General features: G+C 65.4%; 52 protein-coding genes and 1 tRNA gene (2 of these 53 running past the window's edge). 39 read left to right on the plus strand and 14 right to left on the minus strand.

What is annotated here, in order from left to right; genetic code table 11:
* Together bcp and HUK72_RS08565 are read right to left on the minus strand one after the other, a co-directional pair.
* On the minus strand, window positions 1-414 hold the 5' portion of the coding sequence (bcp, locus tag HUK72_RS08560) for a thioredoxin-dependent thiol peroxidase (RefSeq protein ID WP_176596412.1). Its footprint begins 48 nt before the window's first position; the window shows 414 of its 462 coding nt (coding positions 1-414); it begins with the start codon at window positions 412-414; the stop codon falls past the left edge of the window.
* A gap of 2 nt (window positions 415-416) precedes the next feature.
* A complete protein-coding gene (locus HUK72_RS08565; protein WP_218036060.1) occupies window positions 417-3,071 on the minus strand; it encodes a bifunctional [glutamine synthetase] adenylyltransferase/[glutamine synthetase]-adenylyl-L-tyrosine phosphorylase in 2,655 nt (884 codons plus the stop codon).
* 115 nt (window positions 3,072-3,186) lie between these two features.
* On the opposite strand from HUK72_RS08565, the gene HUK72_RS08570 reads away from it, so the two are divergent.
* Window positions 3,187-3,378, plus strand: a complete 192-nt coding sequence (locus HUK72_RS08570) for a hypothetical protein (protein WP_176596414.1) — start codon at window positions 3,187-3,189, stop codon at window positions 3,376-3,378.
* Window positions 3,379-3,609: 231 nt separating this feature from the next.
* Window positions 3,610-3,945, plus strand: coding sequence for a hypothetical protein (locus HUK72_RS08575; protein WP_176596415.1), 336 nt, complete (start codon window positions 3,610-3,612; stop codon window positions 3,943-3,945).
* On the opposite strand, the gene HUK72_RS08580 is transcribed toward HUK72_RS08575, so the two are convergent.
* Window positions 3,932-4,804, minus strand: a complete 873-nt coding sequence (locus HUK72_RS08580; protein ID WP_176596416.1) for a neutral zinc metallopeptidase — start codon at window positions 4,802-4,804, stop codon at window positions 3,932-3,934. The genes HUK72_RS08575 and HUK72_RS08580 overlap by 14 nt on opposite strands.
* 139 nt (window positions 4,805-4,943) lie before the next feature.
* Here HUK72_RS08580 and HUK72_RS08585 point away from each other — a divergent pair, with 139 nt between their 5' ends.
* From HUK72_RS08585 to HUK72_RS08595, 3 genes are all read left to right on the plus strand, one after another.
* A complete protein-coding gene (locus HUK72_RS08585) occupies window positions 4,944-6,122 on the plus strand; it encodes a patatin-like phospholipase family protein (protein ID WP_176596417.1) in 1,179 nt (392 codons plus the stop codon).
* Window positions 6,119-6,925 carry a 3-hydroxybutyrate dehydrogenase gene (locus HUK72_RS08590; RefSeq protein WP_176596418.1) on the plus strand — a complete coding sequence of 269 codons (807 nt, stop codon included), beginning with the start codon at window positions 6,119-6,121 and terminating at the stop codon, window positions 6,923-6,925. The genes HUK72_RS08585 and HUK72_RS08590 overlap by 4 nt, the downstream gene beginning before the upstream one ends.
* 186 nt (window positions 6,926-7,111) lie before the next feature.
* Window positions 7,112-8,494, plus strand: a complete 1,383-nt coding sequence (locus tag HUK72_RS08595) for an amidohydrolase (RefSeq protein ID WP_176596419.1) — start codon at window positions 7,112-7,114, stop codon at window positions 8,492-8,494.
* A 152-nt stretch (window positions 8,495-8,646) separates the two neighbouring features.
* Here HUK72_RS08595 and HUK72_RS08600 read toward each other — a convergent pair whose 3' ends face one another.
* The 3 genes from HUK72_RS08600 to recR all read right to left on the minus strand — a co-directional run bounded on the left by HUK72_RS08600 (window position 8,647) and on the right by recR (window position 11,070).
* A complete protein-coding gene (locus tag HUK72_RS08600; protein ID WP_176596420.1) occupies window positions 8,647-9,672 on the minus strand; it encodes a 50S ribosomal protein L11 methyltransferase in 1,026 nt (341 codons plus the stop codon).
* A gap of 205 nt (window positions 9,673-9,877) precedes the next feature.
* Window positions 9,878-10,408, minus strand: a complete 531-nt coding sequence (gene def, locus HUK72_RS08605; protein WP_176596421.1) for a peptide deformylase — start codon at window positions 10,406-10,408, stop codon at window positions 9,878-9,880.
* Between the two features lie 65 nt (window positions 10,409-10,473).
* Window positions 10,474-11,070, minus strand: a complete 597-nt coding sequence (recR, locus tag HUK72_RS08610) for a recombination mediator RecR (RefSeq protein ID WP_176596422.1) — start codon at window positions 11,068-11,070, stop codon at window positions 10,474-10,476.
* 54 nt (window positions 11,071-11,124) lie between these two features.
* Here recR and fmt point away from each other — a divergent pair, with 54 nt between their 5' ends.
* Both fmt and truA read left to right on the plus strand, forming a co-directional pair.
* Window positions 11,125-12,033, plus strand: a complete 909-nt coding sequence (gene fmt, locus HUK72_RS08615) for a methionyl-tRNA formyltransferase (protein WP_176596423.1) — start codon at window positions 11,125-11,127, stop codon at window positions 12,031-12,033.
* Window positions 12,034-12,038: 5 nt separating this feature from the next.
* Complete coding sequence (truA, locus tag HUK72_RS08620; RefSeq protein ID WP_176596424.1) at window positions 12,039-12,785, plus strand: tRNA pseudouridine(38-40) synthase TruA; 747 nt, start codon at window positions 12,039-12,041, stop codon at window positions 12,783-12,785.
* A gap of 93 nt (window positions 12,786-12,878) precedes the next feature.
* Here the strand turns inward: truA and HUK72_RS08625 are convergent, their stop codons facing one another.
* Entirely contained in the window at window positions 12,879-13,598 is a 720-nt protein-coding gene (locus HUK72_RS08625) for a queuosine precursor transporter (protein ID WP_176597796.1), read from the minus strand.
* 86 nt (window positions 13,599-13,684) lie between these two features.
* Here HUK72_RS08625 and HUK72_RS08630 point away from each other — a divergent pair.
* From HUK72_RS08630 to HUK72_RS08645, 4 genes are all read left to right on the plus strand, one after another.
* Window positions 13,685-13,761 (plus strand) — tRNA-Arg (locus tag HUK72_RS08630).
* Window positions 13,762-13,898: 137 nt separating this feature from the next.
* Window positions 13,899-15,497, plus strand: a complete 1,599-nt coding sequence (locus HUK72_RS08635; RefSeq protein WP_176596425.1) for a DUF4173 domain-containing protein — start codon at window positions 13,899-13,901, stop codon at window positions 15,495-15,497.
* A gap of 11 nt (window positions 15,498-15,508) precedes the next feature.
* On the plus strand, window positions 15,509-16,213 hold the full coding sequence (locus tag HUK72_RS08640) for a response regulator transcription factor (RefSeq protein ID WP_218035936.1): 705 nt from the start codon (window positions 15,509-15,511) through the stop codon (window positions 16,211-16,213).
* The gene (locus HUK72_RS08645; RefSeq protein ID WP_176596426.1) at window positions 16,210-17,805 is read left to right on the plus strand and encodes a HAMP domain-containing sensor histidine kinase; all 1,596 of its coding nucleotides are present in this window, start codon (window positions 16,210-16,212) and stop codon (window positions 17,803-17,805) included. The genes HUK72_RS08640 and HUK72_RS08645 overlap by 4 nt, the downstream gene beginning before the upstream one ends.
* Window positions 17,806-17,843: 38 nt before the next feature.
* Here the strand turns inward: HUK72_RS08645 and HUK72_RS08650 are convergent, their stop codons facing one another.
* The 3 genes from HUK72_RS08650 to fsa all read right to left on the minus strand — a co-directional run bounded on the left by HUK72_RS08650 (window position 17,844) and on the right by fsa (window position 21,361).
* Window positions 17,844-19,826 carry an acyltransferase family protein gene (locus HUK72_RS08650; protein WP_176596427.1) on the minus strand — a complete coding sequence of 661 codons (1,983 nt, stop codon included), beginning with the start codon at window positions 19,824-19,826 and terminating at the stop codon, window positions 17,844-17,846.
* 387 nt (window positions 19,827-20,213) lie between these two features.
* Window positions 20,214-20,558, minus strand: a complete 345-nt coding sequence (locus HUK72_RS08655) for an antibiotic biosynthesis monooxygenase (protein ID WP_176596428.1) — start codon at window positions 20,556-20,558, stop codon at window positions 20,214-20,216.
* 149 nt (window positions 20,559-20,707) lie between these two features.
* A complete protein-coding gene (gene fsa, locus HUK72_RS08660; RefSeq protein ID WP_176596429.1) occupies window positions 20,708-21,361 on the minus strand; it encodes a fructose-6-phosphate aldolase in 654 nt (217 codons plus the stop codon).
* A gap of 158 nt (window positions 21,362-21,519) precedes the next feature.
* Between fsa and HUK72_RS08665 the strand changes: the two genes are divergently transcribed.
* The 4 genes from HUK72_RS08665 to HUK72_RS08680 all read left to right on the plus strand — a co-directional run bounded on the left by HUK72_RS08665 (window position 21,520) and on the right by HUK72_RS08680 (window position 25,710).
* Entirely contained in the window at window positions 21,520-22,185 is a 666-nt protein-coding gene (locus HUK72_RS08665; protein WP_176596430.1) for a DUF2490 domain-containing protein, read from the plus strand.
* Between the two features lie 38 nt (window positions 22,186-22,223).
* A complete protein-coding gene (locus tag HUK72_RS08670) occupies window positions 22,224-24,395 on the plus strand; it encodes a primosomal protein N' (RefSeq protein WP_176596431.1) in 2,172 nt (723 codons plus the stop codon).
* 13 nt (window positions 24,396-24,408) lie between these two features.
* A complete protein-coding gene (locus HUK72_RS08675) occupies window positions 24,409-24,558 on the plus strand; it encodes a DUF1289 domain-containing protein (RefSeq protein WP_176596432.1) in 150 nt (49 codons plus the stop codon).
* 69 nt (window positions 24,559-24,627) lie between these two features.
* Complete coding sequence (locus HUK72_RS08680) at window positions 24,628-25,710, plus strand: IS630 family transposase (protein WP_176595971.1); 1,083 nt, start codon at window positions 24,628-24,630, stop codon at window positions 25,708-25,710.
* Window positions 25,711-25,982: 272 nt separating this feature from the next.
* Here HUK72_RS08680 and ada read toward each other — a convergent pair whose 3' ends face one another.
* The gene (ada, locus tag HUK72_RS08685) at window positions 25,983-27,041 is read right to left on the minus strand and encodes a bifunctional DNA-binding transcriptional regulator/O6-methylguanine-DNA methyltransferase Ada (RefSeq protein WP_176596433.1); all 1,059 of its coding nucleotides are present in this window, start codon (window positions 27,039-27,041) and stop codon (window positions 25,983-25,985) included.
* A gap of 116 nt (window positions 27,042-27,157) precedes the next feature.
* Between ada and HUK72_RS08690 the strand changes: the two genes are divergently transcribed.
* The 12 genes from HUK72_RS08690 to HUK72_RS08745 all read left to right on the plus strand — a co-directional run bounded on the left by HUK72_RS08690 (window position 27,158) and on the right by HUK72_RS08745 (window position 40,768).
* Complete coding sequence (locus HUK72_RS08690; RefSeq protein ID WP_176596434.1) at window positions 27,158-28,714, plus strand: S1C family serine protease; 1,557 nt, start codon at window positions 27,158-27,160, stop codon at window positions 28,712-28,714.
* Window positions 28,715-28,922: 208 nt separating this feature from the next.
* On the plus strand, window positions 28,923-29,477 hold the full coding sequence (locus tag HUK72_RS08695; RefSeq protein WP_176597798.1) for a F0F1 ATP synthase subunit delta: 555 nt from the start codon (window positions 28,923-28,925) through the stop codon (window positions 29,475-29,477).
* A gap of 10 nt (window positions 29,478-29,487) precedes the next feature.
* Window positions 29,488-31,017: a F0F1 ATP synthase subunit alpha gene (gene atpA / locus HUK72_RS08700; protein ID WP_176596435.1), complete on the plus strand. Its 1,530-nt coding sequence runs from the start codon at window positions 29,488-29,490 to the stop codon at window positions 31,015-31,017.
* Window positions 31,018-31,020: 3 nt separating this feature from the next.
* Complete coding sequence (locus tag HUK72_RS08705) at window positions 31,021-31,647, plus strand: LysE family translocator (RefSeq protein WP_176596436.1); 627 nt, start codon at window positions 31,021-31,023, stop codon at window positions 31,645-31,647.
* A 3-nt stretch (window positions 31,648-31,650) separates the two neighbouring features.
* Window positions 31,651-32,535, plus strand: coding sequence for a F0F1 ATP synthase subunit gamma (locus tag HUK72_RS08710; RefSeq protein ID WP_176596437.1), 885 nt, complete (start codon window positions 31,651-31,653; stop codon window positions 32,533-32,535).
* A gap of 24 nt (window positions 32,536-32,559) precedes the next feature.
* Window positions 32,560-34,005, plus strand: coding sequence for a F0F1 ATP synthase subunit beta (gene atpD / locus HUK72_RS08715; RefSeq protein WP_066558844.1), 1,446 nt, complete (start codon window positions 32,560-32,562; stop codon window positions 34,003-34,005).
* Between the two features lie 168 nt (window positions 34,006-34,173).
* Window positions 34,174-34,428, plus strand: a complete 255-nt coding sequence (locus HUK72_RS08720) for an ATP synthase F1 subunit epsilon (protein ID WP_013846041.1) — start codon at window positions 34,174-34,176, stop codon at window positions 34,426-34,428.
* Window positions 34,429-34,547: 119 nt separating this feature from the next.
* Window positions 34,548-36,512 carry a hypothetical protein gene (locus HUK72_RS08725; protein ID WP_176596438.1) on the plus strand — a complete coding sequence of 655 codons (1,965 nt, stop codon included), beginning with the start codon at window positions 34,548-34,550 and terminating at the stop codon, window positions 36,510-36,512.
* Window positions 36,509-37,072 (plus strand): hypothetical protein, encoded by a 564-nt coding sequence (locus HUK72_RS08730; RefSeq protein ID WP_176596439.1) that lies wholly within the window; start codon window positions 36,509-36,511, stop codon window positions 37,070-37,072. The genes HUK72_RS08725 and HUK72_RS08730 overlap by 4 nt, the downstream gene beginning before the upstream one ends.
* 72 nt (window positions 37,073-37,144) lie before the next feature.
* Window positions 37,145-38,671 (plus strand): CpaF family protein, encoded by a 1,527-nt coding sequence (locus HUK72_RS08735; protein WP_176596440.1) that lies wholly within the window; start codon window positions 37,145-37,147, stop codon window positions 38,669-38,671.
* A 124-nt stretch (window positions 38,672-38,795) separates the two neighbouring features.
* Complete coding sequence (locus HUK72_RS08740; RefSeq protein WP_176596441.1) at window positions 38,796-39,602, plus strand: class I SAM-dependent methyltransferase; 807 nt, start codon at window positions 38,796-38,798, stop codon at window positions 39,600-39,602.
* A gap of 260 nt (window positions 39,603-39,862) precedes the next feature.
* Entirely contained in the window at window positions 39,863-40,768 is a 906-nt protein-coding gene (locus HUK72_RS08745; protein WP_176596442.1) for a DMT family transporter, read from the plus strand.
* A gap of 232 nt (window positions 40,769-41,000) precedes the next feature.
* Here the strand turns inward: HUK72_RS08745 and HUK72_RS08750 are convergent, their stop codons facing one another.
* Window positions 41,001-41,429, minus strand: a complete 429-nt coding sequence (locus HUK72_RS08750; protein ID WP_176596443.1) for an OsmC family protein — start codon at window positions 41,427-41,429, stop codon at window positions 41,001-41,003.
* Between the two features lie 95 nt (window positions 41,430-41,524).
* Here HUK72_RS08750 and HUK72_RS08755 point away from each other — a divergent pair, with 95 nt between their 5' ends.
* The 11 genes from HUK72_RS08755 (at window position 41,525) to HUK72_RS08805 (ending at window position 52,553) form a co-directional block, all read left to right on the plus strand.
* Window positions 41,525-41,890 carry a PRC-barrel domain-containing protein gene (locus HUK72_RS08755; protein WP_176596444.1) on the plus strand — a complete coding sequence of 122 codons (366 nt, stop codon included), beginning with the start codon at window positions 41,525-41,527 and terminating at the stop codon, window positions 41,888-41,890.
* Between the two features lie 175 nt (window positions 41,891-42,065).
* Window positions 42,066-42,734, plus strand: a complete 669-nt coding sequence (locus tag HUK72_RS08760) for an alpha/beta hydrolase (RefSeq protein ID WP_176596445.1) — start codon at window positions 42,066-42,068, stop codon at window positions 42,732-42,734.
* A gap of 156 nt (window positions 42,735-42,890) precedes the next feature.
* Window positions 42,891-43,082, plus strand: a complete 192-nt coding sequence (locus tag HUK72_RS08765; RefSeq protein WP_176596446.1) for a YezD family protein — start codon at window positions 42,891-42,893, stop codon at window positions 43,080-43,082.
* Window positions 43,083-43,252: 170 nt separating this feature from the next.
* On the plus strand, window positions 43,253-45,727 hold the full coding sequence (locus tag HUK72_RS08770; protein WP_176596447.1) for a TonB-dependent receptor: 2,475 nt from the start codon (window positions 43,253-43,255) through the stop codon (window positions 45,725-45,727).
* Between the two features lie 247 nt (window positions 45,728-45,974).
* A complete protein-coding gene (gene panB, locus HUK72_RS08775; RefSeq protein ID WP_176596448.1) occupies window positions 45,975-46,847 on the plus strand; it encodes a 3-methyl-2-oxobutanoate hydroxymethyltransferase in 873 nt (290 codons plus the stop codon).
* A gap of 74 nt (window positions 46,848-46,921) precedes the next feature.
* On the plus strand, window positions 46,922-47,620 hold the full coding sequence (locus HUK72_RS08780) for a tetratricopeptide repeat protein (protein ID WP_176596449.1): 699 nt from the start codon (window positions 46,922-46,924) through the stop codon (window positions 47,618-47,620).
* Complete coding sequence (locus tag HUK72_RS08785; protein ID WP_369805939.1) at window positions 47,617-48,978, plus strand: PQQ-binding-like beta-propeller repeat protein; 1,362 nt, start codon at window positions 47,617-47,619, stop codon at window positions 48,976-48,978. The genes HUK72_RS08780 and HUK72_RS08785 overlap by 4 nt, the downstream gene beginning before the upstream one ends.
* 147 nt (window positions 48,979-49,125) lie before the next feature.
* On the plus strand, window positions 49,126-50,493 hold the full coding sequence (gene der, locus HUK72_RS08790) for a ribosome biogenesis GTPase Der (RefSeq protein ID WP_044661752.1): 1,368 nt from the start codon (window positions 49,126-49,128) through the stop codon (window positions 50,491-50,493).
* Window positions 50,480-50,695, plus strand: coding sequence for a sulfurtransferase TusA family protein (locus tag HUK72_RS08795; protein ID WP_025549906.1), 216 nt, complete (start codon window positions 50,480-50,482; stop codon window positions 50,693-50,695). The genes der and HUK72_RS08795 overlap by 14 nt, the downstream gene beginning before the upstream one ends.
* A gap of 197 nt (window positions 50,696-50,892) precedes the next feature.
* On the plus strand, window positions 50,893-51,336 hold the full coding sequence (locus HUK72_RS08800; protein WP_176596451.1) for an Hpt domain-containing protein: 444 nt from the start codon (window positions 50,893-50,895) through the stop codon (window positions 51,334-51,336).
* A gap of 185 nt (window positions 51,337-51,521) precedes the next feature.
* Window positions 51,522-52,553 carry an LLM class flavin-dependent oxidoreductase gene (locus HUK72_RS08805; protein WP_176596452.1) on the plus strand — a complete coding sequence of 344 codons (1,032 nt, stop codon included), beginning with the start codon at window positions 51,522-51,524 and terminating at the stop codon, window positions 52,551-52,553.
* Here the strand turns inward: HUK72_RS08805 and HUK72_RS08810 are convergent.
* Window positions 52,521-53,642: an acyltransferase gene (locus tag HUK72_RS08810; RefSeq protein WP_255325790.1), complete on the minus strand. Its 1,122-nt coding sequence runs from the start codon at window positions 53,640-53,642 to the stop codon at window positions 52,521-52,523. The two genes, HUK72_RS08805 and HUK72_RS08810, sit on opposite strands and share 33 nt — an antisense overlap.
* Before the next feature lie 147 nt (window positions 53,643-53,789).
* On the opposite strand from HUK72_RS08810, the gene HUK72_RS08815 reads away from it, so the two are divergent.
* A complete protein-coding gene (locus HUK72_RS08815; protein ID WP_176596454.1) occupies window positions 53,790-55,448 on the plus strand; it encodes an ATP-binding protein in 1,659 nt (552 codons plus the stop codon).
* A 154-nt stretch (window positions 55,449-55,602) separates the two neighbouring features.
* Here the strand turns inward: HUK72_RS08815 and HUK72_RS08820 are convergent, their stop codons facing one another.
* Window positions 55,603-56,821, minus strand: partial view of an MATE family efflux transporter gene (locus HUK72_RS08820; RefSeq protein WP_176596455.1) — the 3' portion only. It continues 230 nt past the right edge of the window; the window shows 1,219 of its 1,449 coding nt (coding positions 231-1,449); its start codon lies beyond the right edge, outside the window — the gene reads right to left on this strand; the stop codon is at window positions 55,603-55,605.

Here is a 56,821-nt window from a genome sequence, read left to right on the forward strand (position 1 = left end):
CTTCACCTTCGGCCAGACGCGCAGGATCTTGCCGTCCGCGCCGACCAGGAAGGTCGCCCGTTCGATCCCCATATATTTGCGGCCGTAGAGCGACTTCTCGACCCAGGTGCCGAAGGCTTCGCACATGTCGCCCGGTTCGTCGGAGGCGAGCGTGACGGTCAGGCCATATTTATCCGCGAATTTCTTGAGCCTGGCGGGCTTGTCCTTGGATATGCCGACCACCGGCACGCCCAATGCTGCAAAATCGGCGGAAAGCGCGGTGAAATCCTTCGCTTCATTGGTGCAGCCGGGCGTGTCCGCCTTGGGGTAGAAATAGACGACCAGCGGCTTGCCCCGATAGCGCGCCAGGGTGAAATCGGCCCCGTCCGCGTCCTTCAGGCCCAGTTCCGGCACGGCATCGCCCACGTCCAGCATCGTCATTCCTCCTTGAAGGGCGCGGCCAGCGCCGCCCACGCGTCACCGACCCTTTGCCGGGCCTGCGCGTAGCTTTCAAGCAGGGCGTCCCAGCTTTCGACGCCGCAGGCGCGGGCCACCAGCGGGCGGGTGGCTTCGGGCGGCTCGGTCGATTTGGGCGAAACGAGGCGGGAAACGACCAGAAAGCGCGTGATGAGGTCGTGGGCGGAGATCAACTCGCCCGGTAGATGGCCCGCCGCGACCAACTGCTCCAGCGCGGCGCGCAGGTCAGGGTCGAACGCCATATTGTGGCGGAACTGGGTGACGTGGATCAGAAATTCCAGGTCGACGAGACCGCCGGGCACCAGCTTGACGTCGAGATCGCTGGCCGGCGGCTTATGCTTCCCGATGTCGCCGCGCATCTTCACCGCATGGCGCGCCAGTTCGTCGAAATCGCGGGGCCGCCCCAGCGTTCCAGTCAGGATCGCGCCCAGCGCGGCCCGCGCCGCATCGGAGCCGAAGACAGGCCTGGCGCGGGTGAGCGCAAGATGCTCCCAGGTCCAGGCCTCCTCCCGCTGGTAGCGGGCGAAGCTGTCGAGGCTGACCGCCAGCAGGCCTTGCGCGCCAGAGGGCCTGAGGCGCGTGTCGACCTCGTACAGCGGCCCCGCCGCCGTCTGCACCGAAAGCGCGTTGGTGATCCGCTGGCCGAGGCGGTTGAAATATTGCGTCGCGCCCAAAGGCTTGGCGCCGTCGGATTCGGTTTCGAAGCTGCCGGTGAAGAGATAGACGAGGTCGAGGTCCGACGCATGGGTCAGCACCCCTCCGCCCAGCCTGCCCAGCGCCAATATCACCATCTCGCCGCCGGGCACTTTCCCATGAGTACGCTCGAATTCCGCGACGGTGGCGGCGCTCAGCGCCTCGATCGCGGCTTCGGCCACGCGGGAATAGCCCCGCCCCGCCGCCAGCGGATCGCCGCCGCGGATGATCTGCGCGCCCAGGGCGAAGCGGCGGTCGTTCACCCGCTGGCGCACGCGGTCGAGCAGGGCCTGATAATCCTCGCCCTCCTCCAGCCGGGCGAACTGTTCGGCCAATATCGCGACGGAGGGCGGCGGATCGAAGGCGGAGGTGTCGATCAGGCCGTCCAGCAGCTCCGCCCGCCGCCCCAGCGCATCGGCCAGCGTCGGCGCATGGCTGAGCAGTTCGACCAGCAATTCCGCAAGGCCGGGGCGGGCCGCCAGCAGCTTGAAGAAGTTGATCGCGCTCGGCAGCCGCCCGATCAGGTCGTCCAGCCGGTTGAGCGCCCGCGCCGGATCGGGCGCGGCGGCCAGCGTGCGCATCAGGCCCGGCAGCAATTCCTCCAACGCCTCCCGCGAGGGGCCGCTGCGCAGCGCCCGGATCGTGCCCGATCGCCATCGGGCAATGCGCGCCAGCGGCGTTTCCGGATCGGCAAAACCCAGGCCGGAAAGCTGCGCCCTCAGCCGGTCCTCGTCATGGGACAGGGATTCCTCGGCCGCCGCCGGGGTAAGGCGGTCGTAATTGCCGCCCACCCACTGCACCTGCGGGCGCAGCAGGTCGAGCAGCGCCGCGCCGTCCGCCAGGCCGTGGAGGCGCGCGACATTGTCCATCGCCTCAACCGATTTGGGCAGCTCATGGGTCTGGCGGTCCTCCACCATCTGCAAGCGATGCTCGACGGTGCGGAAGAGGACATAGGCATCGTCCAGCTTCGCCGCGACTTCGGGTTCGAACACCCCGGCCGCCGCCAGCGCCCGCAGCGCCTCCCGCGTATTGCCGGAGCGCAGCGAAGGATCGCGCCCGCCATGGATGAGCTGATGCACCTGGGCGAAGAATTCGACTTCGCGGATGCCGCCGCGCCCGCGTTTCAGGTCATAGCCCGGCCCAAAGGCCTGCCCTTGCGAATAATGGTCGCGGATGCGGCGGCTAATGTCGGTGATCGCGTCGATCGCGCCGAAATCCAGGCTCCGCCGCCAGACAAAGGGCCGGATCGCGTGCATGAAATAGTCGCCCAGCGCGATGTCGCCCGCCGCAGGCCGTGCGCGGATGAACGCCGCCTGCTCCCAGCCAAGCGCGGTCGATTCATAATAGCCGATCGCCGCCTCCACCGGCAGGGCGATGGGAGTCGCCTCCGGGGATGGCCGCAGGCGCAGGTCCACCCGGAACACATAGCCGTCGCCGTCGCGGGCGTTCAGCAATTCGCTGACCCGCCGTCCGATCCGGACCGCCGCGTCGGCCGGGTCCTCCCGTTCGCCATGGGGCAGCGTCTTGGGATCGTAGAGCAGGATTGGATCGATATCGGAGGAATAATTCAGTTCCCGGCTACCATGTTTGCCGAGCGCCAAAACCACGAAACCCCGGTTCTCCGCATCGGGATAGCGCTCCGCCATGGCGGCGGCGAGCGCCTCCTCCAGTGCCTGGTCGGAAAAGTCGGACAGGGTGCGCGTCACCCGGTCCAATCCCCATGCGCCCGCAAGGTCCGCCGCCGCCGTCACCAGCGCCACCGCGCCGCGCCTGCGCCTCAACGAGCGGGCGATGCCGTCGTCGGGCGCGGCGACTTGCTGCGCGGCTGTCCAGGCGCCTTCGAAGTCCCCGTTTTCCACCAGGCCGGCCACGTCCGGAAACCGATCCATCTGCCGCGCCAGAAAAGGCGAATGCGCCCGCATCCTCGCCGCAACCGCCGAACCGTCCGTCACCCTGACTCTCCCATAATGGAGCCGATATTGCGTGCGTTTGCGACGAATGCCAGAAACTTTTACGTGCCTTGACAGTTGTTTGAACATGGAAATGCAACGTAAACCCCTTAGCCGGTCGGCAAAGATACAGGATGGCGCGATCCGCCGCGTCCTGAATATCGGCGTGCCGCAGCCCTATGAGGGCATCGGCAATGCGCTGCGTTCCACCTTCCGCGCCGGGCGGGAATCGGTGCCGGACGACATGCTGGACCTGCTGGCAAAGCTGGATCGGCATTAGGATTTTAGAGATTGGGCTGGTTTTGGCCAGTGGCGGACATGAGTTCTCCGTCGCCCCGGGCTTGACCCGGGGTCCCGCTTTTCTTCTTGAGTGCGCGCCTAGACCAAGACAGCGGGACCCCGGGTCAAGCCCGGGGTGACGATGATCTTAACGTCCGCCTTCCACACTGAACGGCAGCATTTTGTTTACGCTCCGCACCTATGATGGCGCGATCATGAACGGATGCGCCCTATGATCTACAAGGCCTTTGCCGCCGTGACCTTGATCGCCGCGCCGATAATCGTGCTGACAGCGCAGAGCTTCGTCCCTGCGGCGAATGAGACGGCTGCGCCCGCGCCTGCGGCGCCGATTGTAGCGCCTCCAGTCCAACCGGCCCCGCCTTCGCCCCCGGTCAGCGATCCCGCTGCCGGGATCGCCGCCTTCGGCCAGCCCATGCCGGACGCCGGAAAGCCCTTCCTCGCGCCAGGTGCGGGCCTGCCTGAAGCTGCTGCATTGCCGCAGCCTCCGGTCGAGAACGCGCCGCCGCCAGACGAAGCGCCCCGATTAGGGGACGTCACGCCCCCTTGAACGTGTCGCACTGGGCGGGATCGCCGCGGTCCAGCCCCTTGCGCAGCCAACTCATCCGCTCCTCGCTGGTGCCGTGGGTGAAGCTCTCCGGCACGGGCCGCCGTCCGGCCGCCTTTTGCAGCGTGTCGTCACCGATCGCCTGCGCGGCCTTCATCCCTTCCTCCAGATCGCCCGGCTCCATCAGGCCGGTGCGCTTGGCCCAGACGCCCGCATAGCAGTCCGCCTGCAACTCCACCCGCACCTGCAAAGCATTGCCCTCTTCCTCGCTGACGGCGCGCTGGCGCTGGTTCACCTGGCCCAAAGTGCCCTCCAGATCCTGCACATGATGGCCGACCTCATGCGCGATCACATAGGCTTGGGCGAAATCGCCCGGCGCGCCGAAGCGCTGGCGCAGTTCGGTGAAGAAATCCGTGTCCAGATAGACCTTCTTGTCGTTCGGGCAGTAGAAGGGGCCCATCGCGCTTTGCGCCGCGCCGCAGCCCGATGACCCACTCTGCGAATAGAAGGACAGGACGGTCGGCTGATATTGCTGACCCGCCTGCTGGAAGGCCTGCCCCCAGACCCGCTCGGTCGATCCCAGCACCTTGAGCGACCAATGCTGGATGTCGCTGAGCTTCGACGCGTCGCGACTCACCTCTCCGCCTTGCGGCATCTGGCCGCCGCCGCTCATCAGGCTGAGGGGATTGACGCCCATCACCGCCAGGACGATCAGCACCACGACGATCCCGCCGCAGCCGAAGCGGCTGCCGATCAGCGGCAGCAACAAGCCCAGGCCACCGCCCAGGCCGCCCCCGATCCCGCCGCCGCGGCCGTCCTGAACTTCGAAATTGGAGCTTTCCCGTTCGTCGTCGAGCCGCATCTCGTCCCTCTCTTTCCTCGCCTTGCCTAATCCATTCCGCAGCCGGTGGGAACGGTCCCGCTTTGAACGATCCAATGAACAGATTGTAACGCGACATTCAGTTGGAATGCCGAAAGAGAATTCTATATTGCGCTGCGTCATGGCCGATATCGAACCCCAGCCGCGCCACCGCGCCAATATGCCGCTGCCCCTCCCCCGTGAGGTCGCCCTGTTGTTGCAGGGCGGCGGCGCGCTCGGCTCCTTCCAGGCGGGCGTGTATCAGCGACTCGATGAGCTGGGGGTCGACATAAGCTGGGTCGCTGGCATTTCGATCGGCGCGGTCAACGCCGCCATCATCGCCGGCAATCCGCCGCACAAGCGGCTCGGCAAGCTCAAGAAATTCTGGCTGACCGTATCGGGCGGCATGCCCAATGTCGTGCTGCCGGAAATCGATCATATCCGCGAAGCCGCCCATCTGATGGCGGCGGGCACGGTCGCGACCTTCGGCGTGCCGGGCATGTTCCGCCCGCGCCTGTGGCCCGCGCCGCTGATGCCGGAAGGCACGCCGGGCGCGATCAGTTTCTACGACAGCGCGCCGCTGAAGGACACGCTGGACGCCTGCGTCGACTGGGATCTGCTGAACGACGGGCCGGTGCGGCTGTCGGTGGGCGCGGTGGACGTGGAAAGCGGGAATTTCGCCTATTGGGACACGCGCGGACCCGGCGGCAACACCCGGATCGACGCCCGGCACATCATGGCGTCGGGCGCCCTGCCCCCCGGCCTGCCGCCGGTCGAGATCGACGGGCGTTGGTATTGGGACGGGGGCATCGTGTCCAACACCCCGCTCGCCCATGTGCTGGATCATCAGACCGACGACATGCTGGTGTTCCAGGTCGACCTTTTCCCCGCCGAGGGGCCGTTCCCCCGGCAGATGACCGACGTCTATTCCCGCACCAAGGACATTCAATATTCCAGCCGCACCCGGCAAGTGACGGACCAGTATCTGCGGCTGCGCAAGGAGCATAAGGCGATCCGCGCCCTGCTCGACAAGCTGCCGCCCGAAATGCAGGACGATGCCGACGCCCAGCGGCTGCGCCAGTTGCTGGACGTGGGTTCGGTCAATATCGTCCACCTGATCTACCGCAGCCGCGCCTGGGAAAGCGGCGCGCGCGATTTCGAATTTTCCCGCTCCACCATGCTGGATCACTGGTCTCAGGGCCGCGACGCGGTGGAGGAAGTGATGCACAAGGGCGACCTTATCGCCCGCAACATCGTCAACGGGAAAAGCTCCACCTTCGACCTCGACGCCCCCGACCATCTCAAGGAGAAGCAGGCATGAGCCAATCGGATTCCGGTAAATCTTTGGCCGGAAAGACCGCCCTCATCACCGGATCGACCTCCGGCATCGGCCTGGCCTATGCCAAGGCGCTGGCCGGGGAAGGCGCCAATGTCGTCATCAACGGCTTTGGCGACGCGGACGCGGTCGAGAAGGAGCGAGTCGGACTGGAGGCTTTGAGCGGCGCCAAGGCGCTCTACAGCGGCCATGACCTCACCAGCACCGACCAGATCGAGGCGATGATGAAGGAGGCGGCGGATGCCTTTGGCGGCGTCGACATCCTCATCAACAATGCCGGGATGCAGCATGTCGCGCCGGTCGAGGATTTCCCGGTCGACAAGTGGAACCTGATCATCGCGCTGAACCTGAACAGCGCCTTCCACACGTCGCGCCTCGCCATTCCTTATATGAAGCAGAAGAAATGGGGCCGGATCATCCAGACGGCTTCGGCCCATTCGCTGACCGCCTCGCCCTTCAAGAGCGCTTATGTGACGGCGAAGCATGGGCTGGCGGGCCTTACCAAGACGCTGGCGCTGGAACTGGCGACCTTCGGCATCACGGCCAACTGCATTTCGCCGGGCTATGTCTGGACGCCGCTGGTGGAGAACCAGATTCCCGACACGATGAAGGCGCGCGGCATGACGCGGGAGCAGGTGATGAACGACGTGCTGCTCGCCGGGCAGCCGACCAAGCAGTTCGTGACCGTGGAGCAGGTGGCGGCGATGGCCCTCTATCTGTGCAGCGATGCGGCGGCGAACATTACTGGGGCGAACATGAGCATTGATGGCGGCTGGACGGCGCAATAGGCGTCAGCGGAAAGCGGCCATTCTCTGCCATTGAGCGCGCCGTGCTCCTGCGCAGGCAGGAGCACGTTGCGTTTCCAGGAAACGGCGCAAACAGACTGTCCGCTCTCCACCCAAATCAGTTCCACTCCTCTTCAAACCCCGGCGCATTCCCCTTATGCTCCCGCCCCCATCTACGGAGACTGATAGATGCGTCATGCGTTGACGGCCATCATGGCCGCCGCCAGCCTTTCGTCCATTGCCCATGCGCAGTTTCCCGGCTCTCCGGCTGCTCCCATGGCGCCGGCCGCGCCGCCGCCCCCAGCCGCTCCACCGCCCAATGTGATCGCGACGACCATCGCGAAGGACATGGACGGCCTCATGACGCTCTACCGCGACCTGCACGCCAATCCCGAACTGTCGGAGCAGGAGACCGCGACCGCCGCGAAACTCGCCCGCCGTCTGAAGGCCATGAAATTCGACGTCACCGAAAAGGTCGGCGGCACGGGCGTCGTCGCCGTGCTGAAGAACGGGTCCGGCCCGGTGCTGCTGATCCGCGCCGACATGGACGGCCTGCCCGTCACCGAGCAGACGGGACTGGAGTTCGCTTCAAAAGCCAAGGCCAAGACCGCCGACGGCGCCGAAACCGGCGTCATGCACGCCTGCGGCCATGACACGCATATGACCGCCTTCATCGAAACGGCGCGGCTGCTTTCGTCGATGAAGGACAAGTGGAAGGGCACGCTGGTGATGATCCTCCAGCCCGCCGAGGAAGTGGGACGCGGCGCCCGGCTGATGCTGGAGGACGGGCTCTATACGCGCTTTCCGCGCCCTACCCACGCCATCGCCTTCCACGACGCGGCCAATCTGGAGGCGGGGAAGATCGGCTATACGCCCGGCTTCGCGCTCGCCAATGTGGACAGCGTCGACCTGCTGGTGCGGGGCACGGGCGGCCATGGCGCCTATCCGCAGACGACGCGCGATCCCATCGTGCTGGGCGCGCGGATCGTGACCTCGCTGCAGACGCTGGTCAGCCGGGAACAGGACCCGTTCGATCCCGCCGTGGTGACGGTCGGCAGCTTCATCGGCGGCGCCAAGCATAATGTCATCCCCGACGACGCGAAGCTGCTGCTGACCGTGCGCAGCTATTCGGACGAGACGCGGGCAAAGCTGATCCGGGGCATAGAGCGCATTGCCCGGGGCGAGGCGATTGCGGCGGGCCTTCCCGACGACAGGATGCCGGTGGTTTCGGTGAAGGATGAATTCACGCCCTCCACCTATAACCCCCCCGCCTTCGCCAGCCAGATGGCGGAGGCGCTGAAGGCGCATTTCCCCGCGGGCACGGTCAGCGAGACCAGGCCGTCCATGGCGGGGGAGGATTTCGGCCGCTATTATCGCGCCGACAAGAGCATCGAGAGCTTCATCTTCTGGGTCGGCGGCGTGCCTGCCGAGCAGATGGCGAAGGCGGCGGCGGGCGAGATCAGCCTGCCCTCGCTGCACAGCCCCTTCTGGGCGCCTCAGGCCGACAAGGTCATCGCCACGGCGAGCGAAGCCATGACGGTGCTGGCGATGAGCATATTGAAGCGGGATTGAGGGAGGAAGGGGTTTTCAGAAGCGAGAGTGGCTGTCGTAAGCTGGCCTATCCCTCATTCGTCATGCTGAAACAAGTTCAGCATGACGGCTGTGGCGAGGGCAGCTTACGACAGCCACTGATCAAGATCGCTCATTCCAAATCTCGCCAAATATCAAAGGCTGCCGTAACCCGGAGCTTCGCCGCGCGCGTTGCCGTCGATGCGGGTGGGGCGTTTCCAGCCTATCCGGGGGCGTTTGCGCAGGCGGAGCGTCGGCCAGTCGCCCCGGTCGGCGCGTTCGGCCAAGCGCATGCCCTGGGCCCGATAGGCGGCGAGCACCGCTTCGGCCTGCCCCTTGAGCAAGCCCGCCAGCACGATGGTGCCGCCTTCCTCCACCAGCGCGCAAAGCGACGGGGCGAGTTCGATCAGCGGGCCGGCCAATATATTGGCGATCAGAAGGTCATAGGGCGCGCGGGTGGCGATGGCGGGGTGGTCCACGCCAGCCGCCGTATAGAGGGCAAGCTGGCCCTGGCCCTTGCCGGGCGCAATGCCGTTTGCGGCGGCGTTGGCCGCGCTGATCTCCACCGCGACCGGATCGATGTCCGATGCCGTCGCATAGGCCCTTGGCCACAGGTGCAGCGCGGCGAAGGCAAGCAGGCCGGTGCCGGTGCCGACGTCCGCGACATTGCCGAATCGCATGCCGACGCGGCGCATCCGGTCGAGCATGATCAGGCAGCCCGCCGTGGTTTCATGTTGGCCGGTGCCGAAGGCGCGGCTCGCTTCGATCAGGAAATTGACGTGGCCGGGGGCTTCCGGATCGGCGGCGAGGTTGCGGACGTGGAAGCGGCCTGCCGTGACAGGCTCCAGGCCGCGCTGGCTCAACGTCACCCAATCTTCGTCCGGAAGCTGTTCGACCTGGGGCTTGACCCCGGCGGCGCTGGGGACCAGCGAGCGGAGCAGCCGGATCGCGGCGGGGCTGGGCTGACCCTCGAAATAGGCGTCGAGGCGCCAGCTTTGCTCGCCGCCGCCTTCGGCGGGTTCCGCCTCGCTGGTCATCAGCACGGGCGGACGGTCCATCAGGGCGAAGGCGGCGATGTCGCCGTCCAGCGCTTCCGCCTCGGCGCGAGTGCAGGGCAGGGTGACTTTCCAGCTTTGGGATTGGGGCTCGCCTGGCGCGGCCGGGGGGACGGCTTCGTTCATGCCGCCGCCTTTAGACCTTTGCGGGGAAGAGGGGAAGCGGGGGTGGTTGACGGTTGTGGGCTTTGGTTGGTTAAACACGCCGTGCTCCTGCGCAGGCAGGAGCACGGCGTGTTTAACGGCAGCTAATGGCCAAAAGCAGCCATCAAAGCCAAAGCGCCCCGGCCTTCCAGCCGGGGCGCTTCTGTTTTTCGACCTCTCGCCAGCCTCAGGCCGCCTTGCGCGCCTTGGTCAGCTTCTTCATCAGCATGTCCCGCTTCAGGCGCGAGAGATGGTCGATGAACAGTACGCCCTGCAAATGGTCCATCTCATGCTGGAGGCAGGTGGCAAGCAATCCCTCCAGCCGTTCCTCATGAATCCGGCCGTCGCGGTCCATCCAGCTCGCCCGGATGCTTGCGGGCCGTTCCACCTCGGCAAACTGGTCGGGGACCGACAGGCAGCCCTCATTATAGATCGACAGATCCTCCGATCCTTCAAGAATCTCGGGATTGATGAACACCATCGGCTTCTTGACCGGGGGCGCGCCTTCCTCGTCCGATTCGGGTTCCTGCAGGTCGATCACCAGAATGCGCTTGGGCACGCCGACCTGGATCGCGGCCAGGCCGATGCCCGGCGCGTCATACATGGTCTCCAACATATCGTCGATCAGACGCTGCAAATCGTCGTCGATCGCCTCCACCGGAGACGAGATGGTACGCAGGCGCGGATCGGGCGCCTCCAGGATCGGTAGAATGGCCATGGCGCTAAAATAATCCGGCGGCCGGGAAAATTCAAGCGACCGCCAAATTCGGCCAAGGACCCGAGTCAGCCAAGCGGACGCCGCGCCCGCAAAGCCTGCGCCAGCGTGCCTTCGTCCAGATAGTCCAGCTCCCCGCCCACCGGCACGCCATGGGCCAATTGGGTGAGGCGCACGGGAAAGCGCTCCAGCCGCTCCGCCAGATAATGGGCGGTCGTCTGCCCCTCCAGCGTAGCGTTCATCGCCAGCACCACCTCATCGATGCCGCCCGCCTCGACCCGGGCCACCAGCGCGTCGATGGAAAGATCCTCCGGCCGCACCCCTTCCAGCGCGGAAAGGCGCCCGCCCAGCACATGGAAGCGACCGGGGAACAGCCGCGACTTGTCCAACGCCCACAGGTCCGCCACATCCTCCACGACGCAGAGCGCCCGCGCATCGCGGCGCGGATCGGCGCATATGCCGCAGGGATCGACGGTATCGACATTGCCGCATAGGCTGCACGTCACCAGCCGGTCGTTCACCGCGTCCAATGCGCGCAGCAGCGGCTCCAGCGCGGATTCGCGCTTCTTGAGCAGGTGCAGGACAGCGCGCCGCGCCGAACGCGGGCCAAGGCCGGGCAGGCGGGAGAGCGCCTGCGTCAGCGCTTCGATCTCGGGAGAAGCCATGGAACCGGAATAAGGGCTTGCAAGTCATGGACACAAGGGGTTTGAGGTGCGGCCATGCGTATCGTCTATATGGGAACTCCTGATTTCGCCGTTCCGGCCCTGGTCGCGCTGGCCAAGGCGGGGCATGAGATCGCCGCCGTCTACAGCCAGCCGCCCCGTCCGGCCGGGCGGGGCAAGGCGCTGCGTCCCTCCCCCGTCCATGCCAAGGCGGAGGAAATGGGCATAGACGCGCGCACGCCGGTTTCGCTGAAGGATGCGGACGTGCAGGCCGCCTTCGCCGTGCTCAACGCCGATGTCGCGGTGGTCGCGGCCTATGGCCTGATCCTGCCGCGCCCGATTCTGGACGCGCCCCGCTTCGGCTGCATGAACATCCATGCCTCCCTGCTGCCCCGCTGGCGCGGCGCAGCGCCGATCCAGCGGGCCATATTGGCAGGCGACAATGTCACTGGCGTCACCATCATGGACATGGAGGCGGGGCTCGACACCGGGCCGATGCGGGCGAAGCATGTCACCCCCGTCGAGGACAAGACGGCCGGCGCGCTGACGCAGGAACTGGCCGAAGCCGGCGCGGCGCTGATGGTGGAGGTGCTGGATAACCTTTCGCTCCATCCGCCGGTTCCCCAGCCGGAAGAGGGCGTCACCTACGCCTCCAAGATCGACAAGGCGGAGTCGCGGATCGACTTTGGCCGTGACGCCCATCAGATCGAACGGCAGGTGCGCGCCTTCAACCCCTTCCCCGGCGCCTTCTTCGAATATCGCGGCGAACGGTTCCGCATCCTGGCCGCCCATGTCGAGGAGAATGAAGGCCCGGCCGGAGAGTTGCTCGACAACAGCCTGCTGATCGGCTGCGGCCATGGCGCGATCCGCCCGACGCTGATCCAGCGCGCGGGCAAGGGGGCGATGTCGGCGGGCGAATTGCTGCGCGGCTATGACATGCCCGCGGGTAGCCGGGTCGACGGCTGAGCCCCATGACGCGGTTCGCCTTCACCGTCGAATTTGACGGCCGTCCGTTCATGGGCTGGCAGCGGCAGGCCCATGGCCCCAGCGTCCAGCAGGCGATCGAGGATGCCATCCATGCCGTGACCGGCGAGCGGGCCGTGATCCACGCCGCCGGGCGCACAGACGCGGGCGTCCACGGCCTTGCCATGCGCGCCCATGCGGACATTGCGAAGGACATGACGCCCTTCCGCCTGATGGAAGCGCTGAATGCCCGGCTTCGGCCCGATCCGGTCGCGATCCTCGCCTGCGAGGCGGTGCCGGACGACTGGCATGCCCGCTTTTCCTGCATCGGCCGGTCCTATGTGTATCGCATCGCCAACCGCCGCGCCCCGCTGACCTGGGAAAATGGGCTGGTCTGGCGGGTGATCCAGCCGCTGGACAGGGACGCGATGCAGGACGCGGCGCAGCTTCTGGTCGGGCGGCATGACTTCACCACCTTCCGCTCGGCCCATTGCCAGGCGGAAAGCCCGGTGAAGACGCTGGACCGGCTGGACGTGGAGCGTTCGGGCGACCGCATCGCCATATATGCGCAGGCGCGGTCCTTCCTGCATCATCAGGTGCGGTCGATGGTGGGGTGCCTCGCCATGGTCGGCATGGGGCGCTGGTCCGCCGGGGATATGGAGGCGGCGCGGGACGCGAAGGACCGGGCGGCGCTGGGGCTGAACGCGCCGCCGGACGGGCTTTATTTTGTCAGTGCGCGCTATCCCGGCGAGTGATCGTGCTCCTGCGCAGGCGGGAGCCCAGTTCCACCGTTCGATTGCCGCTCAGTCGTCTGGACTGGGCTCCTGCCTGCGCAGGAGCACGATGCGTTAGAGACTGGCGCGGAACGGCGTGAAATTCGTGCCCTCATCGAACACGTCCAGCCCCTCGGCCCGCTTGAGGCGGCCGACCACGACATAGGTGACGGGCGTCAGCACCGCTTCCCATGTGACCTTCATCAGCCAGTTGGTGACCATCACCGTCGCCACCTGCGCGTTGGTCCAGTCGCCATAAAAAGCCAGCGGATAGAAAAGCAGGCTGTCCACCCCCTGCCCCACCACCGTGGAACCGATCGTCCGCATCCAGAGATGCTTGCCCTCCGTCAGCAGCTTCATCTTGGCGAGGACGAAGCTGTTGGCGAACTCCCCCGCCCAGAAGGCGGTGACCGAGGCGAAGACGATGCGCCAGGTGCTGCCGAACACGGCCTCATAGGCCTGCTGGTCGGGCCAGCCCTCCGCCGGGGGCAGCTTCACGACCACCCAGCTCATCAGCGCCATGAACAGCATCGCGCCAAAGCCCGCCCAGACGCAGCGCCGCGCCCGCGCATAGCCATAGACTTCGGTCAGCACGTCGCCCAGCACATAGCCCAGCGGAAAGAAGAGGATGCCCGCGCCGAAGGTGAAGCCGCCCACGGTCGACAGCTTGGCCGCGCCGATCAGGTTGGACAGCAGCAATATCGCGACGAAGGCCGCCATGCAGAAATCGAAATAGCGCAATGGGCGCGCGCCCAGCGCATAGGCGTCGATTTTCCTTATCCCCGCATCGCTCATGCGCCCCTGCATATCCGCCCGACGCGCAAATGCAATGCCGCCCATGATTGCAAGCCGGGCGAAGGCCCGCTATCGAACGCGCCGACGGCCCCGTAGCTCAGCTGGATAGAGCATTCGCCTTCTAAGCGAATGGTCACAGGTTCGAATCCTGTCGGGGTCGCCAATTTCCCGTCCCGCGCCAGGAACCGGCGCCGCGTCTGCACGGGATCTGCACGACAAATCCTTGGCAAGACCATCGGATCGATGGGCGAAGCTGCATGCGCTCATGCGATTGCGGACAGGCAATCAGGGAGTGTCCGCATGTTTCCCCCATCCTTCCTCAAAAGCTTCCGGTGGAAGCTCTGCCTGGCGCTGGCGATCGCCATGCTGGGCGATCAGATCTTTTACCGCCATGCGCTCCATGGCGGGCATATCGGCCTTTTCGCCCTGGCGGTGCTGCTTTGCCTCATCCTGGGGCGGCCCGGCATGGCGCGCCAGCGGCAGGCCGGGTTCGCCATCCTGTCCGCGCTGGTCTTTGGCGGCGCCCTGATCCTCGATCCCGGCCCGCTTGCCTGGACGCTGTTCTGGGTCTCCGTCAGCATGGCCGCGCTGCTGCGCGGCGCGGTCCCTTTTGACGACGGCTGGCTGTGGTTCCAACGGCTGTTCCTGCATGCGGCGCGCTCGCCCGCCGCGCCCTTTATCGACGCGCGCCGTCTGGCGCGCGCGTGGCGAAGGCCGCGGAGCGGCGGGCTTGGCCTCAGGACCATCCTGCCGGTCGTGGCCCTGCCGCTTGGCGGAAGCGCGGTCATCCTTGCCCTTTTCGCGACCGCCAATCCGATCATCGCTAACATGCTGGCGATGATCGCGCTGCCCGACCTGTCCAGCTTCCCGCCGGGGCGGCTGGTCATCTGGTTTCTGACTTTCGCGCTGGGCTGGAGCCTGTTGCGCGCGCGGGCGGCGCGGCGGCTGATCCCGACCTTCGACGGCAGCGGCGACATGCCGATCGCGGGAGTCTCCATCGCGTCGGTCACCTTGTCCCTCATTCTCTTCAACCTGCTCTTCGCCGTCGAGAACATGCTCGACATCGCCTATCTGTCGCGCGCCCTGCCGCTGCCCCAGGGCATGAGCATGGCGGAGTATGTCCATCGCGGCGCCTATCCGCTCATCGTCACGGCCTTGCTTGCGGGACTGTTCGTGCTCGTCACGCTGCGGCCCGGATCGTCGACCGCCCATGTGCCGGCGATCCGGCGGCTGGTCGTCCTGTGGATCGCGCAGAATGTGATACTGGTGGCGTCCAGCATCCAGCGCACGCTCGACTATATCGACGTCAGCATGTTCACCGCGCTGCGCATCCATGCGCTGGCCTGGATGGCGCTGGTGGCGTGCGGCCTCATGCTCATCTGCTGGCGCATGCTGCGGGAAAAAAGCGCCTCCTGGCTCATCAACGCCAATCTGCTGCTGGCGGGCATGGTGCTCGGCTTCTTCTGCTTTTTCGATGCGGGCGAAGCGGCGGCATGGTGGAATGTGCGGCACACCCGCGAGATCACGGGCAAGGGGCCTGCGCTCGACCTCTGCTATCTTCGCCGGCTGGGTCCGTCCGCCCTTCTTCCGCTTATCGAGCTGGAGAACCGTCCCCTGCCCCGTCCCTTCCGGGAGCGCGTGCAATGGGTGCGCATGACCATCCATGCGGAGATGATCGACGCCGATCGCCATGGCGGATGGACGCTGCGCAACGAACGGCGGCTGGCGGCGGCGCGGGAAAGGCTCAGGGCCGTCAGGCCGGTCCCGCTGACGCCCGGCGAACGGGACTGTCAGGCCATGCTCCTGCCGCCCCAGCCCGTCCCCGCGCCAGTCCCAGCGCCAGTCGACGCCCCAACCTCCACCCCAGCCCCTGCATTGACAGAAAGGGTGCAACGATGATCATGTGCCCCATGCCCCGCACGATCCTCATCGTCGATGACGATCCCCACATCCGCCAGCTTCTGGTTTTCGCCTTCGGCAAGGCAGGCCTCGACACCGTGGAGGCGGGCGATGGCGAAGCCGCCCTGGCCGCGGTGCGGACGCAGCAACCCGATCTCGTCGTGCTCGACATCAACATGCCCCGGATGGATGGATTGGAGGTGTGCCGCCGCCTCCGCGCGCAAGGCGACGTTCCGATCTTCTTCCTGTCCTCCCGCGACGACGAGATCGATCGCGTGCTGGGCATCGAGCTGGGCGCGGACGACTATGTGGTCAAGCCCTTCTCCCCCCGCGAGGTCGTCGCCCGGTCGATGGCGATCCTGCGCCGCACCGCCGGCAAGCCTCCCGCCGTGGAGAAGGCCGTGACGCTCCGGCATGGCGAACTCATGCTCGATCCCGACGCATGGACAGCGACGTGGCGCGACACGTCCGTTTCCCTGACGGTCACGGAATTCACGATCCTGCGAACGCTCGTGTCCATGCCGGCGCGCATCTTTTCGCGCGACATGATCATCGACCGCCTGCACGGCCCCGGCTTCGCCATCACCGACCGGACGATCGACAGCCATGTGCGCAACCTGCGCCGCAAATTCGCTGAAGCCGGCTGCGCGGATATTGTCGAAACCCGCGCAGGCGTGGGTTATCGCCTGGGGAATTGCACCGGCGCGGCGCCATGACCGCCGCCTTCAAGCGGCTCGTTGCGCGGCACTGGCCGGTCCTGCGCTTCCGCACGATCATCTTCGGGACATTGCTGTTCGTCGCTGCCCTGCCCGGCATTGGCGCGGTGTTCCTGCGCGTCTACGAAAATGCGCTGGTGCGGCGCACGGAGGCGGAGCTGATCGCCCAGGGCGCCGCCCTCGCCGCCAGCGCGGCGATCATCTGGCCGGGCGCGGGATCGAACCCGGCGCCGGTCATGGGCCCCTATCAGGAACCCGCGACCGAAGTCGATCTCCAGAGCGCGGCCATCCTGCCGGAGAGACCCGCGCCGGACCGGGCGCCCAGACCGGCGGAGATCGCGGCGGACAGGGCGGCGCTACAAGTGATGCGCGCCATGGAACCGGCCCTGGCGCAAACGAAGGCGGTCACGCTCGCGTCGATCCAGTTGCTGGACCGGAACGGCGTGGTGCTGAACGGCCATGGCGCCGGCGGCACCCTGGCGCGGGTTCCGGAAGTGGCGGCGGCCCTTGGCGGAAAACCGACGACGGTGCTACGCCGCAACGCCAGCTATCGTCCGATCTATCCGCTCGAATGGCTCAGCAGGGCGTCCAGCATCCGCCTGCACCATGTCCGTCCGATCCGCGTCAACGGCAGGATCATGGGCGCGGTGCTGCTGTCCAGATCACCACGCAGCCTGTTCAAAGGCATTTACGAGGATCGCGGCAAGATCGCGCTGGGCGTCATCCTGATCTTCGGGATGCTGGTCATCCTCTCGGCAGTGCTCGCGCGCGCCATCGTCAGGCCGGTCGAAAGCCTCAGCCGGGCGACCCGATCCATGGCCACGGGACGCGCGGCGATGCCGGACCGGCCATCCCTTCAGGTCGTGGAAATCCGCGCCCTCTATGACGATTTCGAAGCCATGGCCAACGCCATCGCCACCCGTTCCCGCTATCTGCGGGACTTTGCAGCCGCGCTCAGCCATGAATTCAAGACGCCGCTCACCAGCATCGGCGGCGCGATCGAGCTGCTGGAGGATCATGGCGAAACCATGTCCGACGACGACCGGCGGCGGTTCCTCAACAATATCGCCGCCGACGCCGCCCGCCTGTCGCGGTTGGTGCACCGGATGATGGAACTGGCCAAGGCGGACATGGGCGTGCCCGACGGCAGCGAACGCGCCCCTGTCGGCGCGATCCTGGCGAAGCTGGCGGACGGCTACCGGAGTTCCGCCTTCGACATCCGGACGGATGGACCGGACCACCTGCCCGACGTTCATATGGCTCCTGTCGGGCTGGAGACGATTGCGGCCACGATCATCGACAATGCCAGGCAGGCGGACGCGACCCGATTGCAGATCAGCGCGTCGCTGAAGGACGGTCAGCTCATGCTGGCCTTTGCCGACAATGGCGCCGGCATCGCGGAGGCCGACCGCCACCGGCTGTTCGAACCCTTCTTCACCAACAAGCGCGACAGCGGCGGCACCGGCATGGGCCTCTCCATCGCGCGATCTCTGGTCGAAGCGCATGGCGGCCGGATCGAGCTGGCCGAGACAAGCGCGGGGGCATGCTTCATCCTGACCCTGGTCGCGAGCGACGCCTTCCGGCCCGGCTGAAGGATCGCCGCGCCGGTCATGCCTCTTCACGCAAAGCCTCATCTCGGCCGCATCGCCTCATAGACCATGCCGCTCAGCAGCAGGCTGCCCTGGCGCGACAGATGGTCATCGTCGGAATAGAGCGGCACGCCATGCGCCATCGTCGCGCATTGGCCGGAACGGCAGAGAAAATGGTGCGGATAGAGGATTCCCGCCGCGAAACGCCGCCGCATTTCATCGAAAGCGCTGAAGACCTGCCGCTGGCGGCGCAGATAGTCCGCGCGCGACAGCGCAAGTTGCGCCGGTTCGCTGTAGAGTTCCGCCCGCGCAAGGCTTTCGGGCACGTTGCGGCGGAATTCCGGAATGGGCGCGACCAGGATGACCCGTTTGCCCATGGCCGTCAGCGTCCGCACCGTTTCCTTCAGGCCCGAGCGGAACAGCAAGGCATCCCGGCTGAGGCTCCTGTCGTCATTCTCGTCCCGGCCGAGATAGCAGGGCGTTCCCCCTTCGGGGCGGCGGCCGTTGGCGCACAGGCCCCAGCGGGAGACAAGGAAGACGGTGTGGATGGTGGGGCTGGCGCGCAGCATCGCCAGCACCTGGGCGTTGAAGGCGCTGCAATCATGGCTGGGCGGCTGGTCCAGCCGGTCGAGCCCCAGCAGCGTGGGACAGGCGGGGTAGGAGGCGATCCGGCCCGAAAGCCCCAGCGCATCGCCCGCCTGGTCGAAAGCAGGCTTCAGCGCGCGGGCGTGGGAATCGCCCCACAGCAGGAAGCTGGGCGCCGTGCCGTTATGCGCGCCGACCGCGCACAACGTCCGATGCCGCACCGCCGCCATGCCGGAGCAGCGCTCGGGCAGATAGGCCATGCTCCGGCTCGCCGCGTCGAGCGCCGCGACCGAGGGCGCCACTCGCGCGGGCAGACCGCCGGAGAGATAGAGCAAGGCCCCTGCTCCGCATCCGGCGGCCACCATCGCGCCCGCAAAGGCAAAGGCGCGGGCGGTGGTGAAGGACCGCGCCCTGCGAAACGGCTCCTCGATGAAGCGCCAGGAAAGGGCGGCGGCGAGGAGCGAGAGGAGCAGGACCAGCGCCTGCTCCCGCAATCGCCAGTCGCCATCGGTGCGATAGGTCCAAAAGACGACGATCGGCCAATGCCACAGATAGAGCGAATAGGAGATGCGACCGATCGCCACCGGCGCCGTGCCGCCCAGCATCCGGCTGACCGCCGACCCGCTCTGCCCCGCATGCAGGATCAGCATCGCGCCCAGCACAGGGTAGAGCGCGTTCAGCCCGGGAAAGACGGTCGCGCTGGAAAAGCCGAACACCGCCCAGCCGATGGAGGCGATCCCGGCCAGCGCGCAGAGCTGCGCCGCCCATCGGCCGCGCAACGACGGCAGCAGGCCGGTCGCCAGCAACGCCCCGGCCAGAAACTCCCAGGCGCGGGGAAAGGGCAGGTAGAAGGCCAGGACCGGCGCATGATAGACCAGCATCAGCGCGCTCCCGAAGGAAAGCGCCGCCACGATGCCCAGCAGGAACCGGCTGCGCCCGCCCGCCCGGAAAGCGCCCAGCATCAGCAGCGGGAAGAGGATGTAGAATTGCTCCTCCACCGCCAGCGACCATGTGTGGAGCAGCGGCGCTTCCTCCGCCGCGCTGCCGAAATAGCCGCTGTGCCCCGCGAAATAGAGGTTGCTGGCGAACAGCGTCGTCGCCGCCGCGCTCATGCCCAGGGCGCGGTAATCGAGCGGCAGCAGGATCTGGCTGCCCGCGACGATGGTGACGGCGATGGTCGCGAACAGGGCGGGGAATATCCGGCGGATGCGCCGCGCATAGAAGGCGGTGAGGCTGAACCGGCCCTCCGCCAGTTCCCGGCCAATGATCGAGGCGATCAGATAGCCGGAGATGACGAAGAAGATGTCGACGCCGACAAAGCCACCGGAAAAGGGCCAGAGGTCGACGTGATAGAACAGCACCGGCAGCACCGCCAATGCGCGCAGTCCGTCTATGTCGCGGCGATAGGCCGCGGACGGGCGGGCTTCGGCGGTGGGCAAAGCGGAACAGGACAGGCTGGCGGCGATGCTCCTTCCCTCCTTCTTTCCAGGGGCTGGGCAGGCCTCTCTGGTGATAGGGCCTGTAGCGCGGGGCGCATCGGCGCATCGGTACAGGTGCAGGGGGCAAAGGTGTTAGGCAAGGTGGGCAGATTCAGGCTCGCCGGAGTGAGCGATTTGGGTGGATTTCTGTCATTCCCCCTCCCGCAGGCGGGAGGGGGCTAGGGGGTGGGTTCGCGCAACACCAGCGGCGATTTTCAACGGCTAAGCTGGAAGCTCGCTGCGCTCGCGCCCATCCCTAACCCCTCCCGCCTGCGGGAGGGGAATGTCTTGGATTGGCCATCTGCCGACATCCGAATTGTCCACGCGACCCAGGAAAGAAAGGCGACCTTAGGCCGATCGGCCAGGCCCCCCTGCCGCGCGCAGCAGCAGATCGTCGGTCACGGTCATGGTGAAGATGGGATCGGCGTCGGGCGGCACTTCGGCAATGGCGTCGACAAAGGCGGCGCGGGTCTCCGGCTCGTCATAGACCATCTTCTGGTCGAACGCCGCGCGCCAGGTCGCCTCGTCCGGCCATTCGGCATAGCCGACGAAGCGCCCGTCGGCGTCGCAGTGCAGGCGGGAACCATAGCTGCCATATTTTTCGCGGATCAGGTCGGTTCCCCGGCGCCAGGCTTTGCGGAACTGCTCCTCCTTGCCGGGGTGGACGCGCCACCAATAGACCGCGACGAACATCGGCTCTCTCCTTTGGGGGGAGAGAATGATGCGCGATGCGAGAGGTTGCAATCACCGTGCTCCTGCGAAGCCAGGAGCCTAGGTCCAAGGTCTGAACTGGGCTCCTGCCTTCGCAGGAGCACGTCAGTCGTTCAGTTGAGGGAATGCGATCAGAGGACCGACTGGCCGGTCTTCTCCCAATCGGCCAGGAAGCCGGCAATGCCCTTTTCGGTCAGCACATGGTTGAACAGCGCCTTGATGACCGAGGGCGGCGCGGTCATCACGTCGGCGCCGATCTTCGCCGCTTCCAGCACATGGATCGGATGACGCACGCTCGCGACCAAAATCTCGGTGGCGAAGGAATAATTGTCGTAGATCAGGCGAATATCCTCGATCAGCTTCATGCCATCGAAGCCGTTATCGTCATGCCGGCCGACGAAGGGCGAGATGAAGGTCGCGCCCGCCTTGGCCGCCAGCAGCGCCTGATTGGCCGAGAAGCAGAGGGTGACGTTCACCATCACGCCCTCGCCGGTCAGCGCCTTGCAGGTCTTGAGGCCGTCGATGGTCAGCGGCACCTTGATGCAGACATTGCCGGCGATCTTCCGCAGCACGGCGGCTTCCTTCATCATCGTCTCATGGTCGAGCGCGACGACTTCGGCCGAAACCGGGCCTTCGACGATGCCGCAGATTTCCTCCACCACTTCCAGGAACTTGCGGCCCGACTTGTGGATCAGCGAGGGGTTGGTGGTGACGCCATCCAGCAGGCCCGTGGCGGCAAGGTCGCGGATTTCGTTGGTGTCGGCGGTATCGACGAAGAATTTCATGGGGTGGCTCCGAAAACTGGGCTCCGAAGGGAGAGGTGAGCGAATCGCGCCCCCTTTAGCGGCTGCTGGCGGATTTAGCCATGTTTGCCGGTGGATGAGGCTTTACCAACGCGCCTGCGCAACATTATGACGGCGGCACCTTTCCAAAGGACCGATCCATGCCCCGCCTTCAGCGTCCACGCCATATATGGGACGCGCCCCTGCTCATCGCAATGAGCGCCGCCGCCCCCGCATCCGCCGCGACCAGCGAAACCCAGGCCTGGACGACCGAATCACTGGTCATCCAGGCGAGCGACGCCGACACGATCAACCTCGACACCAGCCAGCGCTTCCGGCGCGACGCCTCCAATGGCGAGCAGCAGACCGTGCGGGTCCTGATCGACCATCGCATCGCGGCCGGGGTGCAGGTGGGCGGCGGCCTTGCCTATTTCCATTCCGGTCCGGAGCAGGAAATGCGCCTGTTCCAGCAGGTGACGCTGACCAAAGGCATCTGGCTGAGCCGCACCCGGATCGAACAGCGCTTCTTCGACACCGCCGACAGGGCAAGCTGGCGGCTGCGCCAGCGGGTGCAGGCGTCGGTCCCGCTGGACAGCGCGAAGAAATGGACGCTGATCGCCGCGACCGAACTGATGTTCCACCTCAACCGCGCTCGTCCGAGCGACAAGACCGGCCTTGCCGTCATGCGCAACCAGATCGGCCTGCGCCATCCGATCAGCAAGGCGCTGGACGCGCAACTGCTTTACATGCGGCAGCAGACCTTCCGCGACGGCCGCCCCGATGCGGTGGCGCATATCCCCTGGCTGACGCTGAGCTGGAAAATCTGACGCTTGCCTCGTCCGCCCCTGTCATTAGGGAGAGGTCAATGAGTTCGCGCGCCCGTGTCATCCTGCTCAACGCCGCCCTGGGGCCGCTCGACTATCGGGTGCCGCACGGGATGGCGGCCAAGCCCGGCAGCATTATCGTCGCGCCGCTGGGGCCGCGCCAGATCGTCGGCGTGGTGTGGGACGAGGACAGCTTTCCCGGGATCGAGACGGTGGGCGACAATCGCCTGCGCAACATTGTCGGCCCGGTCGACGCGCCGCCGGTGCCCGAAACGCTGCGCCGCCTGATCGAGTGGACGGCGGACTATTATCTCGCCCCCATCGCCGCCGTACTGCGCATGACGCTGGCGTCGATGGCCGCGCTGGAGGGTGCGCGCACCGTCATCGAATATCGGGCGACCGGCGACCTGCCGGAACGCATGACCGAACAGCGCACCCAGGCGATGGAGCGCATCGGGGAGCGGCAGGGGCTGATCCGCGAACTGGCGATGATCGGCGGGGTCAGCGACGCGGTGATTCGCGGGCTGATCAAGGCGGGCGCCTTCGAAGCGGTGGAGGTGAGCGTGGACACGCCCTTCCCCATGCCCGACCCCAACCATGCCCCGCCGCTGCTGTCGGACAAGCAGGGCGCGGCCGCCGATCAGTTCATCGAAGCGGTCAGGGAACAGGCCTTCGCCCCTTTCCTGCTGGATGGCGTGACCGGATCGGGCAAGACGGAGGTCTATTTCGAGGCCATTGCCGCCGCCATCAGGGAGGGGCGGCAGGCGCTGGTGCTGCTTCCCGAAATCGCCCTGACCGAGCCGTTTCTGGAGCGTTTCGAAAAGCGCTTCGGCACGGTGCCGGTCAACTGGCACAGCGGCCTGCGCCAGAGCGAGCGGCGGCGCGCCTGGCGGGCGATCGCAGCGGGCGAGGCGCCGGTGGTCGTCGGCGCCCGCTCGGCGCTGTTCCTGCCTTATCCCAATCTGGGCCTGATCGTCGTCGATGAAGCGCATGAAGCCAGCTTCAAGCAGGAGGACGGCGTCCATTATCACGCCCGCGACGTGGCGGTGATGCGCGGCCTTACTGAGAAATTCCCGGTCATCCTCGCCTCCGCCACCCCCGCCATCGAGACGCGGCATCAGGTGGAGCTGGGCCGCTATCGCGAGATCAAGCTGCCCTCCCGCTTCGGCGGGGCGGCAATGCCGGACATAGAAGGCATCAACCTGCTCACCGACCCGCCAGAGCGCGGCCGCTGGATCGCGCCGCCGCTGGTCAAGGCGATCGACGAGACTATGGCGAAGGAGGAGCAGAGCCTGCTCTTCCTCAACCGCCGGGGCTATGCGCCGCTGACGCTCTGCCGCCATTGCGGCTATCGCTTCCAATGCCCCAATTGCACCGCCTGGATGGTCGAGCACCGGCTGACCCATCGCCTCGCCTGCCATCATTGCGGCCATGTCATCCCCGCGCCGCGCTTCTGCCCGGAATGCAAGGAGGAGGATAGCCTTGTCGCCTGCGGCCCCGGCGTCGAGCGGATCGCGGACGAAGTGAAGGCGCTCTGGCCGCAGGCGCGCACCGCCATCGTTACTTCGGACACGCTCTGCTCCCCGGCCAAGGTCGCGGAATTCGTGAAATCCGTGGAGGCGGGCGCCATCGACATCATCATCGGCACCCAGCTCGTCACCAAGGGCTATCATTTCCCCAACCTGACGCTGGTGGGGGTGATCGACGCCGATCTGGGGCTGGAGGGCGGCGACCTGCGGGCGTCGGAACGCACCTTCCAGCAGATCGTGCAGGTGGCCGGCAGAGCAGGACGGGGACAAAAGCCGGGCCGCGTCTTCATCCAGACCCGCATGCCGGAGGCGGAGGTCATCAAGGCGCTGATCGCGGGCGATTCGGAGCGTTTCTACGAGGTGGAGACGGAAAATCGCCGCCACGCCAACGCCCCGCCCTTCGGCCGCTTCGCCGCGATCATCGTGTCCAGCGAGGATGCGGACGAAGCCGCCGAGGTCGCCCGGCTGATCGGCAAGTCCGCGCCTTTGATCGAGGGGATGCGCGTCTACGGCCCCGCCCCGGCTCCGCTTTCGGTGCTGCGCGGCAGGCATCGCCACCGCCTGCTGATCCACGCCACGCGGCAGGTCGACGTGCAGGGCGCGATCCGGGAATGGCTGGGCAATCTCACCTGGAAATCGGGCACAAGGGTGGCGGTCGACGTCGACCCCTACAGCTTCATGTGATGGCCTGAGCCCCATGGAAAGCCCCTGCGTCAACATCTGCAAGCTGAACAAGGCCGGGCGCGTCTGCACCGGCTGCGGGCGGACGACGGACGAAATCGCGCGCTGGAGGGGGATGAACAAAGCCCAGCGCCGGGCGATCATGGAGCGGTTGAAGAAAGGCTAGTGGATTGACCGGAACAAAAGAGTCCGATGGGGGATTCCCATCGGCTTGCTGGCGTGCGAGTCTGAGAGGATGCGCGATGGCATCACTTTCACCCTGTCCGCCGCCGACCGTCAGCGATTGTGCGACATTACAGCGGCCCCGCAGAGCCCGCAGAAGCACGTTTGGCGGGCCCGTATTGTGCTGCTGAGCGGCGATGGTCTGGGTACCTCGGCGATCATGGCCGCGACGGGCAAGTCCAAGACCTGCGTCTGGCGATGGCAGGAACGCTTCATGAACGAAGGCGTCGAGGGTCTGCTTCGCGATAAATCCCGTCCGCCCGGCAAGGCGCCGATCCCGCCCACGCATGTCGCCGAGATCGTCCGCCTGACGCATGAGCCGCCCCCGCACGAGGCGACCCACTGGACGTTGCGCGCCATGGCGAAGGTGGCTGGCGTTGCCGCCTCGACGGTGCAGGCGATCTGGAAGGCGCACGGTCTCAGCCCGCACCGCTGGCGCAGCTTCAAACTGTCGAACGACCCGGCGTTTGCCGAGAAGCTCACCGAAATCGTCGGCCTCTATGTCGATCCGCCGGCTCATGCGGTGGTGCTGTCCGTCGATGAGAAGTCGCAAATCCAGGCGCTCGACCGCACCCAGCCCGGCCTGCCGATGAAGAAGGGCCGCGCAGGCACCATGACCCATGATTACAAGCGGCACGGCACGACCACGCTGTTTGCCGCTCTCAATGTGCTGGACGGAACGGTCATCGGGCAGAACATGCAGCGCCATCGTCATCAGGAGTTCATCCGTTTCCTCAACCGTATCGAGCGCGAAGTGCCGGCGGACAAAGCGATCCACGTGATCCTCGACAACTATGCGACACACAAAAAGGACAAGGTCCAGCAATGGCTCGCCCGCCATCCGCGCTGGACCTTCCATTTCACGCCAACCTCCAGCTCATGGCTCAATGCCGTCGAGGGCTTCTTCGCCAAGCTGACCCGACGCCGGCTCAAACACGGGGTCTTCCATTCCCTCGTCGATCTCCAGGCCGCCATCAATCGCTTCATCCGCGAATACAACGCCGCAAACCCCAAACCCTTCATCTGGAAAGCCAATCCCGACGACATCATCGCAGCCCGAAACCGAGGGTTCCAAACGTTGGAATCAATCCACTAGTATGGCGGAATCGAAGTTCATTACATTATCGTCATCCCGGGCTTGACCCGGGATCCCGCTTTTCTTCAGCCAGTGCGCAGGAGGAAGCGGGACCCCGGGTCAAGCCCGGGGTGACGAAATCAATGCAGCGAATTTCGGATTCAGGTAACTAGAATTTGTTCCGCTTATCCCGCACCGTGTTCCTGCGTAGGCAGGAACCCAGTCCTGCCGTCCGAACTGGGCCCTCACGAGCCACTCGTCTCGTTCGAGTGCCTGCACAGGAGCACTGTGATTTATCTCTTCTCCCGCTCCAACAGCGCCTGCTTGCGTTCCGCGCCATAGGCATAGCCGCCCAGACTTCCATCGCCGCGCAAGACCCGGTGGCAGGGAATCAGCACCGCCAGATTATTGCCGCCACAGGCCGTGCCCGCCGCTCGCACGGCGCCGGGCTTGCCGATGGCCGCCGCGATTTCGCCATAGCTGCGCGTCTCGCCCGGCGGAATGGCGCGCAGCGCGGCCCACACCGCCTGCTGGAAAGCCGTGCCGCAGACATCCAGCGGCAGATCAGGCGCCTGGGCCGGATCATCGATCAACCGCGCCACCTGCGCCGCCAGCCCCTCCAGCCGGGCATCGGCGGAGAGGATCTCCGCCTTGGGGAAGCGCTGCCGCAGGTCCGCTTCCTCCTCATCGAAACTGATGCGGCAGAGGCCCCGCTCCGTCGCCGCCACCAGCACCCGGCCCAGACTGGTCGGCATGATCTTGTGGCGAATCACCACGTCCCGGCCGCCGTCCTTCCAGGCGCTGGGCGTCATCCCGAGATGCTTTTCCGCGTCCGCATAGGCGCGGCTCGGCGCATTATAGCCCGCTTCATAGATCGCTTCCGTCACGCTCCCGCCCTCGGTCAGCGCCGATTTCAGCCGCTCGGCCCGCAGGGATCGGGCATAGGCGGCTGGCGTCAGTCCGGTTTCCCGCTTGAACAGCCGGTGGAAATGATGCGGCGCATAGCCGGCATGCGCCGCCACCTCGTCCAGCGAGGGCGGTGTTTCAGCCGCTGCGATGAACGCCCGCACCGCCTCCACCGCCAGCCGGTCGCGGCCCACCTCATCCGGGCGGCAGCGCAGGCAGGCGCGGAACCCCGCCGCCCGCGCCGCATCCGGATCGGGCAGGAAGATCATATTCTCCCGCCGGGGATGGCGTGCGGCGCAGCTCGGCTTGCAATAGATGCCGGTGGTCAGCACCGCGCCCACGAACCGCCCGTCAAGGCCGCGGTCCCGGCGCAGAAACGCGTCCCAGCAGGTTTCGGCATCCGGCATCGCGTGCGTCGGGGCTTCGATCTGTCTCATCTCGGTCATAGATAAGGGATAGCCGCTTGGAAGACATCAGACTTCCCGCCGCTTGCGGTCAAAAAACGGTTTCGCGCATTTCCGCATTGCCTCAATCCCACCATCGCATATGAATGCCGCCAACCATGGTCGCTCACCTCCGTCGCCTCGCCGCTGTTCTGGCCGCGCTCCTCGCCCTTGCCGGGCCGATGAGCGCGCATGCGGAACAGCAGGACATCGCCGCCGCCGCGCGCGGGGTCGTCCGCGTCGTGCTGGTCGCGACCAACGGCTCCGACGCCTATTTCGTGGGGCATGGCAGCGGCTTCGCGGTTGCGCCGGACAAGATCATCACCAACGCCCATGTGGTCGAGCTGACGCGGGAGGAGAAGGACCTCGTCATCGGCGTCATCCCTTCGGAGGGGACGAAGACCTATGGCGGCCGGATCATCGCCTTCTCCCCCGGCAACGACCTGGCGCTGATCCAGTTGGAGGAGGGCAGCCTGCCCGTCAGCACCTTCTACGCCGGGGCGGTCAGCGACGGGCAGCATGTCACCGCCATCGGCTATCCCGGCACGGTCGACCGCGCGCAGGGGCTGGGCCTCAAGCAACTGGTCGAGCCGTTGGGCACGGTGAAGACCAGCGGCAATGTGTCGTCCGGCCGGTCCAGCCAGAGCTTCGATACGGTGCTGCATACCGCGCCGCTGGCGGCGGGAAACAGCGGCGGGCCGCTGGTCGACGATTGCGGCCGCGTGCTGGGGGTCAACAGTTTCGGCTCCGTATCCGACGGCAATGACGCGGAGTTCGGATTCGCCGTATCCTGGCGCGAAGTCGCCTCCTTCCTGCGGCAAGCGGGCGTGTCGTCGCTGCACACCGTCGTCCCCTGCCGTTCCATGGCGGAGGCCGACGCCGCCGAAGCCGCGCTCACCCAGCGCGAGGAGGCGCGGAGCGAACAATCGGAGCGCGCCCGCGCCGACGCCCGCGAAGCCGCGATAAACAAGGCCCGCGACACGGCCGAGCGCGACGTCATCTCCGCCCGCGAAAACGCCATGGCGGGCGCCGCCGTGCTGCTGGCGCTGGCGGTATTGGGCCTGGGCGCGGGCGGGCTGTTCTACAGCCAGGGCCGGGAAAGGCGCGCAACCTGGTGGCTGGCGGGCGGCGGCCTATTGCTGTTCGGCGCGATCGGGCTGTTCTTCCTGAAACCCAGCTTTTCCAGCATCGACGAGCGCATCTCCCTGCCCGACGACAAAAGCGTCACCGGCAACAACGCCTATGCCTGGGCGGGCGACAATATCTGCCGGGTCGACGTGAATCGCAGCCGGCTCACCGTGTCGGAACCCAATGACATCGGGTTCAACTGGGCTGAGGGCGGCTGCGTCGACGGCAACACCCAATATGTCTCGTCCGGCACCGGCTGGCAGCGGGCGAACCTGCCCGACGACCATGGTTTCGTGACCGTCAGCCGTTTCGATCCGGCCACGGGCACGCTCCGGGTCCAGCGCTGGCTGCCCGATCTCAACACCATGGCGAAGGCCCGCGCGCTCGGAAACGGCCCGATCAGGGGCTGCGGCGGCGATTCCGCGCTGCTGGGCAAAATCGCCTCGCTGCAGAGCGATCTCGCCGCCCTGCTGCCCGCCCAACCCAATGAGCGGATCGTCTATCATTGCCAAAAGGGCCGGCTGGCTCCGCCCGACGCCGGAAAATAACCGGCGGGACGGGCGATTCGGGCGCCATAAAAACTCAGTCAAATCGCGATGATTTCATACTGATGGTCGAATCGCGTTCCATGGCTTGCATAGTCACAATCCCACTGCTAACCGGCCCCCCAACAGGGGACCGGGGCAGTTACTGCTCCCCTCTTTTTGCATGACCGGCAAATGAAGTGCCAGTGAACGAATGGAGGACGGTAAGCGCGTGGAGACGACCGGCGGTATTCAGGCCAGCCTCAGCGGCCGCTATGCGGTGGCGCTGTTCGATCTGGCCCGCGACGGCAAGACGCTCGACACCGTCGCGGCGAGTCTTGCGGCGCTCAAGGCAGCCATTGCCGAATCGGCTGACTTCAAGGGTCTGATCAACAGCCCTGTTCTCAGCCGCGACGCAGCAGGCAAGACGATCGCGGCGGTCGCATCCTCCATGGGGATCGACGCGCTGACGACGAATTTCCTCGGCGTGCTCGCCCAGAACCGCCGCCTGTCGCAGCTTCCCGCGGTCATCCGCGCCTATGAGACGCTGCTGTCGAATCACAAGGGCGAGGCCCGCGCCGAAGTGACGAGCGCCCACCCGCTCAGCAAGACCCAGATCACCGCTCTGCAAAAGAGCCTCAAGGCCCGTGTCGGCCGCGATGTCGCGGTCGATGCCAAGGTCGATCCCGCGATCCTCGGCGGGCTGGTCGTTAAGATCGGCAGCCAGATGATCGATTCCTCCATCCGCACCCGTTTGAACACGCTCGCCCACGCGATGAAAGGCTGAAAGGCTGAACATGGATATCAACGCCGCAGAAATTTCGAAGGTCATCAAGGACCAGATCGCCAATTTCGGCACCGAAGCGCAGGTGAGCGAAGTCGGTTCCGTGCTGACCGTGGGTGACGGCATCGCCCGCGTCCATGGCCTCGACAACGTCCAGGCGGGCGAAATGGTCGAGTTCGCTAATGGCGTGCAGGGCATGGCGCTCAACCTCGAAGCCGACAATGTCGGCGTCGTGATCTTCGGCTCCGACGCCGAGATCAAGGAAGGCGACACCGTCAAGCGCACCGGCACCATCGTGGACGTTCCGGTCGGCAAGGGCCTGCTGGGCCGCGTGGTCGACGGTCTGGGCAACCCGATCGACGGCAAGGGTCCGATCGAATATACCGAGCGCAAGCGCGTCGAAACGAAGGCTCCGGGCATCATCCCCCGCAAGTCGGTGCACGAACCCGTGCAGACCGGCCTCAAGGCCATCGACGCCCTCGTCCCCGTCGGCCGTGGCCAGCGCGAGCTGATCATCGGTGACCGTCAGACCGGCAAGACCGCCGTCGCGATCGACACCTTCATCAATCAGAAGGGCATCAACGCTTCGGGTGACGAAAGCAAGAAGCTCTACTGCATCTACGTCGCCATCGGCCAGAAGCGCTCGACCGTCGCACAGATCGTCAAGCAGCTCGAAGAAAATGGCGCGATGGAATATTCCATCGTCGTCGCCGCCACCGCTTCGGAGCCCGCTCCGCTCCAGTATCTGGCGCCCTATACCGGCGTCACCATGGGCGAATATTTCCGCGACAACGGCATGCATGCCGTGATCGTATATGACGACCTTTCCAAACAGGCCGTCTCCTATCGCCAGATGTCGCTGCTGCTGCGCCGTCCTCCGGGCCGTGAAGCGTACCCCGGCGACGTGTTCTACCTGCACAGCCGCCTGCTGGAGCGCGCGGCGAAGATGAACGACGCCAACGGCGCCGGCTCGCTGACCGCGCTGCCGATCATCGAAACGCAGGCGGGCGACGTGTCGGCCTACATTCCGACCAACGTGATCTCGATCACCGACGGCCAGATCTTCCTCGAAACCAACCTCTTCTACCAGGGCATCCGTCCGGCCATCAACGTCGGCCTGTCGGTGTCGCGCGTCGGCTCGGCCGCGCAGACCAAGGCGATGAAGAAGGTTTCCGGCTCGATCAAGCTGGAGCTGGCCCAATATCGCGAAATGGCGGCCTTCGCCCAGTTCGGTTCGGACCTCGATGCTTCGACCCAGAAGCTGCTGAACCGTGGTGCACGCCTGACCGAACTGCTGAAGCAGGCCCAGTTCTCGCCGCTGCCCTTCGAAGAGCAGACCGCGTCGATCTTCGCGGGCACCAACGGCTATCTGGACAGCGTGCCGGTCAAGGACGTGACGCGCTATGAAGAGCTGATGCTCGCCTATCTGCGTCACGACCATGTCGACATCCTGACGGCGATCCGCGACAGCAAGGATTTGGGCGACGAGCCCAAGGCGAAGCTGAAGGCCGCGCTGGACTCGTTCGGCAAGACCTTTGCCTAAGACGTGCTGACCGCCCATTCCCTCCTTGCCTGGACCGTCATGGCGATCGGTCTGGTGCTGCTGCCGGGACCGGACACCATGCTGGTGGCTGGTCACGCGGCGCGGCGCGGGCTGAAGGCGGGAATGGCGGCGATCGGCGGCATCCAGCTCGGCGGGCTGTTCTACATGGCGCTGTGCGGCTTCGGCTTCCTCAGCGTCTTGAACGCGGTGCCGGGGCTGTTCGTGGCGGTGAAGATTGCTGGTGCGATCTACCTCGCCTGGCTCGGTCTTTCGATGCTGCGCGGCGCTGTTAAGCCAGCGCCCGCGTCGGAAGCGCCCAAGCTGCGGATCGGCGGATCGCCCTTCGCCCAGGGTTTCATCAGCACCGTGCTGAACCCGAAGGTCGCGATCTTCTTCCTCGCCGCGCTGCCGCAGTTCGTCGGCACCGGCCCGGACGCGCCGTGGCAGGGCATGCTGCTGATCGCGATCGTCTATGTGCTGGGCTTCTTCTGGTGCGCCCTTCTCGCCGCCCTCGCCACCAAGGCGGGGCGCAAGGTCGGGCAGAGCAGCGCGATGCGCTGGTTCGAAGGCGCCATGGGCGTCGGTTTCTTTGGTCTCGCGGGCCGTCTGGCCCTTGCTCGGAATGTTTGAACTATGGCTAGCCTCAAGGAACTGAAGCTGCGCATCGGGTCGGTCAAGTCGACCCAGAAGATCACCAAGGCCAAGCAGATGGTCGCCGCCGCGAAGCTGCGCAAGGCGCAGGCCGCTGCCGAAGCCGCCCGCCCCTATTCGAGCCGCCTCGAAGCGGTCGTCGCATCGCTGGCTTCGAAGATCGCAGGCGGTTCGGGCGAAGGCGCCTCCCCGCTGCTGGCAGGCACCGGCAAGGATGAGGTCCATCTGCTGGTCGTCGCCAACTCCGACCGTGGCCTTGCCGGCGCGTTCAACGCCAACATCGTAAAGGCTGCGCGCGCTAAGGCGGACGAACTGATCCAGCAGGGCAAGACCGTCCGCTTCTATCTGATCGGCCGCAAGGGCCGTCCGGTCATCAACCGCACCTTCCCCGGCATGATCGTCGCCCAGTTCGACACCACCGGCACCAAGGAACCGGGCTATGCCCAAGCCGAAGAGATCGCGCATGAGCTGACGCAGATGTATCTGAACGGCAAGTTCGACGTCGCGCACCTCTTCTTCTCGCAGTTCAAGTCGGCGCTCGCCCAGATCCCGACCGAACAGCAGATCATCCCGGTCAAGATTCCGGCCGACGCCGACCGCAACGCCATCGCCGCGACGGTGGAATATGAACCGAGCGAGGAAGCGATCCTCGACGACCTGCTGCCGCGCAACGTCACGGTGCAGATTTTCAAGGCGCTGCTGGAAAACAACGCGTCCGAACAGGGCGCGTCGATGACCGCCATGGACAATGCGACCCGCAATGCCGGCGACCTCATCAACAAGCTGACCATTCAGTATAACCGCAGCCGTCAGGCCGCGATCACCACCGAACTCGTCGAAATCATCTCGGGCGCCGAAGCCCTCTAAGATCACGCACGCAAGGAAGCAGTCATGGCAACCACCAACAATGTAGGCCGCATCTCGCAGGTCATCGGCGCCGTCGTCGACGTGACCTTCCCCGATGCGGTTCCGTTCATTCTCTCGGCGCTGGAAACCAGCAACAACGGCCAGCGTCTGGTGCTGGAAGTCGCCCAGCATCTGGGCGAGAACACCGTTCGTACCATCGCGATGGACTCGACCGACGGCCTGACCCGCGGTCAGGAAGTCACCGACACCGGCGCGCAGATCCGCGTTCCCGTCGGCCCGGCCACGCTCGGCCGCATCCTCAACGTCGTCGGTGAGCCGATCGACGAGCGCGGTCCGGTGGAAACCACCCTCTCCGCCCCGATCCACGCCAAGGCTCCTGAGTTCGTCGACCAGTCGACCGACGCGTCGATCCTCGTCACAGGCATCAAGGTCATCGACCTTCTCGCCCCTTACGCAAAGGGCGGCAAGATCGGCCTGTTCGGCGGCGCGGGCGTCGGCAAGACCGTGCTCATTCAGGAACTGATCAACAACATCGCGAAGGGCCATGGCGGCACCTCCGTGTTCGCGGGCGTCGGTGAACGCACCCGCGAAGGCAACGACCTCTATCACGAATTCCTCGACGCCGGCGTTATCGCCAAGGACGCCGACGGCAACGCGATCAGCGAAGGTTCGAAGGTGGCGCTGGTTTACGGCCAGATGAACGAGCCCCCGGGCGCCCGCGCGCGCGTCGCCCTGTCGGGCCTCACCATCGCGGAATATTTCCGCGATCAGGAAGGCCAGGACGTGCTGTTCTTCGTCGACAACATCTTCCGCTTCACCCAGGCGGGCGCGGAAGTGTCGGCTCTGCTCGGCCGTATTCCTTCGGCCGTGGGCTATCAGCCGACCCTCGCCACCGACATGGGCGCCCTTCAGGAGCGCATAACCTCGACCAACAAGGGCTCGATCACCTCGGTGCAGGCCGTGTACGTCCCCGCGGACGACTTGACCGATCCGGCGCCGGCGACCTCGTTCGCGCACTTGGACGCCACCACCGTTCTCAACCGCGCCATTTCGGAACTGGGCATCTATCCTGCGGTCGACCCGCTGGACTCGACCAGCCGCGTTCTGGAACCCCGCGTCGTGGGGCAAGAGCATTATGAAACCGCCCGCGCGGTTCAGGCGATCCTCCAGAAGTACAAGTCGCTTCAGGACATCATCGCGATCCTGGGCATGGACGAGCTGTCCGAAGAGGACAAGCTGACCGTCGCCCGCGCCCGCAAGATCCAGAAGTTCCTGTCGCAGCCCTTCCACGTCGCGGAGGTCTTCACCGGCATTTCGGGCAAGTTCGTCCAGATCGAAGACACGGTGAAGTCGTTCAAGGCCGTGGTCGAAGGCGAATATGACCATCTGCCCGAAAACGCCTTCTACATGGTCGGCGGCATCGACGAAGCCATCGAAAAGGCGAAGAAGCTGGCTGCGGAAGCGGCGTAAGCTGACATTCTTCTCCCTGCGGGAGAAGGATATGAAGACTTGCCAGCGTGCTGGCTAGTCGGAGTTGGATGAGGGCGGACCGGACATCGCCAGTCACCCTCACCCTCCCACCGCTTCGCGGCGGGCCCCTCCCTCTCCCATAGGGAGAGGGGTTCAGAGGACAAAAGAATGGCACTGCATTTCGAACTCGTGACCCCGGAAAAGCTCGTCCGCTCGGAAGAGGTCTATCAGGTGGTCGTTCCCGGCACCGATGGCGACTTCGGCGTGCTGGAAGGCCACGCGCCCTTCATGTCGACCGTCCGCGACGGCGCGATCCAGATCTTCGCCAGCGCCGGCAGCGCGCCCGAAGTCATCCCGGTCCGCGGCGGCTTTGCCGAAGTGAATGAAAAGGGCCTGACCGTCCTTGCGGAGCATGCCGGCTGACAAGCCGAAACTGACCCCCGCCTGACAAAAAGGCCGCGTTCCGCATCGGAACGCGGCCTTTTTGGTTAGCGGCTCCTTAACTTTGCGCCGCTAATCGGATGCTCAGTCGGGGAGTATCCATGTCCTATATGTTCCAAGACCTTGCGGGCCTTGCCCTCGCCACATTGCTGGCGCCGCTGGTCTTATATCTGCCGGGCCTGGGCCTGGTCCGCCTGCTGTCCAGAGCCGGACTTGCCGCCGAAAGCTATTGGCAGCGGATCGGCTGGGCCATGCTGCTGGGCTTGGCGGTCCTGCCCGTCTTCGAAATATTGCTGATCCGCATCGCGGGCATGCCGGCCATGCTCCTGCTGCACGCCGGCCTGGCTCTATGGGGCGCTCCACTGCTCCGGGCGCCCGATCGAAGCGCGTCGTTCGCGCCTTTCATCCTGCTCGGCCTCTTTTGGTGGCTGATCTGCGCATGGAGCATTGTCGATGTGGACGTAAACGGCAGGCTGTATCAAAGCCTGATCGCCGTCGACATGGTCAAGCATGCGGCGGTGGTCGAACAGATTGTCGGCCAGGGCGTCCCCTTTTCCGATCCGTTTTTCGCGCGCGAAGGCATTACGGGCTATTATCATTATTTCTATGCCTGGCCGGCCGCCATCAAATGGATCGGCGGTGAAGCGATCAGCGCGCGCATGGCCTTCAGCGGATCGGTCTATTGGACAGGGATCGGCGTCGTCGCGCTCCTGTGGCGCCTTGCCACCGACGCGGCCTTCATCCGCCCCGGCCGGGGTCCGCGCCTGCTGCTGCTCGCCGGCGCCTTGTGCTTCATCGCAGGCGCCGACCTGTTGTTCATGCTGTTGCGCTATCTTGTGGTCCATCGGATCGAACCGGAACTCGATAGCTGGAACACCGAAATCCGCATGCTCGGCACATCGGTTCTCTGGGTGCCCCATCATGTTTCCGCCATGGTCGCCGCTTGGACCGGGATGTTGCTCATAGTGCGGACGAGGCCGGGCAACCGGCTCTTGCTAGGGTCGGCGGCAGGGGCCGCCTTCGCCACCATGTTCGGTGAGTCGGTCTGGATCGCCCTCACCATTGCGCCGCTGCTGGCAGGTTGGACCATTTTGCGCCTATTGCGACGCGATCCCGTGCTGCTCATCGCCGGAACGGTCGCGCTGCTGCTCTCACTTCCCCAGTTGCACGACATCGTCCACGGCCGCGCGCCGGAAGCCTTTCCCATTGCCTTCGGCGTACGCCCCTTCACCGTCATCTTCGCGGCCGACACGCTGGCGGCGCAGCTTTGGTCCCTGATCCTCCTCCCGCTCAACTATGGGCTGGAGTTCGGCCTTTGCGGCGTGGGCGCCTATCTTTACTGGCGCGCGCGCAAGCGGCCGGAGCCCCAAGGCGTCGCGGTCCGCCAATTATTGCTGTGGAGCGCGATCACGGCGCTGCTCATCGCCAGCTTCTTCAAATCGGTCATCATCAACAATGATCTGGGCTGGCGCGCCGTTCTCTTCTCCGTCACGGCGGCCATGGTCTGGACGTTGAGACTGGGCCAGAGCATATCGTCCGTCCGAAAACTCCATCCGATGGCGCTTGCCCTGCTGGCCCTGGGTTCTGTCGGCACGGCCTGGGATCTGTTCGGCCTGCGGCTTATCCGGCAACCCCTATTCTCCGTGCGGCCGATCGGGCTCAACAATGCGCCCGCCATCAGCTATGCGCAGCGGCAGGCCTATGGCTGGACCGATCGTCACCTGCCGCCCAGAGCCGTGTTGCAGCATAATCCGGCCATCACGCTGAGAGCGGTCGATTTCGGCCTATATGGCCGCCACTGGCCCGCCGTCGCAGATGCGCAAGCCTATCTTTTCGGCGCCGGCACCAAGGCCACAGCCGATCGGATGGCGCTGCTGACGCCGATTTTCATGCGCTCTCTGCCCATGCACGACATGATCGACCGCGCCCGCAGCGCGCATGTCGACTTCTTGCTCTTTGCCGCGCGCGACCCGGTCTGGAGACTCCATGGCGGACCGCCACTCCCCTGTGTCTACCGCTCGGCCCTGATCTGCGTCGCCCCGGTGCCGAAGGAAAGCCGCTCATGAAGACTCTCATCACGCTCGCCCTAGCCTATGCGCTGACGATAGCCATCGGCTTCCTCCTCTATATCGGCCTGATCCGCAGTCCGTTGCTGGCGGAACTCGGCATCCTCTTCTACCGGGGCGTCATCATCGCGGCCCTGACGGCCCTGCTGCTGCTCGTCACGGGCCTGGCGCTGCGTCAAAGGCTGCGGCTCGACCCGGCGACGCTGGTCGGCGCCGTCGCGCTATCCCTCTCCTTCAACATCTGCTTCCTGATCACCTTCCCCGTGACCTTCGACCGGTCGATCACGATGTTCCTGCTCGCCCGGATCGAGCGGCATGACGGCGAACTGGACGCCGCCGGGCTGGAGCGGCTCTATATGCGCGAATATCTGGGCGACATGCGTCAGATCGACCGGCGCGTGGCGGAACAGGCCCTGTCCGGCAATATCCGCATCGACCAGGGGCACATCCACATCACCCCGCAGGGGCGGCGCCTGCTCGCGGGTGGACGAGTAATCGGCGGCTGGTTCGGCGCCGACCCGCGTTTCCTTACCGCTCCTTCGCCGGCTCCACGGCATTAGCCATTTATCAAAGTTTCCACTCTATTCACCTTTACCAATCAGAGCTGATCCAGATTATTTCGGCGGAGAATTATGAGCGCGTTTGGACGAAAAAATGGACCCGCCGGCATCAAGCCGGGCTTCGGCATCGCTCGGCCAATGCAGGGAGGCGCGCCCAAGGAAGAGATCAAGGGCGGCGAGCAATTCCCGCCGCTGGACATGACGGCGATCCCCTCGGAAACGCCGCTCGATCCGCTCTCCGCGCCCACCGGCCAGATGCAGCGCAACGCCGACGCGATGCAGCGCCTGTCGGAACGCGCCAATGCCGAACATGCCGCCGATGCCGGGCCGCAGGGCTTCGAAGCGTCGGTTCACAAGATCAAGGAGCAGGTCCTCCCCCGCCTGCTGGAGCGCGTCGATCCCGAAGCCGCCGCGACGCTGACCAAGGATGAGCTGGCGGAGGAATTCCGCCCGATCATCATGGAGGTGCTGGCCGAACTGAAGCTGACCCTGAACCGGCGCGAGCAGTTTGCGCTGGAAAAGGTGCTGGTGGACGAGCTGCTCGGCCTTGGCCCGCTGGAGGAATTGCTGTCCGACCCGGACGTCACCGACATCATGGTCAACGGCCCGGAGCAGACCTATATCGAAAAGAAGGGCAAGCTCCAGATCGCGCCGATCAAGTTCCGCGACGAGGAGCATCTGTTCCAGATCGCCCAGCGCATCGTGAACAAGGTCGGTCGCCGCGTCGACCAGACCACGCCGCTGGCCGACGCCCGCCTGCCTGACGGCTCTCGTGTGAACGTCATCGTGCCGCCGCTATCGCTGCGCGGCACCGCCATCTCCATCCGTAAATTCTCCGCCAAGCCGATCACGCTGGACAATCTCGCCCAATGGGGGGCGATGAGCCAGAAGATGTGCACCGCGCTCAAGATCGCAGGCGCCTGCCGCATGAACATCGTGATTTCGGGCGGCACCGGTTCGGGCAAGACCACGATGCTCAACGCCCTGTCGAAGATGATCGACCCGGGCGAGCGCGTGCTGACCATTGAGGACGCGGCGGAACTTCGCCTGCAGCAGCCGCACTGGCTGCCGCTGGAAACCCGCCCGCCGAACCTGGAGGGCCAAGGCGCGATCACCATTGGCGACCTCGTGAAGAACGCCCTGCGTATGCGTCCTGACCGTATCATCCTGGGCGAAATCCGTGGCGCGGAGTGCTTCGACCTGCTCGCCGCGATGAACACGGGCCATGACGGCTCCATGTGCACGCTCCACTCCAACAGCCCGCGCGAATGCCTGGGCCGTATGGAGAATATGATCCTGATGGGCGACATCAAGATTCCCAAAGAAGCGATTTCCAAGCAGATCGCGGACTCGGTCGACCTGATCGTGCAGGTGAAGCGCCTGCGCGACGGCTCCCGCCGCGTCACCAACGTCACCGAAGTGATCGGCATGGAAGGCGATGTCATCGTCACCCAGGAACTGTTCAAGTTCGAATATCATGACGAGGATGACAGCGGGAAGATCATCGGGGAATATCGCTCGATGGGCCTGCGCCCCTATACGCTGGACAAGGCGCGGCAGTTCGGATTCGATCAGCCTTTCCTGGAAGCCTGCCTGTAACGACCGGCCCGCACAGGCCGATCTGTAACAATCTGTTGCCGGCGGGACATTTCCCGCCGGCGCGCTTGCGCACAGCCTGCATCACCGGCACATCGGAGCCTCCCCCGTGAAGAGAGGATTGCCGATGAACCGTCTCGCCCGCGCCGCCCTGCTGCTGACCGGCCTCTCCCTGCCCCTGCTGCCGCTTGCCGCCCAGCATGCCGGGCATCATCAGGCCGCCGATCCGATTGCCGCCGCCATCGCCGCGCCCAGCCGCACGCCCGCCAACAGCGCGCGCGATCCCTATCGCCATCCGGCCGAGACGCTGGCCTTCTTCGGGGTGAAGCCGGACCAGACGGTCGTCGAATATGCGCCCAGCGGCGGCTGGTACACGGAAATCCTGGCGCCCCTGCTGCACGACAAGGGCAGCTTCTACGCGCTCCAGCCGACCGGGCGCTATCTGGACGGGTACAAGGCGTTCCTGGCCGCGAAGCCGGAGATTTACGGCAAGGTGAAGCTGGTTCCCTTCCCCGACCAGACCGGCCTGATCCCGGCGGGCAGCGTCGACACGCTGCTGACCTTCCGCAATGTCCATAATATGGTGATGGGCGGCACGGAAATGGCGACCTTCAAGGCCTTTTACGATCTGCTGAAGCCGGGCGGGACATTGGGCGTCGTCGATCATCGCCTGCCCGAAGGACGGGACGCGGCGCTGGAAAAGAGCAGCGGCTATTTGAAGGTCTCGACCATCCGCCGCCTCGCGGAAGCGGCCGGGTTCGAATATGCCGGATCGTCGGAGATCAACGCCAATCCCAGGGACACCGCCGACTGGGAAAAGGGCGTCTGGACGCTCCCCCCGACCCTGCGCAACGGAGAGGTCGACAAGGCGAAATATCTCGCGATCGGGGAAAGCGACCGGATGACGCTGCGGTTTCGCAAGCCGGTGAAATAGTTCGGAGATTGGGACGAGGCTGTTGAAAAGGAAGCAGACCCCATCCCCCTCATTCGTCATGCTGAACTTGTTTCAGCATCCATCGTGCCCCACCCGCCTTCGCTCTTGGGGAGAAATGGATGCTGAAACAAGTTCAGCATGACGGGTTGTCTAGAAGGCAACGCCGGAACGGGATACGACCCTTCAAACGCATCCCATATATCAAAGCCACAAGCCCCCTAAGCTGTTGCGTCCTCCGGCAGCCGGGCTAAGGCGGTCGCGTGCCGCCCCTGCCCCCTTCCAGCCGTCCGCATCGCCCCTTCACCGCCATCGGCCTGCGGCTGGTCGCGGTGATCTGCCTGTCGGTCATGTTCGTGACGGTCAGGCTGGCCGATGCGCGTGGCGTGCATGTGGTCGAATCGCTGTTCTACCGGCAGGCGCTGGCCTTGCCCGTGGCCTTCGCCTGGATCGCCGCGAGTACCGGCATGGGATCGATCCGCACCCGGCGCATCAGCGTTCATGCCACGCGCATGATCGTCGGCCTGACCGGCATGGTGCTGAACTTCCTGTCCTATATCCTGCTGCTGCCGGCGGAGGCCGTCACCATCGGCTTCACCATGCCGATCTTCGGCACCATATTGTCCGCCCTGATCCTGCGCGAAGCGACCGGCCTGCACCGCTGGAGCGCCGTTCTGGTCGGCTTTCTGGGCGTGATCGTCATGGTCCGCCCGGATGCCGGGCATTTTCCCGCCATCGGCGTCGCGGTCGCCCTCTCCGCCGCGTTCATCACGGCCAATGTCAGTCTGGTGCTGCGCGAACTGGGGCGGACGGAAAGCGCGGGGGTGATCGTCTTCTGGTTCACCCTGTTGTCGCTGCCGCCGCTGGGCGCGGCGATGCTGTTCTATGGGCAGGCCCATGACGCCGTGACCTGGGGGCTGCTGTTGCTGATCGGCGTATCGGGCGGCATCGCGCAGATCTGCATGACCGCCGCCCTGCGCTGGGCGCCCGTCTCCCTCGTGCTGCCGATGGATTACAGCTCGATCATCTGGACGACGCTGCTTGGCTGGGCGATCTGGGGCAACTGGCCGATGGCGACGACCTGGATCGGCGCCGCGCTGATCGTCGCGAGCGGCCTGTACATCGCCTGGCGCGAGCATGTCCGCGCCAGGCGCGCTCGCTCAGCCTAGGCCGCGTGGGCAAATTCGGAATGTCGGGAAATGGCCAGGAGCGGACGTTAAGCGCGCCGTGCTCCTGCGAAGGCAGGAGCCCAGGCCCACTGTCAGTGGATCGTCGCAACGCCTGAACTGGGCTCCTGCCTTCGCAGGAGCACGGTGTGCCATTAAGTGAGTGCTGAAAGCAGAACATCCGCTCTCCACCCAAATCACGCAGTCCGGCGAGTCTTGAATTTGTCCACGCCGCCTAGAGCAATTCAGCGTCCATGCTGATCTCCGCATTCAGCAGCTTGGACACGGGGCAATTGGCCTTCGCCTTGGCCGCCAGTTCCTGGAACCGGGCGTCGTCCGCGCCGGGGATAGTCGCCTTCAAGGTCAGCCTGCTGGCGGTGATGGCGAAGCCGCCCTCCTGCTGCTCCAGCGTCACGACGGCGTTGGTCTCCATCTTCTCCGCCGTCAGCCCCGCTTCGCCCAGGATCAGGGACAGCGCCATGGTGAAGCAGGAGGCATGGGCCGCCGCGATCAACTCTTCGGGGTTGGTGCCCGGCACCCCTTCGAAGCGCATCGCAAAGCCATAGGGATGCGCATCCAGCGCGCCGCTCTGGGTCGAGATCGCGCCCTTGCCGTCCTTCAGGCCGCCGCTCCATACCGCCGATCCGCTGCGATTGATCTTCATGACCATCCTCCTGTCTGCGCGCTGTTTGCAGGGGGAACCCGGCCGGTCCCCCATGGTTCATCACCATAGCGCGATTTCTTCGCAGGAGAGTGACAATGTCTGACATAGCGACGGAAAATCATGGCGACCTGATCGCATCCGACCGGGTCGAGGGCACCACCGTCTACAACCGCCAGGGCGAGCGGCTGGGCCATATTTCCAATTTCATGGTCGACAAGCGCAGTGGGCAGGTGCGCTATGCCGTGCTGTCCTTCGGCGGCTTTCTGGGCATGGGCAACGATCATTATCCGCTGCCCTGGTCGATGCTGAGCTACGACACCGACAAGGGCGGCTATGTCGTCGATCTGGCCAAGGATATATTGGATGAGGCGCCCCGGCACCTGCCCGACGAACGGCCCGACTACAACGATGCCTATGGCCGCAGCGTCTTCCAATATTATGGGCTGATCTACCCCTGGTGACAGGCCCGCGAAGGGGGTCGCGGCAAGGCCCAAAGGTGGTATTTCGCGACCCTTTCGGCTATATGAACCTCAGATGAATCGGGTTGCCCAGATTCCGACACATTTTGTCGCTTGACCATTGTCTACCGGATAAATAGAATTATCTCTCCCTCGACAATAGGACGAGGATCTGACCATGGAGCGATTCGGACATTCAGGAGACGCGCGCCAACCGGTTGTGCTGACCATACCGGGTCTCAACAATAGCGGACCCGATCATTGGCAGACGCTGTGGGAAAAAACCCGCGGGGATTGCGAACGCGTCGACCTGGGAAGCTGGGCCAGCCCCAGCCGCAATAGCTGGGTCACGCGCCTGGACGCGGCGATCCGGGCGGCGGACGGGCCGATCATCCTGGCCGCGCACAGCCTGGGCTGCCTGGCGGTCGCCTGGTGGGGCGCGTTGCAGAGCCAGGCCTATGGCTGGCCGGTGACCGGCGCGCTGCTGGTGGCGCCGCCCGATTGCGACCGGATGGAAACACCCGAGACGATCGGCGGCTTCGGCCCCACGCCGCGCGCGCAACTGCCCTTCCCGTCGATCGTCGTGGCCAGCCGCAACGACCCCTACATCTTCTTCGAACGCGCCCATAGCGTCGGCAAGAATTGGGGCAGCAGCTTCGTCGACGCCGGTTTCTGCGGCCATATCAATGCGGAATCGGGCCTGGGCGAATGGCGCTTCGGCCAGGCGCTGCTCGAAAAACTGATCGACAATGCGCATGAGCAGGCCTCTGCGATGCGCCAATTGCGGCCCGCCATCCCGCTGGCGCATCAGGAGCGGCGATTGGCGGCGCTGCGGGTCAACGGCTAGTCTGTAGTTTTTTGTTATCGCATCGTTTTTACGGAAAACCGGACCCACTTTTCCGAACGATGCTTTTGGGGCGCGACAAGAGAAACTTGAGCGCCCCTTATATTTGCTTTTTTGTCTATCAATCCAGTTGAGATAAAGAGCGGCTAAGAGGTGTTTATGAGTGAAAACCGATCGATTGAATTTGCCCGAAACGGCCGCAGCGAAGGGCAGCGCCACGACATCGCCGTCAGCATCGAAAAGGTGCGCAGCGTGCTGGAGGCGCTTCGTTTTGGATCTGTCACGCTGACCGTGCATGACGCACGCGTGGTGCAGATCGACGTCACGGAAAAGACGCGCCTGACCGCCTGAAGGAACAGCGGGGGCACAAGAATACAGGGTTGCTGAACAAGGCCCGCAAAAGGGCTGAATATAAGTGGCAAGGGGTGGGCCACATTTTCCATTCCCAGACCAACGGCTTTGAGCGGATCACCGCAGAGGCCGCGATCAACATTCACCGGACATCCGGAAGGGGAATATCCATGATTGCGCGTTTTCTGTTGCTCGCCGGCGTGGCGAGCGCATCCTTCATTGCGTCCACCGCATCTGCGCAGGACGCGCCTCAACCCGTTGCGGACAGCGCCGAACAAGCCACTGCCCGCGGGGAAGTGATCATCGTCACCGCCCGCCGCCGCGCGGAAACCGCGCAGGAGGTGCCGCTGGCGATCTCCGTGATTCGCGGCGACAGCATTGAGGCGACCGGCAATTTCAACGTCGTGAAGCTCCAGCAATTGGCGCCGACGCTTCAGGTCTACACCACCAACCCGCGCAACACCTCGGTCAACATCCGTGGCCTTGGCGTGCCGTTCGGCCTGACCAGCGACGGCTTCGAGCAGGGCGTCGGCATCTATGTCGACGACGTTTACAACAGCCGCGTCGCCGCCGCGACCTTCGACTTCCTCGATGTCGCCCAGGTCGAAGTGCTGCGCGGTCCGCAAGGTTCGCTCTACGGCAAGAACACCACGGCAGGCGCGATCAACATCACGACCAACCAGCCGACCTTCGATTTCGAGGGCCGCGCCGAGCTGACCGTCGGCAACCTCAACTACAAGCAGGCGAAGGCCGCCATTTCCGGCCCGCTGTCGGACACGATCGCCGCCCGCATCGCCGTCGCCGCGACCAGCCGCCGGGGCACGATCTACAACGTCACGTCCCAGCGCTGGATCAACGAGCAGGACAATCTGGGCCTTCGCGGGCAACTGCTGTTCAAGCCCACCGATAATTTCAGCCTCACATTGTCGGGCGACTACAGCAAGCAGGACCCGGAATGCTGCGGCACCGTGTTCGTGCGGGTGGGCACCACGCAGCGCCCGATCAACCGCCAATATGACGCGCTCGCCGCCGCGCAAAATTATGTCGTCCCCAGCCGCAACCCTTATGACCGGCTGACTGATCTCGACAGCAACCTGAATGCTGGCAACAAGATCGGCGGCGTATCGGCGCGGGTGAAGTGGGATGTCGGCCCAGGCACGCTGACCTCCGTCACTGCATGGCGCTTCTGGGACTGGAAGCCGGAAAATGACCGTGACTTCACCGGCCTGCCGATCGTGTCCAAGTCGCAGAACCCCTCGCAGCAGGACCAGTATAGCCAGGAATTCCGCTATAATTACGAGAGCCAGAAAGTCGACTTCGTCGTCGGCCTGTTCGGCTTCAAGCAGCGGATCGACACCCAGGGCACCGAACAGCAGGGCAGCGCCGCCGCCAAATGGAGTCTGAACCCTTCGACCTCTCCGACCAACATCGCCAACATTCCCGCGACGCTCGCAGGCCTGACCGCCAGCAACACGCAATGGCTCAAGAGCGAAAGCGCGGCGCTGTTCGGTCAGCTTAGCTGGAAAGTGACGGACGCCCTCACCATCCAGCCGGGCGCGCGCCTCAACTATGACAAGAAGTCGGGCTTCTACCAGCGCGTCGTGACCAACGGCCAGGGTCAGGTCATCAGTTGCACGCCTGCCCCCAGCTCCACCACCCAGCCAGTGTTGGCGGCGCAGTGCGGCGTCTACCAGCCGCAGGTCAGCTCGCCGTCCGACAGCGCGTGGAACTTCACCTACGACTTCAACGTCAATTACAAGATCGCGCAGGACATCCTTGCCTATGCGACCTATGCCAAGAGCTTCAAGACGCTGGGCATCAACCAGAACGGCCTGCCGCTCAATTCAGACAATACGGTGAACTACGCTGCCAGCACGGTGAAGCCGGAATCGGTCAACCATTATGAAATCGGCCTCAAGACGCAGTTCTGGGACCGCCGGGCGACCTTCAACCTCACCGCCTTCCGCACGGAGATCAAGAATTTCCAGGCGACGGTGAACGGCGGCCAGTTCGGCACCGTGCGCGGCTACCTCGCCAATGCGGAAAAGGTCCGGTCGCAGGGTATCGAGGCGGACCTCAAGATCGTCGCCAGCGACCGCTTCACCGCTTATGCCAACGGCGCCTATACCGACGCCAAGTACAAGAAGTTCACCAACGCGCCCTGCCCGCCCGAACTGTCCGGCGGCACGTTCGTGACTGGCACCCAGACGCCGGACGCACCCGGCCAGGCCGGCAACACGCCTAGCCACCCCGCCGCATCGCTCAGCCCACGGGCCTGCGACATTTCCGGCCAGGACCTGCCCGGCGTGTCGAAATGGGCCTTCTCCTATGGCGCGGAATATAACATTCCGGTCACGCTGCTGGACAAGGATGGGCAGCTTTATCTGGGCGTCGACGGCAATTACCGGTCGCATTGGAATTCCAATGCCTCGCCGTCCATCTATACGGAGGTGAAGGGCTATGCCCTGACCAACTTCCGCGCCGGCTTCCGGGGCGAAGGGTTCGACATCTTCGGTTGGGTCCGCAACGCCTTCGACGTCAACTATATCGAAAATCTGCAGGTCGCGCCGGGTAACACCGGCCTGATCGCCGGCCAGCCCGGCGACCCCAGAACCTGGGGCGGAACGATCAAATTCTCGTTCTGACCTTTTAAAAGAGGTTCACCCCCTGTGGGGAGCGACACGGCCCTGTCGCTCCCCGCATTTTTACGTTCCCGTGTTAGGATTCCCTGTTCCTGCGAAGGCACTCGATCGAGACAAGCGGCTCGTGAGAGCCCAGTCCTGCCCTCAGTGTATCATCGCACCGTCTGAACTGGGCTCCTGCCTTCGCAGGAGCACGGCATATATGCCGCCCGATTTGCGCCCCGCGCCACGCTGGGGTAGAGCGCATTCCATGTCCACGACCTTCACCCTCGACACGTCGACCAGCCGCGCCAATCCCACCCCTGCGCCGATGAAGCGCCTGACCGTGCCCGCCATCCAGCGCCGCAAGTTCGAGGGGAAGACGGAGCAGCCGCTGGTGATGCTGACCGCCTATACCGCGCGGCAGGCGCAGTTGCTCGACCCGCATTGCGACATGCTGCTGGTGGGCGATTCGCTGGGCCAGGTGATTTACGGCCTTCCCTCCACCCTTGCCGTCACGCTCGACATGATGATCGCCCATGGCGCGGCCGTGGTCCGGGGCAGCTATCACAGCGTCGTGCTGGTCGACATGCCCTTCGGCAGCTACGAAGCCTCCCCGCAACAGGCCTTTGCCAGCGCCAGCCGCATCATGGCCGAAACCGGCTGCGCGGGCGTCAAGCTGGAGGGCGGCGTGGCGATGGCGGAAACCATCTCCTTCCTCAGCCAGCGCGGCATTCCGGTGATGGCGCATATCGGCCTAACGCCGCAGGCCGTGAACGCGCTGGGCGGTTATGGCGCGCGCGGCAAAAGCCAGGAGGAGCATGCCAAGATCATCTCCGACGCCCGCGCCGTGGCTCAGGCCGGCGCCTTCGCGATGGTGATCGAAGGGGTGATGGAGGACATCGCCGTCGCCGTCACCGACAGCGTCGACGTGCCGGTGATCGGCATCGGCGCATCGGCGCATTGCGATGGACAGGTGCTGGTGGCGGAGGACATGCTGGGCATGTTCGAACGCGTGCCCCGCTTCGTGAAGCGTTATGAAAATATCGCGGAAACGATCGAAAAGGCTGCCGTCCAATATGCCGAAGATGTCCGGAACCGGCACTTTCCGACCGAAGATCAGGTCTATCGGCCCAAAAAGTGATTTGCGTGAGCCAAGAGCCCCGCTAATGATCGCGCCTTCCGCGTGCCGTAACTGACGAATTTCTGGAGACCCAAGTGGCCCTGACGCCGCAAAACAGCGAAGCCTTCATGCGTGAGGTCGACGAGGCCGTCCGGCAGGACCAGTTGCTGACCTTCTGGCAGCGCTTCGGCCGGTGGATCGTCGCGGCGGTGGTCATCGGCCTCGCGGTCTTCGGCGGCTGGCTCTATTGGCAGCATTACACCAAGACGCAGTCGCAGGCCGTGTCCGAGGAAATGGACAAGGCGATCGCCACGGCCGTCGGCGGCGGCACGCCCGACGCCAAGGAACTGGACAAGCTGACCCAGGCGAGCCAGCCCGGCTTCCGCGCCTCCGCCCTGCTGGTGAAGGCGGGCACGGCCGCGCGCAAGGGCGACAGCAAGGCCGCCATCGCCGCCTATCAGGCGATGGCCAATGACAGCTCGCTCGACCAGCCCTATCGCGACCTGGCGCTGATCCGCCAGACCACGCTGGAATATGAAAATCTGCAACCGCAGCAGGTGGTCGACCGGCTGAAGCCCCTCGCCGTGGAGGGCGCGCCCTGGTTCGGCAGCGCCGGGGAACTGGTCGCCATCGCCTATATGAAGATGCGCAAGCCCGACCTCGCCGGGCCGCTGTTCGCCGCCATGGCGAAGGACCCGAACGTGCCGCAGTCGATCCGTTCACGCGCGCGACAGATGGCGGGGTTATTGGGTGTAGATGCAGTCGAAACGCCGATCGTGGCGGGACAGGAATGATTGGGCGCATGGGAAAGCACAGCATGACGAAATTTTCGGGCGCCAGCCGCGCCGTGACTGTGGCCACGATGATCGCCCTGCTCGCGGGCTGCGGCGTGATCGGCGGCAAGAAGGGCGGCCCCAAGACCCCGGTGATCGGCAAGCGCACCTCGATCCTCAGCAATGAGCAGGGTGTGGAGGTCGACCCGACGCTGGCGGACGTGCCCGTGGCCCTGCCCGAACCCTATGCCAATGACCAATGGTCGCAGCCGGGCGGCAGCCCCGCCAAGACGATGGGCAATCTGGCGCTGGGCGCTTCGCCGTCGCAGGCCTGGACCGCCTCCATCTCCGGCAGCACGCCTCAGGCGCGCCTGGCCTCCGCCCCGGTGGTGGTCGGCGGCAAGCTCTATGTCATCGACGCCGATGCGCGGGTGATCGCGTTCGACGCCAATAGCGGTTCGAAGCTGTGGCAGACCCCCCTGCCCGCCGAGGGCAGCGGCCGCGCCCTGTTCGGCGGCGGCGTCAGCGTGATCGACGGCAAGCTCTATGCCAGCACCGGCGTGGGCGATGTCGCCGCGCTGGACGCCAATACCGGCGCAGTCCTGTGGAAGAAGCGTCCCGGCGGCCCGCTGCGCGGCGCGCCGACGCTGGCCAACGGCCATGTCTATGTGATGGGGCAGGACAATCAGATCTTCGCCCTCAACCAGAGCGACGGCGAAGTGCAGTGGACCGACAGCGGCACGCTGCAAGTCACGGGCATTTTCGGCGTGGCCGCCCCCGCCGCCGCGCAGGGCACGGTGATCGCGGGCTACAGTTCGGGCGAGCTGACCGCCTATCGCTATGAAAATGGCCGGACGCTGTGGGGCGACGCGCTGTCGCGCACCAGCATCTCGACCGCCGTGGCGTCGCTGACCGACATCGACGCCGATCCGGTGATCGACCGCGGCCGCGTCTTCGCCATCGGCCAGGGCGGCCGCATGGCAAGCTATGAACTGGTGAGCGGCCAGCGGCTCTGGGAAATCAACATTGCGGGCATTTCGACCCCTTCGGTCGTGGGCGAATGGGTGTTTGCCGTCACCAGCGACGCCAAGCTGCTCTGCGTCGCCCGCGCCACCGGCAAGATCCGCTGGATCAGCCAGCTCCGCCGCTGGCAGAAGGAAAAGAAAAAGGACAAGGCGATCCGCTGGACCGGGCCTGTGCTGGCGGGCGGGCGGCTGGTGCTGGTGTCGACCCATGGCGACCTCAACTATGTCGATCCGACGACCGGCAAGATCCAGGCGGAAGTCGATCTCGACCGGTCGATGTCGCTGTCGCCGGTAGTCGCGAACAACACGCTCTATATCCTGGCGGATGACGGCAAGCTGACGGCGTTTCGCTGACGCCAGGAACGATAGAAGGTAAGCGTGCTCCTGCGAAGGCAGGAGCCCAGTTCCAACGGTAGGACTGGGCTCCTGCCTTCGCAGGAGCACGCATGTTTTTACGCCTGATGTGCTGACAGGCGACCCAAGAAAGGATACGGGCCTCTCATGCTGCCCACCGTTGCCATTGTCGGACGCCCAAATGTGGGCAAGTCCACCCTTTTCAACCGGCTCGTCGGCAAGAAGCTGGCGCTGGTCGACGACCAGCCTGGCGTGACCCGCGACCGGCGGGAGGGGCAGGCGAATCTGCTCGGCGTCGATTTCACCATCATCGACACCGCCGGTTATGAGGATGAAGACCCCCAGACCCTGCCCGGCCGCATGCGCATGCAGACGCAGGCGGCGGTGGAAAATGCCGATGTCGCGCTGTTCGTCGTCGACGCCCGCGCCGGGATCACCCCGCTGGACGAGGAAATCGCCCGCTGGCTGCGCGAGGGCGACGCCCCCGTCGTGCTGATGGCCAACAAGGCCGAGGGCAGGGCAGGCGACGATGGCGTGATGGAAGCGTTCAGCCTGGGCCTGGGCGACCCCGTCCCCTTCTCCGCCGAACATGGCCAGGGGCTGGCCGATCTGTTCCAGGCGCTGCTCCCCTATATCGACCGTGAGGAGGAGGAAGAGGAGGCTGAACCCGAAGAGGCCGATCTCGAATCCGCGCCGCTGAAGCTCGCCATCGTCGGCCGCCCCAATGCGGGCAAGTCGACGCTCATCAACCGGCTGCTGGGCGAGAACCGCCTGCTGACCGGCCCCGAAGCGGGCATCACCCGCGACTCCATCGCCGTCGACTGGAGCTGGACGAGCCCCGACGGCGAAGAACGCCCGGTACGCCTGATCGACACGGCAGGCATGCGCAAGCGCGCGAAGGTGCAGGACAAGCTGGAAAAGCTCGCCGTTTCGGACGGCCTGAACGCCGTGAACTTTGCCGAAGTCGTCGTGCTGCTGCTCGATTCCACCCGCGGGCTGGAGGCGCAGGACCTGCGCATCGCGGACAAGGTGATCGAGGAAGGCCGCGCCCTCGTCGTCGCGCTCAACAAATGGGACACGGTGGAGCATGGCTCGGCGCTCTATCAGGGCATCAAGCAGGCGCTCTCCGATGGTCTCGCGCAGATACGCGGCGTGCCGATCATGACCGTCTCCGCCGCCACCGGCAAGGGGCTGGACGATCTGATCCGCGTCGCCTTCGAAACCCGCACCGCCTGGTCGCAGCGCGTGTCGACCGGCATCCTCAACCGCTGGTTCGAACGCGCGCTGGAGGCCAATCCACCCCCCGCCCCCGGCGGCAAGCGGATCAAGCTGCGCTATATCACCCAGAACAAGACCCGCCCGCCGACCTTCGTGCTGTTCGGCACGCGGCTGGACGAGCTGCCGGAAAGCTATCGCCGCTATCTGGTGAACGGCATCCGCAAGGAGTTAGGCTTCGGCGCGGTGCCGGTGCGGTTGACGCTGCGCAGCGCCAAAAATCCCTATGCCAGCAAGTGAGGCGGTCCATATCGACGCGAGAGGCATGAAATGCCCCTGGCCCGCACTGCGCGTGGCGCGGGCGATGCGGTCCGCCGATGCGGTGACGATCGAGGCGGACGATCCCATCGCGCCAGTGGAACTGGAGGCCTTGGCCCGGCAGCAGGGTTGGACCTTCATTGCCGAGAGGCCGCATCTCTTTGCTCTCGCTCGATCGCTCTAACGATCCTCCTCCCTCGTCATGCTGAACTTGGTTCAGCATCCATCGTGCCTCTTGAACTGGACCTGGAGGAGAAATGGATGCTGAACCAAGTTCCGCATGACGTCGGGGTTACATAACGCCTCCCCCACCCCACCCAACTTAACCCCCTATTTACGCTCCTCTTCTATATTCCCCACGGCAGAACAGGGAGTGTCAGGGTGTCATATCAAGAGGCCGAACTGGTCAACTGGGCCGATTTTGCCAAGTCCCGATCGGAGTTGGGGACCGCTTTCCTGCGGATTCTCGGCTATTTTCGGGAGGATGGCGCCAAGGCGATCGGCATGATCGAGGACGCCTTTCGCGCGCTGAACGCCGCCGCGCTCGTCACCCCGGCCCATACGCTGAAGGGCGAGTCCGCGCAGTTCGGCGCCTATCGCCTCAGCGCCATGGCCGAAAAGATCGAGATGGTCGCCCGCCGCTGCGTCGAAAGCCGCGAAGGCCCGGACGAACTGATCGAGGATGTCGTGGCGCTGCGGCCCTGCTTCACCGAGACGATGGCGCTGCTCGACCGCGACGCCAATCCGCTGGTCGCCCGCAGGCCGCAAGGGTTCGGCCGCCGCGTCGACGGTCCGGCCCAGGGATTCGGCCGCGCCGCCGGTTGATTGCGCGGGTTGGCCAGTTGCTGCCATTGCCCGATACGTGCTCCTGCGCAGGCAGGAGCCCAGATCAGACGGTGGAACTGGGCTCCTGCCTGCGCAGGAGCAGGCAAGCCTGTTCTGAAGATGTCCGCTTTCCATCCCAAAAATACGTATTGAAATAAAACGGGTCATCCCCCCATATGCGGCGCATGACTCGTTTTTCCGTTCTGGACCTCGTCCCCGTCAACGAAGGCACCACCGTCAGCGAGGCGCTCGGCCGCGCCGCCGCCTTTGCCGCCCATGCCGAAAGCCTTGGCTTCCACCGCTATTGGGTGGCGGAGCATCATGGCATGCCGGGGATTGCGTCGGCCGCGACCGCCGTGGTGCTGGCGCATATCGGACAGGCCACAAGCCATATCCGCATCGGCGCGGGCGGCATCATGCTGCCCAATCATGCGCCGCTGCTGATCGCGGAACAGTTTGGCACGCTGGCCGCGCTGTTTCCCGGCCGTGTCGATCTGGGGCTGGGCCGCGCCCCCGGCTCCGACCAGCGCGTGGCGCAGGCGATGCGCCGCACCCTGACCGGCGGGCCGGACGAATTCCCTCGCGACGTGATGGAATTGCAGGCCTATTTCGCCGGCGACGCGCGCCTGGGCTTTCAGGCGACCCCCGGCGCGGGCGAGGACGTGCCGCTCTGGATTCTCGGTTCCAGCCTCTATGGCGCGCAACTGGCCGCCGCGCTGGGCCTGCCCTATGCCTTCGCCTCCCATTTCGCGCCGGGCGCGCTGGATGAGGCGATCGCCATCTATCGCCGCGATTTCCGGCCATCGGCGCAGCTCAAATATCCTTATGTGATGGCGGGATTCAACGTGTTCGCTGCCGACACGGCGGAGGAGGCGCGCCTGATCGCCACCTCCATGCAGCAGGCCTTCGTCCGGCTGCGCACCGGTCAGCCGGGCAAGCTGCAACCGCCTGTTCCCGGCTATTATGAAAGCCTGCCGCCGCAGGCGCAGGCGATGCTGGCCGATGTGCTGAGCGCTTCCAGCATCGGCGCCCAGGCGGATGTCGAGCGCGATCTGGCCGCCTTCATCCGCCGCACCCAGGTCGATGAGATCATCCTTGGCGGCCAGATCCACGATTTCGAGGCACGCAAGCGCAGCCTGGAAATCGCCATGGCGGCGGGCCGTGCGGTGGCCGGTCGAGTGGTGTCAGGCGGCCATCAACCGGCCGCCGCTCAATAGCTTCGCCAGTCCCGGCGCGGCGCGGCTGAGCAGCGAGCCCAGCAGCACGACGGCGACCAGCACCAGCAGCGGCTGCACCAGCAGATAGGCGGGATAGAAGGGCGAGCCCAGCTTGCCGAACAGGATTCCCAGCACCGGCCCGCCCAGCCAGATCAGGATGAGGTGCGAGCAGAAGAGGAAGAAGGCGAAGGGCTCGATCCGCAGCAGCATCCCCCGCGCCGCGCTGGCCGCCAGCGACCAGGCGAGGCGCCAGAAGAACAGCGCCGCGACGACCCGCACCGCCATGTCCAGCACCGCCGTGGCGAGGCCCTGCTGCAAAGCGCCCGGATGCAGGGAAATAAAGAGCTGCGCCGTCATCAGCAGCGCGAAGGGCGCCGCCGCGACCGCCCAGGACAGCGCCGCCACCCGGTCGGCCAGCCCTCCGCGCCGCGCGATGATGCCCATGATGAAGAAGAACAGGATGGACGCGCGCATCAGCACCGGCGGCCCCCAGCCCATGATCTGGCATAGTGCCGCCATCGCCGCGACGCAGCCCAGCGCCCAGCCGGGCAGCCGCACGAACAAAGGCGCGGCCAGCATGCACAGGAACAGGTCGCGCAGGAACGGCATCTGCACGTTGATGTCGGGATTGCGGCTGACGATGAACAGTTCCTGGAACATCCAGCCGGTCGACGAGGGCACCGGCGCGGACAGGCCCAGCACCCAGGCCGCGCCGGACACGAACAGGATCGCCAGCGCGTTCCACAGGATCATCGGCAGCAGGATCGTCCGCGCCTTGCGCCCGACATGGCGCAGCCAGTCCTGCGTCCGCGAAGACCCCGCGACCAGCCAACCGGAAATCAGGCCCAGCAGCGGCACGGCGCTGCGCCCGAAAATCTCCATCAATGCCCAGCGCAGGCTGTCCTGCGGCGTTCCCCGCAGGATTTCCAGATCATGACCGCTCAGACCCGTCCAGGCATGGACGTACACCACCCCCAATATGCAGATCACGCGGGCGATGGAAATCGCGTCGGATCGCCGCGCCGCGTCGGTCGTCAGCACGGCAGGCAAGCGATTTTCCCGATTTTCGGCAAATGTTTCAACGACCAGGCCCGACACGCATTTCCTCTGACATCGCGGCGCAGGCATAGGGCCGCCTTTTGATCATGGGGCCGGAATAAGCATATTCTTTACCAGTCCCCGGTTAAATCGATCCGACGTGCCGGAAACCCGTCCGGCCGAAGGGGAAAAAGGCTGATGACCCAAATGCACGGTGCTGACCATTTTGCGGGCGCGCAGCCGCATGTCTTTCAGACTTCGGTCGACGCCATGGGCATGGTTTTCCAGATCGCGGGTTCCAGTTCCCAACTGATCATCGACGCCGCGCGGATCGCGACGCTGGCGCACGATCCCGATCCTTCGCTCGCCATGGCGGGGCAGGTCGGCAGCCAGGTGAAGATGCGCGTCGGCCATGTCTGGCTGATCGCCAGTGTTCGCGCCATGGCCATGGACCGGCGGGACAGCAACAGCATCATCGTCGACATCGACTTTCTGGGCGAAGGCGATGAGGAGAAGCTGACCGGTCGCATCTACCGCTTCCGCCGCGGCGTGACCCGCTATCCGACGCCGGGGACGGAGGTCTATCCGGTGTCGAGCCAGGACATGCAGCAAATCTATTCGGCGGACGATCGCCCCCATGTGCAGATCGGCACCGTCTATCCGACCAGCGACACCCGCGCCGCTCTCTATGTCGATTCGATGCTGGGCAAGCATTTCGCCCTGTTGGGATCGACCGGCACCGGCAAGTCGACCAGCGCCGCGCTGATCCTGCACCGCATCTGTGACCTGTCGCCGCAGGGGCATATCGTGATGATCGACCCCCATGGCGAATATGGCGCGGCCTTCCAGACCAATGGCGCGGTCTATGACGTCAACAACCTCGCCCTCCCCTATTGGCTGATGAATTTCGAGGAGCATTGCGAGGTGTTCGTCACCTCCGAAGGGTCCGAGCGGACGGTGGATTGCGACATCCTCGCCAAATGCCTGCTGGCCGCGCGGTCGAAGAATCGGCTGGCGGAAAGCATCGGGCGGCTGACGGTCGATTCGCCCGTCCCCTATCTGCTGTCCGACCTCACCAACATCCTTCAGAATGAGATGGGCAAGCTGGACAAGGGCACCGGATCGCTGCCCTATATGCGGCTGAAGACCAAGATCGACGAGATCAAGAGCGATCCGCGCTACAGCTTCATGTTCTCCGGCATGCTGGTCGCGGATACGATGCAGGAATTCATCGCCAAGATCTTCCGCCTGCCCTCGGGCGGCAAGCCGATCTCGATCATCGACGTGTCCTCCATGCCCTCCGACATCACATCGGTCGTCGTGTCGGTGCTGTCGCGGCTGGTGTTCGACTATGCCCTCTGGGCGCGGGACGAGCCGCAACGGCCGATCCTGCTCGTCTGCGAGGAAGCGCATCGCTATATCCCCAGCAGCACGACCGGCGGCGGTCAGGCGGTGCGCCGCATCCTGGAGCGGATCGCCAAGGAAGGCCGCAAATATGGCGTGTCGCTGGGCCTTATCACCCAACGCCCGTCCGATCTGGCCGAAGGCGTGCTGTCGCAATGCGGCACGATCATTTCGATGCGCCTCAACAACGACCGCGACCAGGCCTTTGTGAAGGCGGCCATGCCCGAAGGCGCGCGCGGCTTCCTCGATTCCATCCCCGCCCTGCGCAACCGGGAGGCGATCATCTGCGGCGAAGGCGTCGCCGTGCCGATCCGCGTCGCGCTCGACAATCTGGAGGAGTCGCGGCGTCCCGCTTCGGGCGACCCGAGCTTCACGGAACTGTGGCGCCAGTCGGGCGGCGAGGCGGACATACTCGACCGCACCATCACGCGCTGGCGCAGCCAGGGGCGTTAGAATTTACGTATAACGTGCTCCTGCGTAGGCAGGAGCCTAGTTCAGACGGCGCTATGATCCACAGAGGGTGGGACTATGCTTTCACGAGCCACTTGTCTCGTTCGAGTGCCTTCGCAGGAGCATGCTTTCCTAAAAGGGCTAACCAAGCCCCAATTCACCCCGTCGGCGCGATCCGCCCGGCGGGCTCTCCCTCCGCATTGACCGCCTCCCGGCATTCCTCCTCATTGGGCTGAGCCAGCAGCTTCGCCTTCTTCCAGCCGCCCTGCCGGTAATAAAGCACGGCCAGCAGCAGCGTCGCGCCCGAACCGGCGGGGAAGCTCAGCCACAGCGCATCCGCCCCCAGCGCGCCATAGCCGATCTTGTAGAAGCCCAGCCGCACCACGAACATGGTGAAGGCCAGGATGAGGAGCGGCCCCACCACCACGCCGTTCGCCCGCATCACGCCGAAGAAGATCATCGAGCAGCCGAACAGGATGAAGCTCCAGCTCGCCAGCAATTGCATGTGCCAGGCGACCGGGACGGCGGGACTGCCTGACCCCAGGAACAGCGCCAGCAGGGATTGGTGGAACAGCAGCATCACCGCGATCATCGCCCCGGTGACGAGCAGCAGATAGCCAAGGCCATAGCTCGCGATCCGCCCCACCCGATCCCAGCGGCCCGCGCCGATATTCTGCGCCGCCATGGCGCTGACCGCCGCGCCCATGGCCATGGCGGGCATCTGCAAATAGGTCCAGAGCTGCTGCGCCGCGCCATAGGCGGCCGTCACCACCAGCCCCTCCCGGTTGACGAGGCCGATCATCACCAGCCCGGACGCGGACATGACGATCATCTGCAACCCCATGGGCAGCCCCTTGCTCACCAGCATCCGGACCTGCGCGGCGCTGGGCCGCAAATAGGCCAGCTCCTCCCCCCGCAGCCGCAGCGGCAGGTCGTTGCGGTAGATATAGGCGATGACGCCGATCAGGCTGACGAAGCCCGCCGTGGCGGTGGCCGTGGCCGATCCCGCTATGCCCATTTCCGGGAACGGCCCGATGCCGCGGATCAGCACGGGGTTCAGCATCAGGTCGACGCCCACGCTGACGAACATGAAGATCAGCGGCGTGCGCGCATCCCCCGTGCCGCGCAGCCCCATCATGATCATGACGCTCAGCAGCGTGGCGGGCATAGCGATGAAGATCACGCGCAGATAGACGAGGGCCGGGTCGAACGCCTCGGCGGGCGTCGCCAGCATTCGCAGCAAGGCGGGCGCGCCCAGCCATCCGGCCAGCGCGACAGCCAGCGCCAGCAGGGTGCAGAAGCCGACCGCCGACCCGAAGGCCCGCCGCGCCGAAACCATGTCGCGCGCGCCATAGGATTGCGCGATCACCACCGTC

The organism is Sphingobium sp. 15-1 (genome assembly GCF_013375535.1).
GTDB classification, from domain to species: Bacteria; Pseudomonadota; Alphaproteobacteria; order Sphingomonadales; family Sphingomonadaceae; genus Sphingobium; species Sphingobium aromaticivastans.

What these genes read in the sequence shown, in the direction of transcription:
- HUK72_RS08765 (WP_176596446.1), top strand. Translation starts at nt 42,891, where the DNA reads ATGAGTGAAAACCGATCGATTGAATTTGCCCGAAACGGCCGCAGCGAA.
- HUK72_RS08595 (WP_176596419.1), top strand. Translation starts at nt 7,112, where the DNA reads ATGCGTCATGCGTTGACGGCCATCATGGCCGCCGCCAGCCTTTCGTCC.
- HUK72_RS08680 (WP_176595971.1), top strand. Translation starts at nt 24,628, where the DNA reads ATGCGCGATGGCATCACTTTCACCCTGTCCGCCGCCGACCGTCAGCGA.
- HUK72_RS08635 (WP_176596425.1), top strand. Translation starts at nt 13,899, where the DNA reads ATGTTTCCCCCATCCTTCCTCAAAAGCTTCCGGTGGAAGCTCTGCCTG.
- HUK72_RS08735 (WP_176596440.1), top strand. Translation starts at nt 37,145, where the DNA reads ATGAGCGCGTTTGGACGAAAAAATGGACCCGCCGGCATCAAGCCGGGC.
- atpA (WP_176596435.1), top strand. Translation starts at nt 29,488, where the DNA reads ATGGATATCAACGCCGCAGAAATTTCGAAGGTCATCAAGGACCAGATC.
- HUK72_RS08785 (WP_369805939.1), top strand. Translation starts at nt 47,617, where the DNA reads ATGATTGGGCGCATGGGAAAGCACAGCATGACGAAATTTTCGGGCGCC.
- HUK72_RS08640 (WP_218035936.1), top strand. Translation starts at nt 15,509, where the DNA reads ATGCCCCGCACGATCCTCATCGTCGATGACGATCCCCACATCCGCCAG.
- HUK72_RS08805 (WP_176596452.1), top strand. Translation starts at nt 51,522, where the DNA reads ATGACTCGTTTTTCCGTTCTGGACCTCGTCCCCGTCAACGAAGGCACC.
- HUK72_RS08740 (WP_176596441.1), top strand. Translation starts at nt 38,796, where the DNA reads ATGAACCGTCTCGCCCGCGCCGCCCTGCTGCTGACCGGCCTCTCCCTG.
- fmt (WP_176596423.1), top strand. Translation starts at nt 11,125, where the DNA reads ATGCGTATCGTCTATATGGGAACTCCTGATTTCGCCGTTCCGGCCCTG.
- HUK72_RS08670 (WP_176596431.1), top strand. Translation starts at nt 22,224, where the DNA reads ATGAGTTCGCGCGCCCGTGTCATCCTGCTCAACGCCGCCCTGGGGCCG.
- HUK72_RS08645 (WP_176596426.1), top strand. Translation starts at nt 16,210, where the DNA reads ATGACCGCCGCCTTCAAGCGGCTCGTTGCGCGGCACTGGCCGGTCCTG.
- HUK72_RS08770 (WP_176596447.1), top strand. Translation starts at nt 43,253, where the DNA reads ATGATTGCGCGTTTTCTGTTGCTCGCCGGCGTGGCGAGCGCATCCTTC.
- HUK72_RS08570 (WP_176596414.1), top strand. Translation starts at nt 3,187, where the DNA reads ATGGAAATGCAACGTAAACCCCTTAGCCGGTCGGCAAAGATACAGGAT.
- def (WP_176596421.1), bottom strand. Translation starts at nt 10,408, where the DNA reads ATGGCCATTCTACCGATCCTGGAGGCGCCCGATCCGCGCCTGCGTACC.
- HUK72_RS08625 (WP_176597796.1), bottom strand. Translation starts at nt 13,598, where the DNA reads ATGAGCGATGCGGGGATAAGGAAAATCGACGCCTATGCGCTGGGCGCG.
- HUK72_RS08730 (WP_176596439.1), top strand. Translation starts at nt 36,509, where the DNA reads ATGAAGACTCTCATCACGCTCGCCCTAGCCTATGCGCTGACGATAGCC.
- HUK72_RS08710 (WP_176596437.1), top strand. Translation starts at nt 31,651, where the DNA reads ATGGCTAGCCTCAAGGAACTGAAGCTGCGCATCGGGTCGGTCAAGTCG.
- HUK72_RS08815 (WP_176596454.1), top strand. Translation starts at nt 53,790, where the DNA reads ATGACCCAAATGCACGGTGCTGACCATTTTGCGGGCGCGCAGCCGCAT.
- HUK72_RS08565 (WP_218036060.1), bottom strand. Translation starts at nt 3,071, where the DNA reads ATGCGGGCGCATTCGCCTTTTCTGGCGCGGCAGATGGATCGGTTTCCG.
- HUK72_RS08795 (WP_025549906.1), top strand. Translation starts at nt 50,480, where the DNA reads ATGCCAGCAAGTGAGGCGGTCCATATCGACGCGAGAGGCATGAAATGC.
- atpD (WP_066558844.1), top strand. Translation starts at nt 32,560, where the DNA reads ATGGCAACCACCAACAATGTAGGCCGCATCTCGCAGGTCATCGGCGCC.
- HUK72_RS08590 (WP_176596418.1), top strand. Translation starts at nt 6,119, where the DNA reads ATGAGCCAATCGGATTCCGGTAAATCTTTGGCCGGAAAGACCGCCCTC.
- HUK72_RS08580 (WP_176596416.1), bottom strand. Translation starts at nt 4,804, where the DNA reads ATGCGGCTCGACGACGAACGGGAAAGCTCCAATTTCGAAGTTCAGGAC.
- truA (WP_176596424.1), top strand. Translation starts at nt 12,039, where the DNA reads ATGACGCGGTTCGCCTTCACCGTCGAATTTGACGGCCGTCCGTTCATG.
- HUK72_RS08600 (WP_176596420.1), bottom strand. Translation starts at nt 9,672, where the DNA reads ATGAACGAAGCCGTCCCCCCGGCCGCGCCAGGCGAGCCCCAATCCCAA.
- recR (WP_176596422.1), bottom strand. Translation starts at nt 11,070, where the DNA reads ATGGCTTCTCCCGAGATCGAAGCGCTGACGCAGGCGCTCTCCCGCCTG.
- HUK72_RS08760 (WP_176596445.1), top strand. Translation starts at nt 42,066, where the DNA reads ATGGAGCGATTCGGACATTCAGGAGACGCGCGCCAACCGGTTGTGCTG.
- HUK72_RS08575 (WP_176596415.1), top strand. Translation starts at nt 3,610, where the DNA reads ATGATCTACAAGGCCTTTGCCGCCGTGACCTTGATCGCCGCGCCGATA.
- HUK72_RS08725 (WP_176596438.1), top strand. Translation starts at nt 34,548, where the DNA reads ATGTCCTATATGTTCCAAGACCTTGCGGGCCTTGCCCTCGCCACATTG.
- HUK72_RS08720 (WP_013846041.1), top strand. Translation starts at nt 34,174, where the DNA reads ATGGCACTGCATTTCGAACTCGTGACCCCGGAAAAGCTCGTCCGCTCG.
- fsa (WP_176596429.1), bottom strand. Translation starts at nt 21,361, where the DNA reads ATGAAATTCTTCGTCGATACCGCCGACACCAACGAAATCCGCGACCTT.
- HUK72_RS08655 (WP_176596428.1), bottom strand. Translation starts at nt 20,558, where the DNA reads ATGTTCGTCGCGGTCTATTGGTGGCGCGTCCACCCCGGCAAGGAGGAG.
- ada (WP_176596433.1), bottom strand. Translation starts at nt 27,041, where the DNA reads ATGACCGAGATGAGACAGATCGAAGCCCCGACGCACGCGATGCCGGAT.
- HUK72_RS08675 (WP_176596432.1), top strand. Translation starts at nt 24,409, where the DNA reads ATGGAAAGCCCCTGCGTCAACATCTGCAAGCTGAACAAGGCCGGGCGC.
- HUK72_RS08755 (WP_176596444.1), top strand. Translation starts at nt 41,525, where the DNA reads ATGTCTGACATAGCGACGGAAAATCATGGCGACCTGATCGCATCCGAC.
- HUK72_RS08750 (WP_176596443.1), bottom strand. Translation starts at nt 41,429, where the DNA reads ATGAAGATCAATCGCAGCGGATCGGCGGTATGGAGCGGCGGCCTGAAG.
- der (WP_044661752.1), top strand. Translation starts at nt 49,126, where the DNA reads ATGCTGCCCACCGTTGCCATTGTCGGACGCCCAAATGTGGGCAAGTCC.
- HUK72_RS08665 (WP_176596430.1), top strand. Translation starts at nt 21,520, where the DNA reads ATGCCCCGCCTTCAGCGTCCACGCCATATATGGGACGCGCCCCTGCTC.
- panB (WP_176596448.1), top strand. Translation starts at nt 45,975, where the DNA reads ATGTCCACGACCTTCACCCTCGACACGTCGACCAGCCGCGCCAATCCC.
- HUK72_RS08585 (WP_176596417.1), top strand. Translation starts at nt 4,944, where the DNA reads ATGGCCGATATCGAACCCCAGCCGCGCCACCGCGCCAATATGCCGCTG.
- HUK72_RS08690 (WP_176596434.1), top strand. Translation starts at nt 27,158, where the DNA reads ATGGTCGCTCACCTCCGTCGCCTCGCCGCTGTTCTGGCCGCGCTCCTC.